We start from the raw sequence: 57,315 nt of genomic DNA on the forward strand, positions 1-57,315 counted from the left end.
GCACGAAACGACAGCGAGGCCCAAGCAGAGGGCTGATGAAGCGCTTGTAGAAGCGCAGCAGGGCGATGAGCAGGCGCGAGATCACGTAGTCATATTAAGCCAGTTGGCATGAAGGCCGCATTTGTGCAGGATGGGCCGTTGGTCGCATGTCGTAGATGGCCTGCGACCGCTAGCGGCACCCTTCCAGGTGCCGGACAGGTTCCGTACCGCGCAAGGCGGTCCGTGTTGGTCGGACCGCGCCTTGGCCCCGTTGACTCCTGGACTGAATGGAGCGGGCCCCCGAGGTTGCTGCTGCCGGTCGGGTAGGCTATAAAGGCCCGCTTTCCCGGGCCCCGGGGAATCCAAGGAAGAGCGTTTCGTGGCTGCTAAAAAAACTGCAAAGAAGGCCGTCAAGGCCGCCAAGAAAACCGCCAAGCCTGTTGTGAAGAAGTTGGCGGCCAAGCCCGTTGCCAAGAAGCCGGCCAGCAAGCCGGCGACCAAGGCAGCATCCTCACAGCCGGCGGCCAGGAAGGCCACCGCAAAGAAAACGCCGGTGAAATCCGGCAAGCCGGCAGCGGCGAAGAAACCCGCTGCGCCGGTCAAGGCCAAACCTGCCGCTGCCAGCAAGAAGGCGCCGGCGGTGAAGAAGGTTGCCAGCAAGGCTGCGCCGGTGAAGAAGGCCGCTGCCAAGCCGGCACCGAAGAAGGCAGCAGCCAAGCCAGCGCCGAAGGCGGCGGTGAAGAAGGTTGCCGCCCCGCCCGCTGCCAAGCCGGCAGCAAAGAAGGTGGCGGCTGCCAAGCCGGCACCGGCCAAGAAGACTGCCAAGAATGTTGCCGCGCCGGCCGCCAAGCCGACACCGGCCCCTGTAGTGAAGTCCGCACCGAAGCCAGCTGCCAAGCCGGCCCCGGCCAAGTCTGTCCCGGCCAAGACCGCGGCAGCGGCGGCAGCCAAACCGGCCCCCAAGCCGGCCCCGGCCGCCGCTTCTGCAGCATCGACCGCCCCGCAATCCAAGAATCCCGTGCCCGTTTCGAAATCGCCTGCCAAAACCGCCGTGAAATCCGATTCCGCTCCGAAGACCGTGACCCGCCCCGTGGGCAAGGTCGCCGTGGCCGTTGCCGCCCGCTCGACGGCACCTGCGCCGCGCAGCAAGTACAAGGTCGTCGAATACAAGACCGACGAGGCCACTGGCCGCCCGATCCTGCCGGCAGGCTACAAGCCGGCCTCGGACGAGGAGTACATGAGCCCGCTGCAGCAGGAGTACTTCCGTCAGCGCCTGCAGAACTGGCGCGCCGACCTGGTGGAAGAGTCCAAGCAGACCATCGAGAACCTGCGTGAGGAAGTGCGTGACATCGGCGATGAAGCCGAGCGCGCGACCCGCGAAACCGAGAACTCGCTGGAGCTGCGCACCCGTGACCGTTACCGCAAGCTGATCGGCAAGATCGACAGCACCCTCAAGCGCCTGGAAGCAGGCGATTACGGGTACTGCGTGGACACCGGTGAAGAGATCGGCCTGGAGCGCCTTGAAGCGCGCTTGACCGCCGAGCGCACCATCGACGCCCAGGAGCGTTGGGAGCACCTGCAGAAGCAGCAGGGCGACTGATTCCGGTTCGTTGTGATGTCATGCAGAAAGCCCGGCTTCGGCCGGGTTTTTTGTTGGGTTCGCGATGGCTGCGTAGAGCGGCGCTTTGCGGGTATCGGGGTGAGCCTGCGGGTGGGGCCAGGCAGGACACGCTGCAAGTACATCCCTGTAAGCTCGGCCGCGGCATCCATGCCGCGGACGGTCCTGCCCGGCTTACCCGCAGGCTCTCGACGCCTCCCTGCGCGCGGTCGCTGGAGAGCCGAACCACGCTCGGCTCAGGCCGGAGCCGGGCAAGAGCAGCCAAGCATGGCTTGGCTCTACCAGCGGCGAAGAGGCGCCGCTGTTCTGTAGAGCCGACTGTTGGTCGGCTGGCTTTCCGCGCCGTCCCCTGATTCACCGGGGAGCGCAGGGCACCGGTGCGCAGCACCGACACGCGGATGGCGGCGCGTTTCCGCCGCGGTCGCCGAAAGCGCCCGCCGGGCATGGCCCGGCGCTACCGGCGCGTGTGCGCACGGAAATCCGCTCTATTGCAGATCGCGCAGATTCAATTTCCGCAGCGTCGGGTTCTTCCATGCAGTGACCCCGGCCACGCTCAGCACCGCGAATCCGCCCAGTACCACCGCCGGTACCAGCCCCAGCACCTTGGCCATGGTGCCGGCATAGAACGCGCCCAGTTCGTTGGACGAACTGATGAAGATGCCGTTGATCGACGATACCCGGCCGCGCATTTCTTCCGGCGTGGCCAGCTGCAGGATGGTGGAGCGGATCACCACCGACACGCCGTCGAAGGCGCCATAGAACAGCAGGATCAACGCCGACAGCCAGAAGTGCTGGGACAGACCGAAGCTGATCACGCACAGGCCGAAACCGGCGACCGCGAACAGCAGCACCCGACCGGCATTGCGGTGCAGGGGGTGGCGCGCCAACCACAGGCCCACGCACACCGAGCCCAGCGCCGGCATCGCGCGCAGGATGCCCAGGCCCTCCGGGCCATGGTGCAGGATCTCGTGCAGGAACGCCGGCAACATCGCCACCACGCCACCCAGCAGAACCGAGAACATGTCCAGCGCCATGGCGCCGACCATGATCCGGTTGCCGACCACGAAGCGCGCGCCTTCGGCAATGCTCTTGAAGATCGGGGCGGCTGGGCCGGCATGCACCGGCTCTTCCACCTTCAGCGTGGCCAGGCAGCCCATCGCCACCAGCGCGAAGGCCGTGGCCACCGCATAGGACAGGCCCTTGCCACCGAAGCCGACCAGTACGCCACCCAGTGCCGGGCCGGCGATCATGCCGGCCTGGAACACCACGGCGCCAAGGCCGGCGCCACGGGCGAAGTGCTCGCGAGCCAGGACCCGGGCGAACAACGCGTTGTAGATCGGCGACAGGAAGGCGCGGACCATGCCGGTCAGCGCGATGGCCGCGTAGATCGGCCATACGCCCTCAACCGGCAGCCAGCCCTTGGCCACGCTGGTCAGCACCAACGCGGTGGCGATCAGTCCGGTACAGGCAACCATGCCCAGCCGGCGGCGCGGCAGATGATCCACCAGGTAACCGGCGAACGGGGCCACGCAGAAGAACGGCAGCACCTCGGCCAGGCCGATCAGGCCCAGCGAGAACGGATTGCGGGTGACTTCGTAGATGTGCCAACCGACGGTGACCGCGACCACCTGGTAGGACAGCATCGCGAAGATGCGATACGCCAGCAGCCTGGCGAAACCGGGCCGGGACAGCAGGCCCAGCGCGGTGTCTTCGGCCGTGGCGGGCTCGCTCACGACGGATCGCGCTGCAACTGGGCCTGCGCGGTCTCGCGAATGAACGCCAGCATCGCCGCCACGCCGTTGCTGCGGGTCGGCGACAGGTGGCGGGCCAGGCCGATATCCTGGATATAGCTGGGCTCGGTGGCCAGGATCTCCTGCGCGGAGCGCCCGGAGTACACGCGCAGCGCCAGGAAGATCAGGCCGGAGACGATGGCCGAATCGCTGATGGCGTGGAAGCGCAGCGACTGCGCGTTGCCTTCCGGCACGATCCAGACCATCGACTGGCAGCCGAGCAGGCGGTGCTCTTCTGTCTTCCACGCGTCCGGAAAGGCGGGCAGCTTGCGGCCGAGGTCGATCAGGTACTGGTAGCGCTCGGACCAGTCGCCGAAGAAGCCGAATTCCTCGGCGATGGCCGTCTGTGCCTCGGCGGCCGTGGATTCAAGCGGGAACGGGGAGTCGATCACAACAGTCTCTACAGTAGGAGCGTGGCCGGCGGACCGGCCACGGGGCAGGGCAGGTCAGCCGCGCTTGCGCGACCAGCGCACGCCCTGCGGGGTGTCTTCCAGCACGATGCCTTCGGCGGCCAGCTGGTCGCGGATGGCGTCGGAACGGGCGAAATCACGCGCCTGCTTGGCCGCGGCGCGTTCATCGATCAAGCCCTGGATACGCGCATCGTCGTCGCTGTCGCCGGCGGCGTTGCCGAACCATTGCGCCGGATCGGCCTGCAGCAGGCCCAGCGCGAGGCCGGCGCCAAGCAGTTCACTCTTCAACCGTGCGCGTTCGCCAGGATCGGTGGCGCGGCGCGCTTCACCGGCGATACGGGCCACTTCGGCCAGCGCCTGCGGCGTATTGAGATCGTCATCCAATGCCGCTTCGATCTCTGCCGGGATCACTGCGGTGGCGGCAACGTCGGCCAGCTCGCGCAGGGTGCCGTACAGGCGGTCGAGGGTGCGGCCGGACTGTTCGATCAGCGCATCGGACCAGTCCAGCGGCTGCCGGTAGTGGGCCGACAGCAACGCCAGGCGCAGCGCCTCGGGGGCATGCCTGCGGACCAGGTCGTGGACGCGCTCGATGTTGCCGATCGACTTGCTCATCTTGGCGCCGCCGAAGTTGAGCATGCCGTTGTGCAGCCAGAAGCGCGCGAACACCTTGCCGCCGTGCGCGCACTCGCTCTGTGCGATCTCGTTTTCGTGGTGCGGGAACTGCAGGTCGACGCCGCCGGCATGGATGTCGATGGTCTCGCCCAGGTGAGCGGCGGCCATCGCCGAGCATTCGATGTGCCAGCCCGGGCGGCCGCGGCCCCAGGGCGATTCCCAGCCCGGCAGGTCGTCGCTGGACGGCTTCCACAGCACGAAGTCGCCGGGCGCGCGCTTGTACGGAGCGACCTCGACCCGGGCCCCGGCCAGCATCTCGTCCGGATCGCGGCGCGACAGCTTGCCGTAGCCCTCGAAACTGCCGACGGCGAACAGCACGTGGCCCTCGGCGGCGTAGGCGTGCCCGCTGCTGACCAGCTGCTCGATCATGGTGATGATCTGCGCCATGTGCGCGGTCACTTCCGGCTCGATGTCCGGCGGCACCACGCCCAGCGCGGCCATGTCTTCACGGTAGGCAGCAGCGAAACGGTCGGTGATGGTGCTGATCGGCACGCCCTGCTCGCGCGCGGCGGTGTTGATCTTGTCGTCCACGTCGGTGATGTTGCGGGCGTAGCGCAGGGCACCGAAGCGCCGTCGCAGCAGGTCGGCCAGCACCCCGAACACCACCGGCCCACGGGCGTTGCCGATGTGCACGTAGTTGTAGACCGTCGGGCCGCACACATACAGGGTCGGACAGGCCGGATCGAGCGGAGTGAACGGTTCGAGCTGGCGAGTCAGGTTGTTGTGCAGGCGCAGGGTCATGGGTCTGTGACTGGGGGACAAGCCTGTGATTTTAGAACGTGTCGGGGCCCTTTGGGGGGACCGTTGCCACCGGTGGACGCCAGCGGCGGCCGGGGTGGGGTGGGCAGGAACGGCGCGGACGGGTAATGTTCAGCCCCTTGCGGTCACCACTGCCTACACTATTGCCGTGTCCCTGCTCCCTTCGCCAATGAAAACCACCGCGTTGCTGACCCTGGCCTGCCTGTCGGCGTTGCCCGCCGTGGTCCTGGCCCAGGAGGCCGAGCCCCGCAACCGGGTGGTGATCGTGGAGAACGTGAAGTTCGACTACGCCCAGGTGCTCAACGTGGAGCCGGTGTTCCAGACCCTGCGTGCCACCCGCACCGAGGAGCACTGCGAGCCGGTCTCGACCCGTACCCTGGCCCCGGTCAACGTCACCGGCGAGGAGCCGGTGGAGGACAAGGGCCGCATCGGCCGCCTCTGGGATTCGGTTCGCTCGATGTTCAAGCGCAGCGACGAGGAAGTGCTGGAGGAACTGCCGGCCGAAGCCCCCGCCCCGGCGCCGGCCAACACGGGCCCGATGCTGACCCGGGACTGTCGTATCGTGCCCGTCGGACGCGAGTTCCGCCGCCCCATCGCCTATGACGTGGACTATGTCTACAAGGGCACCAAGTACCGTTCACGGCTGCCGGAAGACCCGGGCAACCGGCTGAAGATCCGGGTTTCGATCACCCCCTGGGTGGGCCCGGAGCAGGCTGCCGCCGGCACCCCCTGATTCTGCGACGCCGGCCTCTTGCGCCGGCCCCGGCCGCATGTAAAGATTGCCGACCAATGAAGCTCACCGACTTCCAGCACGACAGCAGCGCCGCCCGCCAGGCCACTGGCATGACGTCGCGTGCCCGTCGACCGGAACCCCACATTCTCGCTGGGTAATCCGGAGCTTTCTGCTGTTCGTCCGAAAAAAACCCAGCCCGCCGGCTGGGTTTTTTCGTTTCCGCGTTCTGAAAGCTTCATCTGCAACCTTTTCGCACCACCCTGGTTTCCGGTTTTCCCTTCCACCTTCCACCGCGTCGACCCTCGGCGCCGCTCATGCAAGGAATGATGATGTCCCCCAAGCACTTCCTGAACACCCAGGACTGGAGCCGCAGCGAACTTGACGCGCTGCTGACCCAGGCTGCGCTGTTCAAGCGCAACAAGCTCGGCGACCAGCTCAAGGGCAAGTCGATCGCGCTGGTGTTCTTCAATCCGTCCATGCGCACCCGCACCAGTTTCGAGCTGGGCGCGTTCCAGCTCGGTGCCCACGCAGTGGTGCTGCAGCCGGGCAAGGATGCATGGCCGATCGAGTTCAACCTCGGCACGGTGATGGACGGCGATACCGAAGAGCACATCGCTGAAGTAGCCAAGGTGCTCGGCCGCTACTGCGACATCATTGCCGTGCGCGCGTTCCCGAAGTTCGTCGACTGGGCCTACGACCGCCAGGACGTCGTGCTCGAGAGTTTCGCCAGATACTCGCCGGTGCCGGTGATCAACATGGAGACCATCACCCATCCGTGCCAGGAACTGGCGCACGTGATGGCCCTGCAGGAGCATTTCGGTACCCAGGACCTGCGCGGCAAGAAGTACGTGCTGACCTGGACCTACCACCCCAAGCCGCTGAACACCGCGGTGGCCAACTCGGCGCTGACCATCGCCACCCGCATGGGCATGGACGTGACGCTGCTGTGCCCGACCGCAGACTACATCCTCGACGAGCGCTACATGGGCTGGGCCGAGCAGAACGTGGCCGAGAGCGGTGGTTCGCTGAAGATCAGCCATGACATCGACAGTGCCTATGCCGGTGCCGACGTGGTCTACGCCAAGAGCTGGGGCGCGCTGCCGTTCTTCGGCAACTGGGAGCCGGAGAAGCCGATCCGCGACCAGTTCAAGCACTTCATCGTCGACGAGCGGAAGATGGCCCTGACCAACAACGGCGTGTTCAGCCACTGCCTGCCGCTGCGCCGCAACGTGAAGGCAACCGACGGCGTGATGGATTCGCCGCAGTGCATCGCCATCAACGAAGCCGAGAATCGCCTGCATGTGCAGAAGGCGATCATGGCCGCTGTTGCCGGCCGCTGATTTCCGTACGTCGTTCAAGCATTCCAGACACTCCGCCGGGCATGGCCCGGCGCTACCAGGACATACCCCCCATGAGAAACAAAGACGTCGTTCTCGCCTTCTCCGGCGGCCTTGATACCAGCTTCTGCGTGCCGTACCTGCAGGAGCGCGGCTACAACGTGCACACCGTGTTCGCCGATACCGGCGGCGTGGATGACGAAGAGCGCGATTTCATCGAGAAGCGTGCCGCCGAGCTGGGTGTCACCAGCCACCAGACCGTCGATGGCGGTCCGGCCATCTGGTCCGGCTTCGTCAAGCCGTTCGTGTGGGCCGGCGAGGGCTACCAGGGCCAGTACCCGCTGCTGGTGTCGGACCGTTACCTGATCGTCGATGCCGCGCTCAAGCGCGCTGCCGAACTGGGCACCAACATCATCGCCCACGGCTGCACCGGCATGGGCAACGACCAGGTGCGCTTCGACCTGGCAGTGAAGGCCCTGGGTGACTACCAGATCATCGCGCCGATCCGCGAGATCCAGAAGGAACACACCCAGACCCGCGCCTACGAGCAGAAGTACCTGGAAGAGCGTGGCTTCGGCGTGCGCGCCAAGCAGCAGGCCTACACCATCAACGAGAACCTGCTGGGTCTGACCATGTCCGGCGGCGAGATCGATCGTTGGGAAGCACCGGGCGAGGGCGCCCGTGGCTGGTGCGCACCGCGCGCCGAGTGGCCGGAACAGGCGCTGACCGTCACCCTGAAGTTCGTCGAAGGCGAAGCCGTCGAGCTCAATGGCAAGGCACTGCCGGGTGAGCAGATCCTGGCCCAGCTCAACAAGCTGTTCGCCCCCTACGGCGTCGGCCGTGGCGTGTACACCGGCGACACCGTGATCGGCCTGAAGGGCCGCATCGTGTTCGAGGCACCGGGCCTGGTCTCGCTGCTGGCCGCGCACCGCGCGCTGGAAGATGCGGTGCTGACCAAGCAGCAGAACCGCTTCAAGCCGGACGTGGCGCGCAAGTGGGTGGAGCTGGTGTACGAAGGTTTCTACCACGACCCGCTGAAGACGGACATCGAAGCCTTCCTGAAGTCCTCGCAGGCCAAGGTCAACGGCGAAGTGGTGCTGGAAACCCGTGGCGGCCGCGTCGATGCCGTTGCGGTGAAGTCGCCGCACCTGCTCAACACCAAGGGCGCCACCTATGCGCAGTCGGCCGACTGGGGCGTGGAGGAGGCCGAGGGCTTCATCAAGCTGTTCGGCATGAGCTCGACCCTGTACGCGCAGGTCAACCGCTGAGCGGTTGACCACGCATTCCACCTCAACCCCGCGCCGTTGGCGCGGCGCACGCATTCCGGTAGCGCCGGGCCATGCCCGGCGGATGCTGGCAGCACGATATCCATGCCGGGCCATGCCCGGCGGAATTCCACAGGAACTGTTGATTCATGCTTGAACAGACGCTCGATCACCTGCAGGCACTGGTGTCCTTCGACACCCGCAACCCGCCGCGTGCGATCACCACCGGTGGCATCTTCGATTACCTGCGCGACAACCTGCCCGGGTTCAATGTGGAGGTGATCGACCATGGCGCCGGCGCGGTCAGCCTGTATGCCGTGCGCGGCACGCCGAAGTACCTGTTCAACGTGCATCTGGACACCGTGCCGGACTCGCCGCACTGGAGTGCCGACCCGCACGTGATGCGCCGCCTGGACGACCGCGTGGTCGGCCTTGGCGTGTGTGACATCAAGGGCGCGGCTGCGGCGCTGGTGGCGGCCGCCAATGCCAGTGATGGCGACGCGGCCTTCCTTTTCTCCAGCGATGAAGAAGCCAACGATCCGCGCTGCATCGCCGCGTTCCTGGCCCGGGGCATTGCGTACGAAGCGGTGCTGGTGGCCGAACCGACCATGAGCGAGGCGGTGCTCGCCCATCGTGGCATCAGCTCGGTACTGATGCAGTTCGCCGGCCGTGCCGGCCATGCGTCGGGCAAGCAGGATGCAGCCGCCAGTGCGCTGCACCAGGCGATGCGCTGGGGCAACCGCGCGCTGGACCATGTCCAATCGCTGGCCTCGGCACGCTTCGGTGGATTGACCGGCCTGCGCTTCAACATCGGGCGTGCGGAAGGTGGCATCAAGGCCAACATGATCGCACCGGCGGCGGAAGTGCGTTTTGGTTTCCGGCCGCTGCCGTCGATGGATATCGATGCGCTGCTGGCGACCTTCGCCGGCTTCGCCGAACCGGAAGCGGCGCTGTTCACCGAAACCTTCCGTGGCCCCAGCCTGCCGGCGGGGGATATCGCCGAAGCCGAGCACCGCCGCCTGCTGGCGCGCGACGTGGCCGACGCGCTGGACCTGCCGATCGGCAACGCGGTGGACTTCTGGACCGAGGCATCGCTGTTCTCGGCCGGTGGCTACACCACGATGGTGTTCGGCCCGGGCGACATCGCCCAGGCCCACACTGCCGATGAGTTCGTGACGCTGGAGCAGCTGCAGCGCTACACCGACGCCGTACACCGGATCATCGCCGCCGGCGCCTGATCGACCTACAACGCCGCTGCGCTTCTGCGCGGCGGAACTGCAACGCGGCGACCGCCGCCTGTGACGAAACCGAAATGTCTCCTGCCCTCCAGCCCCACCGCCAGACCCGCCAGACCATCGTGCGCCTGCTCTCGAGCATGGCCAGCGCGAAGGAGATCAGCCAGTACCTCAAGCGCTTTTCGCAGCTGGACGCCAAGCGCTTCGCCGTGGTCAAGGTCGGCGGCGCGGTACTGCGCGACGATCTGGACGCGCTGACCTCCTCGCTGTCGTTCCTGCAGGAAGTCGGCCTGACCCCGATCGTGCTGCACGGCGCCGGCCCGCAGCTGGATGCGGAACTGTCGGCCGCCGGCATTGAGAAGCAGACGGTCAACGGCCTGCGGGTGACCTCGCCGGAAGCGCTGGCGATCGTGCGCCGGGTGTTCCAGCAATCCAACCTGCGCCTGGTTGAAGCGCTGCAGCAGAACGGTGCGCGCGCCACCTCCATCACCGGCGGCGTGTTCGAGGCGGAGTACCTGGGCCTGGATACCTACGGCCTGGTCGGCGAGGTGAAGAAGGTCAACCTGGCGCCGATCGAGGCCAGCCTGCGTGCCGGCTCGATCCCGGTCATCACCAGCCTGGGCGAGACCGCCGGTGGGCAGATCCTCAACGTCAATGCCGACTTCGCCGCCAACGAACTGGTGCAGGAGCTGCAGCCGTACAAGATCATCTTCCTGACCGGTACCGGCGGCCTGCTGGACGAGCAGGGCAGCGTGATCGATTCGATCAACCTGTCCACCGAGTACGACCACCTGATCGCGCAACCGTGGATCCACGGTGGCATGAAGGTGAAGATCGAGCAGATCAAGTCCCTGCTGGACCGGTTGCCGCTGGAATCGTCGGTGTCGATCACCCGGCCGGCCGACCTGGCCAAGGAACTGTTCACCCACAAGGGCTCGGGAACGCTGGTGCGCAAGGGCGAGAAGGTGCTGCGTGCAACCGCCTGGAGCGAGCTGGACCTGCCGCGCCTGAAGGGCCTGATCGAATCCAGTTTCGGCCGCACCCTGGTGCCGGACTATTTCGAGAGGACCACGCTGCTGCGCGCGTATGTCAGCGAGAACTACCGCACGGCGGTGATCCTCACCGATGAGGCCGAGGGCGTGTACCTGGACAAGTTCGCCGTGCTCGATGATGCGCAGGGCGAAGGGCTTGGCCGCGCGGTCTGGAACGTGATGCGCGAGGAAACCCCGCAGCTGTTCTGGCGCTCGCGCAACGGCAACCCGATCAACCACTTCTACTACGCCGAGTCCGATGGCTGCTACAAGCAGGGTCATTGGAAGGTGTTCTGGTACGGTGCCGATGGCATCGACCGGATCAGGACCTATGTCGACCACTGCGCGGTGCGTGCGCCGAGCCTGGAGGGCTGAGCGCGATGAACCACGCAGACTGGACCCGGGTACCCACGTTGACCGGCACGCATGCGCGGCTGGAACCGCTGCAGATGAGCCACATCGACGGCCTGCGCGGCGCGTTGGGCGAAGGCGCGCTGTCCAGGCTCTGGTACACCCAGGTGCCCGATGCGAAGGCCATGACCGGCTATGTGCAGGCCGCGCTGCAGGCACAGACCGAAGGCAAGGTGCTGCCGTTCGTTGTGTTCGATGCCAACGACCAGATCGTCGGCACCACCCGTTACTACGATCTGCAACCGGACGTACCGCGGCTGAGCATCGGCTACACCTGGTATGGCGAGTCGGTGCAGCGCACCGGGGTCAACTCCGAAACCAAGCTGATGCTGCTCAGCCATGCCTTCGAGCGGCTGGAATGCCTGAGCGTGGTGTTTGAAACCAGCTGGTTCAACTTCACCTCGCGCACCGCGATCGCACGCCTGGGCGCCAAGCAGGATGGCGTGCTGCGCAATCACCGCCGGCATCCCGACGGCACGCCGCGCGACACCGTCATCTTCTCCATCATCGATGCGGAATGGCAGGGCGTGAAACGCCACCTGCAGCACCGCCTCGATTCGCACGCATGAGCACGCACGCATGAGCACTTCCTCCTCGTTCACCGTCGGCATCGTCGGCGCCCGCGGCCATACCGGCGCCGAGCTGATCCGCCTGGTGGCAGCGCATCCGAACCTGCAGCTGGGTTTCGTGTCCTCGCGCGAACTGGCCGGGCAGCGCGTGTCCGACCACTACCCGCAATGGCAGGGCGAACTGCAGTTCGAGAATCTCGACGCCGACGCCGTTGCCGCCAAGGGCGTGGACGCGGTGGTCCTGGCCCTGCCCAACGGCCTGGCCGCGCCGTTCGTGGCGGCGCTGGAAACGGCGAAGCCGGACACGGTGATCGTCGACCTGTCGGCCGACTACCGTTTCGACAACACCTGGTACTACGGCCTGCCCGAGCTTACCCGCAGCCGTTACCGCGGACAGAAGCACATCAGCAACCCCGGCTGCTATGCCACCGCGATGCAGCTGGCGATCCATCCGCTGCTGGATCTGCTGGCTGGCCCGCCGCAGTGCTTCGGCGTGTCCGGCTACTCGGGTGCGGGCACCTCGCCGTCGGACAAGAACAACGTTGAACTGCTGGCCGACAACCTGATGCCGTACGCGCTGACCAACCACGTGCATGAGCGCGAGGTTTCCGTGCAGCTGGGCGTGGCGGTCGAATTCATGCCGCACGTCGCGCCGCATTTCCGTGGCATCACCCTCACCGCCAACCTGTGGTTGAACCGCGTGCAGACCCGCGAGCAGATCGTCGAGCGCTTCCAGCAGGCCTACGCCGGTGAAGCACTCATCGAGGTCGTGGACGAGGCGCCGTGGGTGAGCCGCATCGCTGGCCGCCACGGTGCCCAGGTCGGCGGCTTCACGCTCGCCCCGGGCGGCAAGCGGGTGGTGGTGGTGGCGACCCTGGACAACCTGCTCAAGGGCGCGGCCACCCAGGCCATGCAGAACCTCAATCTTGCGCTGGGCATCGACGAACTGACGTCGATCCCGCACTGAAACCGTACAGGAGCTCCCCATGGCAGACCTTCTTTGGCAGAAGCCAGGCGTCGCTGTCGATGCCCAGATCCAGACCTTCCTCGCCGGCGACGACGTGATCCTCGATCGCGAGTTCTTCCTGCATGACATTGCTGCCAGCGCCGCGCATGCGCAGGGCCTGCAGCACATCGGCATCCTCAGCGCCGACGAACTGGCCGGGTTGCTGCGTGAACTTGAGGTGCTGGCGCAGGACTTCCGCGAAGGCCGCTTCGTGCTGGATACGCAGTATGAGGATGGCCATTCGGCGATCGAGGCACGGTTGACCGAGCGCCTTGGCGATGCCGGCCGCAAGATCCACACCGGCCGCAGCCGCAACGACCAGATCCTGGTCGCCACCCGGTTGTGGTTGAAGGAAAAGCTGCAGCGCGTGGCGCAGGTCAGCGCCGAAGTGGCAAAGGTGGCACTTGACCGTGCGCAGGCCGAGCAGCATCTGCCGATTCCCGGTTACACCCACATCCAGCGTGCCGTGGTGTCCTCGGCCGGCATGTGGTGGGCCGGTTGGGCCGAAGCGTTCATCGACAACGCCGTGCGTGCCCGCGATACCCATGCACTGGTCGATGCCAATCCGCTTGGCACCGCCGCCGGTTACGGCGTGAACCTGCCGCTGGATCGCGAGCACACCACCGCCGCGCTCGGCTTTGCGCGCATGCAGATTTCGCCGATCTACGCGCAGCTGTCGCGTGGAAAGTTCGAACTGGCTGCGCTGGAAGCGCTGGGCGGCGCGACCCTGGACCTGCGCCGCATTGCCTGGGACCTGTCGCTGTTCACCAGCGCCGAATTCGGTTTCGTCGCGTTGCCGGCGCAGTACACCACCGGCAGTTCGATCATGCCCAACAAGCGCAATCCGGACGTGATCGAGCTGATGCGGGCGACCCATGCCAGCGTCGCCGCTGCACGCACCGAAATCGAGCAGCTGCTGTCACTGCCGTCGGGCTACCACCGCGACCTGCAGTCGTCCAAGGGCGCCATCTTCCACGGCTTCGGGCGCGGCCTGGCCGCGCTTGAACTGCTGCCGGCGCTGCTGGCCAACCTGGAATGGCGCGATGACAAGCTGCGTGCAGCGATCGATTCGGGCATGTACGCCACCGATGTCGCGGTGGAAGCTGCGGTAGCGGGCGTACCGTTCCGCGAGGCCTACAAGGCTGCTGCTGCCGGTGCCGACAGTGCAGGGCAGGGGCGCACGCCGGAAGGCAGCCTGGCGGCGCGCGTGTCGCCGGGTTCGGCGTCGGACCTGCGCCTGGATGAACTGCGCGCGCGCTGGCAGGCGCTGTCCTGATGGCCGACACCGTCTACCTGGTGCTGGCGATGCGCCTGCCGGGCTTCACCGACGCCGCGGTGCAGCCGCACCGCGACTTCCTTGATGCGTTGCAGGCCGAGGGCCGGCTGCAGCTGACCGGCGGCTTTGCCGACGGCAGTGGTGGCGCCTATGTGCTGTGCAACCTCGACAGCCTCGCGCAGGCGCAGGCCATCGTCGCCACCGATCCGCTGGTGACGATGCAGGCATCGGCGCTGAGCGTCCATGAATGGAATACCCGCTGAGGCGCCCCTGATGACTGTCCACGCCGTCCACGTTGCATCGCCGTTCCCCGAACAAGCGCTGCCGTCGTGGCGGCGCGCCGTGCTGAAGGTCGGCAGCAGCCTGCTTGCCGCCGACGGTGGTGGCCTGTCGCCGCGCCACGCGCTGGGCTTGGCCCAGTTCGTTTCGGCCAACGTGCTGGCCGGGCGCGAGGTCGTCATCGTGTCTTCCGGTGCGGTCGCTGCCGGCCGCGCGATCCTGCCCCGGGCCGATGAACCCGGTGCGGCGATGGCGGCGCGGCAGGCATTGGCGGCCCTGGGCCAGGCGCAGCTGATCGGTCTGTGGCAGCGCTTCTTCGAACGCCCGGTGGCGCAGGTGCTGCTGACCCATGATGATCTGCGCAACCGCCGCCGCTATCTCAATGCGCGGGCAACCCTCAACGAGCTGCTGCGGCTGGGCGCGCTGCCGGTGGTCAACGAGAACGACACCGTTTCGGTGGATGAGCTCAAGCTCGGTGACAACGACAACCTTGCCGCGACGGTGGCGGCGCTGGTCGATGCCGATGCGCTGTTCATCGCCACCGACATCGACGGTCTCTACAGTGCCGATCCGCGCACGCATGCCGATGCCCGGCCACTGCATGAAGTGGCCGAGTTGAACGATGCCGTGCTGGCGATGGCTGGCGGCGCCGGTTCGGTCGCCGGTACCGGCGGCATGCGCACCAAGCTGGAGGCCGCAGCCAAGGCCGGCCGTGTCGGCATCGAAACCTATCTGTTCAATGGCCGCAGCGGCGAGGTGGTGCGCGCGCTGGCGCAGGATCGCCTGTTCGGCACCCGTATCCATGCAGCACGCAGCCGTGAGGCGGCACGCAAGCACTGGTTGCGGCACGCACCACTGGCCGAAGGCGCGATCCTGATCGATGCCGGCGCCGCACAGGCGATGCGCGAGAAGGGGGCATCGCTGCTGCCCGGCGGCATCACCGGTGCCGACGGCGCGTTCCGGCGCGGTGACATGGTGCAGGTATGCTGGAACACCGACGCCGGCCGGGTGTGCGTGGCCCGTGGTGTGAGCCAGTACGCCGCCGATGACGTGCGCCGCATTGCCGGCCGCCACACCCGCGACATCCAGACCGTGCTCGGCTACAACTACGGCGGTACCGTCGTCCACCGAGACGATCTGGTGCTGCCATGAACCCACTGCAGGATATGCCGATGAGTGAGATCGAATCGCAGGCCCGAGCCTGCCGCGACGCGGCCCAGGTGGTTGCCGGCCTGGACAGCGATGCGCGCGGGACACTGCTGCAGGCGATGGCGCAGGCGCTGGAGGTCAATGCCGGACAGATTCTTGCAGGCAATGCACGCGACCTGGCCGCCGCCCGCGCCAAAGGCATGGGCAGCGCGATGCTCGAACGCCTGGCGCTGGACCCGGCGCGCCTGCTGGCGATGGCCGACGCCGTGCGCGAGGTGGCCGGCCTGCCGGACCCGGTCGGGCAGGTGACCCGCGACGAGGTGCGTCCGAACGGCATCCGCGTGCAGAAGGTGCGCGTGCCGCTGGGAGTGATCGCGATGATCTACGAAGCACGCCCGAACGTGACCGCCGAAGCCGCCGCGCTGTGCCTGAAGGCGGGCAATGGCGTGATCCTGCGTGGCGGCTCGGAAGCGATCCATTCCAACACCGCGATCGCGCAGGCATTGGCCGGGGCATTGAAGGCCAACGGCGTGCCCCCGGCCGCTGTGACGGTGCTGACTGACCTGCGCCGCGAAGCCATGCTGGAATTGCTGCAGCTGCACGAACTGATCGATCTGGCCATTCCGCGCGGTGGCGAAGGGCTGATCCGCTTCGTTGCAGAACACGCGCGGGTACCGGTGATCAAGCACTACAAGGGTGTCTGCCACCTGTTCGTCGATGCCAGTGCCGATGCCGCCAAAGCGCTCGATCTGCTGGTAGACGGCAAGTGCAGTCGCCCCTCCGCGTGCAATTCACTGGAGACCCTGCTGGTGCACCGGGACATTGCCGCAGCGTTCCTGCCGCGTGCTGCACAGGCGCTGGCCGAGCGTGGCGTGCAGCTGCGTGCAGACGAGCGCGCGCAGCCGTTGCTGCCGGGAAGCACCGCGGCCAGCGAAGACGACTATGCCGCCGAATTCCTCGATCTGGTACTGGCGGTCCGCGTGGTCGACGATCTTGATGCAGCGATCGCGCACATCCGTACCTATACCTCCGACCACACCGAAGTGATCGCCACTGAAGACGTAGCCAGTGCCGAGCGTTTCGTCAGCGCATTACGCTCGGCGGTGGTGATGGTCAACGCGTCTTCGCGTTTTTCCGATGGTGGCCAGCTTGGCCTCGGCAGCGAGATCGGCATCTCCACCACGCGCCTGCACGCCTATGGCCCGATGGGGCTGGAAGCGCTGACAGTCGAACGGTTCGTGGTGCGCGGCGAAGGCCAGATCCGAAGGTAGGGTCACAGCCGGGCTGCGCCCGGCACCCGCAGGGGCCGCGGCAACAGCCGAAGCAACCGCAAATGCAACGGCAACGGCAACAGCGGGGTTCCTGCGGGATGGCGGGGTGGGTCCGGTTGCGGGGGACGCTGCAAGTACGTCCCTGTAAGCTCGGTCGCGCCTTGCTCGTGTGCGCTGTCCTGCGCACACGGCAAGACCGGGGTTGGGCGTCCTGCCCCACCCGCCCGAGGCATGCCTCGGGCCCATGGCGCTCACGCCCCCGCAACCGGACCCACCCCGCCTTCGACAGATCTCCGCAATCTGTCGGGATGGCATGACTTGCTCCTGGTGGGTGTCGACCTTGGTCGACACGTAGATCCACGCCATGCGTGGATGCTTTTCGTTCAATTGTCGAAATACTCGATTTCGATGGAGATTCATCCACGCCTGGCGTGGATCTACCAGATTGCGGAAATCTGTCAGAGGTGGGGCGGTGTGGGTAGGCAGGACCGTTGGCGCCATGGATGGCGCCATCGAGCCCCCATGGATGGGTTTACGGCGTGTCCTGCCTGCCCATACCGCCCCGCCATCCCACGGAATGCCAGCTGTTGCTTCGGCTGTTGCTGTTGCTTCGGCCTCTGCGGGTGCCGGGCGCCGCCCGGCCGAACCCCGGTTACCTCAACAGCTGCGCGGTCATGCCCAGCGGCCGTGCATGCTCATCCATGTGCAGGGTGATGGCCTTGGCGCCGAACATCTGTTCGGCAAGCTGATCGCTGGCACCCAGCGAATGGGCGATCTCCGCACGACTTGCGTCCTCGTGCGGGCCGCGCCGTTCCTTGCCGGCAAAACGGTAGCGGTTGTATTCGGCCCAAACGATCAGCAGCAGCGCACAGCACGCCAGGATCACCGGCAGGGCGATGATCACGAATGGGTCCAGGTGCTGCTTGCGCTCGTACAGCTGCAGCCAGGCCAGCTGCCCACCGAGCAACCAGGACACCAGCGTGACCAGCGGTGCCCACAGGTAGAAGTAGAAGCCCCAGAACGCCAGGGTCACAAAGCCCCAGGCGGTGCGCTGCAGGCGGGGCTGCTTGCGCGGTTTCTGGATCAGGCGCGAGTCGAAGCGGTTGGACGGCGTCCTGGCAGTCGTCTGGCGATGTGCGTTCATCTGATACCTCTGTCTGGGCTGACCCAGGTGGCACGCTTGCCACGCCGCCGGAGAAGGGTCTTAGGCAGCGCCACCAGCGTGGTGAACAGGCTGATCAACCAGTACGCCATCGGGTACCAGATGACCCAGAAATAGTTGCGGCCGATATGCGTTTCGTAACGCCTGTCAATGATCAGGCTGCTGGCGAACTGCAGCAGGCAGACCAGGGCCAGGATCACGCCATGCCATTGCGGCAGCAACGTGTCGATGTACAGCGACGGCGGCATGGGGATGAACTTGCCCACTGCCCACAGCAGGATGATCACCAGCATGGTGTAGGCCCACAGCACGCTGAGGATGTATTCCAGCAGCACGCCCCACATCCGCCGCTTGCGCCAGCCGAACAATGAAGTGCCGTGGCGCAGCAGGACTTCCACGCCGCCCTGTGCCCAGCGCAGTCGCTGCCGCCACAGGCCCTTCAGCGTTTCCGGCATCAGGATGAAGCACAGCGCATTGGGCTCGTAACGGATGTCCCAGTGATCCAGCTGCAGCCGCCAGCTGATGTCGATGTCCTCGGTGACCATGTCATCGGCCCAGTAGCCGATGCGATGCAGGGCGGTGCGACGGAACGCGGCAATGACCCCGGACACGGTGAAGATGCGGCCGTACACGCGTTGGGCGCGCTTGATCATGCCGATGATCGAGGAGAACTCCGCCACCTGCAGGCGGCCGAGCAGCGTGGAGCGGTTGCGGATGCGCGGGTTGCCGGTCACCGCACCCACCCGTGGGCCGCTGGTCAGGTGCCAGACCATCCAGTGCATGGCGAACTCTTCCAGCATGGCATCACCATCGATGCATACCAGGTACTCCGATCTCGCGGCCAGCGCGCCCATGCGCAACGCGTTGGCCTTGCCCAGGTTGCGGTCCAGATGGACCACGCGCAGGCGCGGATGCAGCGCTGCAAGCGCGTCCAGGCGGGTGCCGGTGTCGTCGGTGCTGCCATCGTTGATGGCGATCACTTCGAAGTCCGGGTAGCGCTGCGCCAGTGCCGCGCCGAGGGTGTCGTCCAGGTTCGCCGATTCGTTGTGGCACGGGATAAGCAGGCTGGCGAACGGATGCTCCGCCATCGGTGGTGGGTCGTTGCGCGGCCGCGACTTCCGCTCACGGCGGAAGAAGTAGTACAGGCCCCCGGACATCCAGAAGAACGCCATCACCATGGGGTAGAAGAAGGCGAACTGGAACATGGCGTTGAGCCACGGATTCATGTCCACGTCACTTCTCCGGATACGGGAAGTTGCGCGCGGACATCGCCGCGCGTGCATCCTGGGTCGACGGCTTGTCGGCGATGAAATCGTCCGGGTACCACGCGAAATGGCGCACGCCCTGTGCCTGCAGGCGGCGGATCTGCGCGCGCAGCTGTTCGCCGCTGATCGGCCGCTGCGTGCGCCAGTCCACGGTCTGCAGCTCGAACATCGTGTGCTTCAGCTCGGGGTCGTGCGCACGCACGGCCACCACCAGCTTGTCCAGCCAACGCTGCGGGCGGCGGCTGCCTTCCATCCATGGCATCGCCATCAGCGCGGTGCGGTCGTAGGCCTTGTTGAACAGGTCCAGGCGCTGGGCGAACCACGCCGCGCTCTGCGGCTCCAGCACCGGCTGCGCGTACAGGTTGCGCACGGTGCCCAGCTTGGGGCGCCAGCGTTGTGCGCTGTCACGCAGTTCCAGCGTGAAATCAATCAGCGCCTGGGTGCGGCCGCCGTCGCTGCCTTCCTGCGGCAGCTGGGCAAGTTCGGTATCGCGCACGTAGCCGTCATCGTGGAACAGCAGGCCTTCGAAATACGAATTGATTGCCAGGTCTTCGTAGATGTCCTTGATGATCTGTCGTGCCTGCGGCTTGGTGAAATCCAAGCGGTACATGCCATCGCGTTCCGGGCTCTGGATGCCCAGCGCCGCACGCTGCGCAGCGTCGGGCAGTTCATAGCCCAGCACCGGCAACCACGCATACACCTTCACCCCGGCACGGGTTTTCAGCTGCCAGGCGACGCGGTTGAACAGGTCCGCGCGCATCGGCAGGTGGCGGTTCGGGAAGTACAGGGCATCGGCGGTGTTGTTGCCGTCCGGATCGGCGAAGGCCTGCAGGTAGACATGGGTCGGGCCGATCCGCTTCACCCGCTCGATCAGCGCATCCAGGTTGCGTGCCTGCTGTGCAGGGTCGCTGTCGTAGACCGAGTCCATGTCGATCTGCAGTGCACGGGTGCCGTCCAGATTGACGTTGCGACGCAGCTCGAAGGCCAGCGAAGTAACGTTTGGGTTGCTGGTCACCAGCAGGCGTGCCAGGCCATGCAGGTCGGCCGTCACCGGCGTGCTGCGTCCTTCCAGATCGAAGGACACCGGCATGCCCAGTTGCTCGGCGATTTCATTGCTCAACTGGTTGTAGGCGGCATACGGCCAGACGATCGCTTTCGGGCGCACCCCCAGTTCCTTCTCGATGCGCTGCACGCTGCGGCCAAGATCGTCGCGCAGGCGCTTCTCGTACTCCTGCGCGCTTTCATAGCGCTGCGCCTTGGGGTCGTAGATGCGGGTGATCACCGCCGGCGTCTGGTTGCCCTGCGGGTTGGACTGCACGCCGTGGTGCAGGTTGTCGGTATGGCTGGCCAGTTCGATCAGGCCGCTGGCCTGCATCTCGCGCAGCTGGTCCCAGGTCAGGAAGTCGTCATGGCCGAAGGGACGGTAGCCGTAGTCGATGGTGCGGCCCGGTGCCATGTCCACGTAGTCGGTGATCACCGCCACCAGTGCAGGATAGTTGTACGCGCGCAGCAGCGGATAGACGCGGCTGTACACGCTGCGCAGGCCGTCGTCGAAGGTCAGCAGCACCGGCCGCGGTGGCAGCGTTGCTTCGCCGCGCGAGGCCTTGATCAGCTGTGACAGCGAGACCGGGTGATAGCCATGGGCGGACAGCCAGTCCAGGTGTGCGGCGAAGTTCTGCGTGCTGACCGCGTAGGCGTCGCCGTCGGATTTTTCCAGCACATCATCGCGCACGTCGTGGTAGCTGAGGACCAGCAGGCCGTTGTCGGCCGCGTCCAGTTCCGCGGCCGAGCTGGCGCGCTGGGCGGCGGCGGGCAGGGCGAGGGCCAGCAGCGCCAGCAGCAGTACGGTCGTCAGGTTGCGAAACATCCGTTCCATCTCATTCTCCCCAGCGCAGCGCGGCATCGAAGCCGATATGTCGTTCACGTTGGCCGTCGTAGACCGGCCGCGACCAACTCACGCCGTACTCGAAGATCCGCCCTTGATCGAACTGCCATTCGTGGCGATAGGCCACGGTCGGAATGATTGAACTGCCAAAGCCTTCCTGCCAGTAATTGCCCACCGACACCGTCAGGCGATGGCGGAAGTGGCGCTCGTAGTGGCGCCACAGCTGCTGGTCGATGCGCAGGCCCACTTCCACCGAGCGATCCCGCGAGGGGTTGAAGTAGGGCGCATCGTCGCGGCTGCCACGGCTGGTGTAGACGCTGCCCAGGCCATCGATCAACAGGCGCGGGCGGGTCAACAGCCGTTGTTCGATCGCACTGTTCAGCGTATCGCGGCGGTTGCCATCGTCGTAACGGAACCGGCTGCCACCGAAGCTCCAGTGGGTGCGCTCGTTGCGCGTGTAATCCACGGCAACGGCAACGCTGTCGGCGGTGATGCCGGCCACGCGTGCCTGCATCGAGGCTTCCGGATCATTGCGGGCAGCGGTTACGCCGGCATGCCAGCGATCATTGAACTGCCAGCCGAAGCCGCCGCGCAGGCCGGTGTCGCCGATGCTGTCGTTGGGGCGCATCACCGCCGCCTCGGCATCGAGGCGGTCGAAACGGTAGCGCACGCCGGCACCGATCCACAGCGGATCGATGTCCTGCTCCTGGAAGCTGACCGAACGGCGGTCGGCGAAGGCAAACAGGCGCCAGCGGTCGTTGAGAACCGGCGAGGCCGCTTCCACGCCGTAGTGCAGGTCGTCGTTGCCCAGCGGCGAGGTGCCGCCGCCGCCGGAACTGCGGCCACCCTCGACCCTGGCCAGCAGCTGCCAGCCGCGATGGGCACGCCAGTCACGGTCCATGCGTTGCACCGCCGGCTGGCTTGGATAGCGTGCCATCAGGTCGTCATGCAGCGGCCGCGCCAGGTCGTCGCGCTGCAGCTGCACGTAGGATTCGTACATGCCCAGGCGCGGCGCGATGTCACGCGGGTCCAGCGTATAGGCCATCTGGTGGCGCTCAAGCGCCCGCCGTGGCCAGCCGCGCATCTGGTAGACGCTGCCCAGTGAAGTCTGCAGGCTGCCATTGCCCGGGCCGACCTCGACCAGGGCTTCCAGTTCGCGCTGGGCCGTGGGCAGGTCGCCGCTGTAGGCCCGCACCATCCCCAGGTTCAGGTCGGCCTCGTAACGCGCCCAGTTCTGGAAGGGGGTCTTGCCACCGCCCCAGCGCCAGGCCGGTTCGTCCTTCTGCCAGGCCTGCAGGTAGCCCACCGCCTTCTCGGCCTGCTCGGTCTCCAGATAGGCGTAGGCCAGCTCCGAGCGTGACTCGAAGCGTGAGGGATCGTTCTTTGCGGCGGCCTCCAGCAAGGGTATGGCCTCGGCCGGGTTCTGGGTGGCCATCAGCGAGTCGCCTACGGCTGGCAGCACGTAATCGGGAAGGGCATGGCCTTCGCGCTGCAGCGCCCGCGCCTCGTCGCGCACCTGCGCGTGGCGGGCCAGGCGGTTGAGCAGGATCAGCCGGTCCATGCGGATCCGCAGCGGCGCCTGCGCCTGCGTTGTGCCATCGCGCGCGACGTACTGCTCCATTTCAGCCAGCGAAGCCTCGGCCTCGTCCAGCCGGGTGTCTTCGCTTTCCCCGTAGGCCAGGCTCCAGTTGACCAGCTTGGCCACGTAGTTGGCCTCCAGCCGCGCCTTCTGGTCCTGGTCGAACAGGTTGGGCCGGGCCTGGTAAAGCCGCCAGGCGCGATGGGCGTTGCCGATGTCGCCCAGGGTCAGTACCTGCAGCTTGTACAGCAGGTCGTCGTCGGGCTCCCGCAGTTGTGCCCGCTCGATCGCTGCCAGCGCATCGACCCAGCGCGCCTGGTCACGGTAGTGCCCGATCTCGGCGAGCCGGTCGGCGCGCGTGATGACGGTGGGCGGCGAGGCCGCGTGGGCCCAGTACGCCAAAGTGGCGCAGGCCAGGCCGACGCACAGCGCCAGCGGACGGTGAACAACCATGAGACCCCCTAAGCATCCAATGCTGAACGATGTGCTCAAAAGTGTGACGCACATCACATGCCAACTATAGCTGACGCATTGCCAGAGCGCCTACTACCGATCCGTACCTGATTGACGGAGAGTCTTTCGATGACCGGCCAGCCCCGCCGCAACGCGTTGTCGCCAATACACTTTCCAGCTGCCGACGGTAGTGCGCTGGAGCAATCTGGCACCCTCCCTGCCGGTGCGCACAGCCTTGGCAGCGCCGGTTCGGGCACCAGATGGGTCAGGTTTCGACACGCTACGTCACGCGCTGCGGTGGCGGTGTGTAGACGATGGCAGCGGCGGAGGGCCGGCCGAGCTGCGCGGGCGGGCGTCAGCCCGCCGCGCCGTTCACCACAGGTCTTCCAGCTTGCGCGGCTTGCAGGCCACCCACGAGGCGCACAGCATCAGCAGTGCGCAGCCGAACAGGAAGGCGAAAGGCAGGGTCCAGCCCTCGCTGACAGTATGCAGCCAGCCGACCAGGAACGGGCCCAGGCAGCTGAAGCTGTAGCCCACGCCCTGCATGAAGCCGGACAGGGCCGCCGAACCGGTAGGGGTACGCGTGCGCAGATTGATCAGGGTCAGCGCCAGCGGGAACGTGGACGGCCCGACGCCCAGCAGGCAGGCCCACAGCAACGGCGCCTTCATCGGGGCGAACAGCAGGCCGGCGAAGGCGATGACGAAGGCGGAGAAGCCGATCAGCACCAGCGGGAAGGGATTCTGCAGGCGTACCGCCAGCGATGGGATCACCAGCGATGGCAGCAGGCCCAGTGCCGAAAACACCGCAACCATCACCCCGCCGAAGGCGGGCGTAGCGCCGGCTTCGACCACGATGCGCGGCAGCCAGGTGAACATCGAATAGGTCATCAGCGAGGTCATGCCGAACATCAGCGTCATGCTCCAGCCCAGCGACGTACGCCAGACCTTGCCGTGCGGCTGCGCGGTGGGATCGCTGCTGTCCAGCACCGGCCTGGGCGCACTGCGTGCCAGCAGCATCCATGGCAGGGTCGCAGCCAGCGCCAGCAGCGCCCACATGCCCAGCGACACCCGCCAGCCTGCGGCGTTGGCCACCGGCACCGCCAGCAGCGCCGGCATCATCGTGCCCAGCTGCAGCACGCTGATGTACAGCGTGCTCATGGTGCCGACCTTGTTGGCGAAGTAGCGCTTTACCAGCGGCGGCACCACCACGTTGCCGATGCCCATGCCCGCCAGTGCGATCACCGAACCCAGCAGCAGGGTGCCGACATTGCCGGCGCTGGAGCGCAGCAGCAGGCCGGCGGCAGCCATCAGCATCGCCAGCAGGGTGGTGCGCTCAAGGCCCAGGCGTCGTGCCAGCGCCGGGGTGGCGACGCCGAAAAGTGCGAACGAGGCGGTCGGCAGCATGCCCAGCACGCCGGTCATGGTGGTGCCGAAGTCGAACTGCTGGCCCAGCACGTCCAGCAACGGGGTGATGGAGGTGACGGCGGTACGCAGGTTGACCGCCGCCAGCAGGATCGCGGCGAACGCCAGCACGCGCCCGTGCAGTAGTGATGGCGAAGGGGAGGTGGGCGAGGTCATGCGGTGTTCCTTGCAGGTGGCGCACGCCATGCAGAATGACGTGCAGCGCCCGCACCGGGCGCGGCCGGTGTGGCAGGTGGGGGAGTGGCGGCCATTGTACGTGGCCGGGCCGGGTCAGGTCCCCGGCGGCATGTGCTGATGGCGGCGTAGCCGGGAGTGCCGGATTCCAGATACAAAAAAACCCGGAGGACACGGATGTCTTCCAGGCTTCTTGGTGACCACCGGAGTGGTCGGGGAGACAGGATTCGAACCTGCGACCTCTACGTCCCGAACGTAGCGCTCTACCAGACTGAGCTACACCCCGAAGGGAGCCGCCTATTCTAGCCATTTCCCCCGATGGCGGCAAGGGGGAAGGCCGTTCTGCTTCGCTGCCGTGGCAGCGACTCCTGCGGGAACAAAAAAGCCTGGAAGACTTCACCAGGCTTCAATGCGACCACCGAAGTGGTCGGGGAGACAGGATTCGAACCTGCGACCTCTACGTCCCGAACGTAGCGCTCTACCAGACTGAGCTACACCCCGAAGGAGCCGCCAAGAATACGGTGTGAAGGCCGTATCGGCAACCCTTTTTTACAGTTTCAACGCACTTCCTTGTCGGCGCGGGCGCTTTCGCGCGCTTCGAACCACATCCCGTTGAGGATGGCCACGACCGAAGCCAGGCCAGCGCCGAGAATCCAAGCGAAATACCACATGGTCAATCTCCTGTGTGCGAGGGGTGTGCCGACCCTCGGCCGGCACACGGGCAATCAGTACGCGTTGGGGTTGTCGTCCATGTCCTCGACCGTCGTCTTGCCCTTCAGCACGCGGTACACCCAGGTGGTATAGGCGAGGATGATCGGCAGGAAGATGGCCGTGGCCAGCAGCATGACCCACAGCGTGAGGTGGCTGGACGAACTGTCCCAGACGGTCAGGCTGGAGGTGGGTTGGCTGGACGACGGCAGCAGGAACGGGAAGATCGCAAAGCCGACGGTGAGGATGATGCCGGCAATGGACGCGCCCGAGGCGATGAAGGCCAGGCCGCCACGACGCGCGCGCAGCAGCACCGCGCTGGCAAGCGCACCCAGCAGGCCCAGCACCGGGAATACCAGCGTTGCCGGCATGCTGCTGTAGTTGCGCAGCCAGCCACCTGCGGCGGCCCCCAGTTCGGCGGTCTTCAGCAGCGGATTGGTCGGCCCGTCGGTCACCACCTGCGAGGTGATCTGGTAGCCCGGCAGGCCGAAGGCCACCCAGGCGCCGGCAGCGGCGAACAACACGAAGCTGATGATGGCGGCGATGCTGCCATAGCGCGCTGCACGTTCGGCCACCGGGCCGTCGGTCTTCAGCACCAGCATGGCCGCACCGTGCGACACCAGCATGGCCACGCTGATCAGGCCGGCGATGAGCGCGAACGGCGTGAGCAGGCCGAAGAACGAACCGGTGTAGGTCACGCGCAGGGTGTCATCGAAGTGGAACGGCACACCCAGCAGTACGTTGCCCACCGCGACGCCGGCAATCAGGCCCGGCAGCAGGCCACCGACGAACAGCACGCGGTCCCAGTTGTCGCGCCAGCGCTTGGACGGCAGCTTGCTGCGGTACTTGAAGCCGACCGGGCGCAGGATCAGCCCGAACAGCATCGCAAACACCGCCAGGTAGAAGCCGGAGAAGCTGACCGCATACAGCGGTGGCCATGCGGCGAAGATCGCGCCGCCACCCAGCACCAACCAGACCTGGTTGCCTTCCCAGACCGGGCCGACGGTGTTGATCACCAGCCGGCGTTCTTCATCGGTCTTTGCCACGAACGGCAGCAGCGTGCCGACGCCAAGGTCGAAACCATCCATGACGGCCCAGCCGACCAGCAGGATGCCGAGCAGCAGCCACCAGATCACGCGGAGCGTGGTGTAATCAAGTGCAATGAATTCCATCTGGATTCTCCTGCCTCAGGCCTGGCCGGGGGCAACGGCATTGGGGGAAACAGGGCGGATGTCGGCCTGCAGCGTCGGCAGGATGTCGTCCGGGCCCTTGCGGACCGCCTTCAGCATCAGCTTGATTTCGATGATCAGCAGCACCGTGTACAGGCTGGTGAACACCGCCAGCGTGGTGAGGATTTCATGCAGTGCCAGGCCCGATGCCGCGTAGAACGTGGGCAGCACGCCATCCACCGCCCACGGCTGGCGGCCATACTCGGCCACGAACCAGCCGCATTCGATCGCGATCCACGGTGCCGGCAGGCTCCACACGGCCAGCTTCAGGAACCAGCGCTTGTCCTGGAAGTTGTTGCGGCACGAGAAGTAGAAGGCCAGCGCGAAGAAGGCGATCAGGTAGAAGCCCAGCCCGGCCATGATGCGGAAGGTCCAGAACAGCGGTGCCACGCGCGGTACGGTATCCATCGCCGCCTTGGAGATTTCCTCCGGCGTCGCGTTGAGGATGTCCTCGCGGTAACGCTTCAGCAGCAGGCCATGGCCAAGGTCCTGCCAATGGCGATCGAACATCTCGCGTGCTTCGAGATCGTTCTTGTCCTTCTTCACCCGTTCCAGTGCGCCATAGGCGATCTGGCCACCGCGGATGCGGTGCTCGGCACGCTCCACCAGTTCCAGGATGCCCGGAATCGGCTGGTCCAGCGAACGGGTGGCGATCAGGCCCATCAGGTACGGGATCTTGATCGCGTAGTCGTTGGTGTGGGTGGTCTGGTTGGGAATGCCGAAGGCGGTGAAGTCGGCCGGCGCACGCTCGGTCTCCCACATCGCTTCGATCGCCGCCAGCTTCATCTTCTGGTGTTCGCTGGCGGCATAGCCGCTTTCGTCACCCAGCACCACCACCGACAGCGAGGACAGCAGGCCGAAGGCCGCGGCCACCGCGAACGAGCGGCGGGCCATGTCCCTGTGCTTGTTGCGCAGCAGGTACAGGGCGCTGATGGACATCACGAAGATCGCACCGGTCACGTAACCGGCACTGACGGTGTGCACGAACTTGGCCTGCGCCACCGGGTTCAGCAGCACCGCAGCGAAGTCGACCACTTCCATGCGCATGGTTTCCGGGTTGAACACCGCACCGGTCGGGTTCTGCATCCAGCCGTTGGCGATCAGGATCCACACGGCCGACAGGTTGGTGCCCAGCGCCATCAGCCAGGTCACGGTGAGGTGCTTGACCGGGCTCAGGCGCTTCCAGCCGAAGAAGAACAGGCCGATGAAGGTCGCTTCCAGGAAGAACGCCATCAGGCCTTCGATGGCCAGCGGCGCACCGAAGATGTCACCCACGTAATGGCTGTAGTAGGACCAGTTCATGCCGAACTGGAACTCCATCACCAGGCCGGTGGCCACGCCGATGGCGAAGTTGATGCCGAACAGGGCGCCCCAGAACAGGGTCATCTGCCGCCAGACCTGCTTGCGGGTCATGACGTACACGCTTTCCATGATGGCCACCATGAAGGACAGGCCAAGGGTGAGCGGTACGAATAGGAAGTGGTACATCGCGGTCAGAGCGAATTGCAGCCGCGACAGTTCTACGACTGTCTGATCAATCATGGCCTGGCTACCTCGTTGGATAGTGCCGTTGCAGGTGGCGGGAAGGGTGGTCTACGGGGTGAATGATGTGACCGACTACTTCAAACAGCCTTGATCCAGATCAATGTATGAACAGGTGTTCAGGGGGATCGTATGCCAACCCGATGAAGACTGCGACCGCCGGCCGCGGGGGAAGGCTGTTGCCTGGGCCTACAATGCCGTCCAATCCCTGCTGCCTGTGAAGAGCCTTGAGCGCTGCCGAACCGACTGCTGACGCCCCTGACAGGGATGATGAATCGAGCCGCCTGCGGCGTGAACGGACTGCCTGGCTGGCCGACCTGGCCCGTGCAGCGAGGGGGCGGCAGCGGCTGGCGTCGCTGTGCATCAGCGTATCCGGCGCGCTGTTGATCGGCCAGGCCGGCGCCATCGCCTGGCTGGTGCAGCAGGTGCTGGTCGAGCGCGCGCCGCTGGCCCAGGGCCTGCCGGTGCTGGGCGCGCTGGCGGTGATCCTTGTCGTGCGCACCCTGTTGGGCAGCGCTGCCCAGGCCGCAGCTGGTGACGTTGCCGACGCCGCACGGCTGTCCCTGCGCGAGCGTGTCTTCGCGCGCCTGCTCGGGCACGGTCCGTTGTGGCTGCGGCAGCGCCGCACCGGCGAACTGGGCGAGCTGATGCTGCATCACGGCGACGCTGTCGAAAATTATTACAGCGGTTTCCTGCCGGTACGCACCGAAGTGGTGGTGGTGCCGTTGTTGATCCTGGTTGCCGTGGCCTGGGTCGATTGGGTGGTTGCACTGATCCTGCTGTTCACTGCACCGCTGGTGCCGTTTTTCATGATGCTGGTGGGCTGGGGCGCCGAAGCCGCCGGACGTGCGCAGCTGGGCGAGCTGGCGCGGATGAGCGGGCACTTTGCCGATCGCATCAAGGGCCTGGGCCTGCTGCGCCTGTATGGTCGTGGGGAGGCCGAGCTGGCCGGGATCGAGGCGGCAGCCGAAGGTGTTCGCGTACGCACGATGAAGGTGCTGCGCATCGCCTTCCTGTCGTCCACCGTGCTGGAATTCTTTGCCTCGGTCAGCGTGGCGATGGTCGCGTTGTACCTGGGCCTGAGCTATCTGGGCCTGATGTCGCTGCATGCGACCGTGCCGACGCTGGGGGCGGGCCTGTTCTGCCTGCTGCTGGCACCGGAGTTCTACGCACCGTTGCGGCGCCTGGCCGCGCACTATCACGACCGCGCCAATGCACTGGCCGCCGCTGCTGAGGTGCAGCGCCTGCTGCAGGTGCTGCCGGAAGAGGAGGCCAGCACAATCGACGGCACGGTGCCGCTGGCGCCGGAGCCGGCCGAGGCCGCCCTGCCACCGCTGCAGGCGCACGGTCTGGTATTGCGTCCGTTGGGCGCTGCGCACGATGTGCTGCAGAACCTGGACCTGCAGCTGGAACCGGGCCAGCGTTTGGCCCTGGTCGGCCCCAGTGGCAGCGGCAAGAGCACGCTGCTGGAAGCGCTGGCCGGTTGGCTGCCGCCGCGTGCGGGCCGGGTGCAGCTGCGGCCGGGGCTGCAGGTGGCCTATGCCAGCCAGCGTCCCTATCTGTTTCACGGCACCATTGCCGAGAACCTGCGCCTGGCCGATCCCGGTGCCAGCGACGCGCGCCTGCGCGCCGTCGCCGAAGCCGCCCAGGTGCTGCAGTTCGCGCAGCGCCTGCCGCAGGGGCTGGATACGCTGATCGGCGAGCGCGGCTTCGGCCTGTCCGGTGGCGAAGCACGTCGCATTGGCCTGGCGCGCCTGCTGCTGCGCGATCCGCAGGTGCTGCTGCTGGACGAGCCGACCGCGTTTCTCGATGCCGAAACCGAAGCAGCGTTGCTGCGCAGCCTGGCCGCCTATGCGCGCGGACGCAGCGTGGTGGTGGCCACCCACAGCCCGGCGGTGATCGCCTGGGCCGACCGCTGCCTGCTGTTGCCCGAAGGGTGCCTGGTGGAACCGGCACAGGCGGTACGCGCATGAGCCGCTCCGCCGATTCGCTGCGCACGGTATTCCTGCGTCATCGCCCGCGCCTGCTGCTGGCAGTGCTGCTGCTGTGGACCACGATGCTGGCCGGCACCGCCCTGCTGGGCCTGTCCGGTGGCTTCCTCACTGCTGCAGCGCTGGCCGGTGCAGCGGGCCTTGGCCAGGGCTTCAATTTCTTCACTCCGTCGGCCGGCATCCGCGGGCTGACCATGGCGCGCATCGCATCGCGCTACTTCGAAAAGCTGGTCGGGCATGACGCCACCCTGCGCATCGCCCGCGACCTGCGCGTATGGTTCTTCCGCCGCGCGCTGCCACTGGCCCCGGCACGTCTGGGTGCAACCCGCACCGGCGATCTGCTGGCGCGGCTGCTGGGTGATATCGGCGAAATCGATGGCCTGCTGGTGCGTGCCATCGGCCCGTTGCTGGCGCTGGGCGCGTTGACGCTGGTGGGCGTGGGCTCGGCAGCGGTGATCCTGCCATCGGCAGCGGTGCTGCTGGCGGTATTGGCGTTGCTGATCGGCATTGGCGTGCCGTGGCTGGGCGTGAGGGGCCATGACAGCGAAGAGGCCGACCGAGCCGCACATCGCGCAGCGTTGCGCACGGCGGCATTCGAGGGGCTGGAAGGGGCGGCTGACCTGGCCGCGCTCAACGCTGCCAATGCCTGGCAGTTGAAGGTGCGGGTGGCGGCCAAGCAGGTGGCCTCGCGCGATCGTCGTCGACGCCTGCGGCTGATCGCTGCATCAACGCTGCATGGTGTGCTGGCCGGGCTCGGCCTGGTAGCGATGCTGGCACTGGCGCTGCATGCGGCCGAACAACAGCGCATCGCAGCGGAAATGGCCGCCGGGCTGGTGTTCCTGACCGTGGCGATGATCGAACTGTGGGCGGGCATGGGCCTGGCCTGGCAGTCGCTGCAATCGGGCCGCATTGCGGCCGCGCGCCTGCAGGGCATCGTCGAGCAGGCACCTTCGGTGCAGGAGCCGGTGTCGCCGCAGCCGCTGGCGCCGGCGGCGACCGTGCATTGGGACGATGTGCACTTCCAGTGGCCGGGCGCCGCACGGCCGGTGCTGCGTGGCCTGCAGCTGACGCTTGCACCGGGCGAGCGCATTGCCATCCGTGGCGACAGCGGCAGCGGCAAGACCACCTTGTCGAGCCTGCTGCTGCGGCTGTGGGATCCGCAGCAGGGGCGGCTGACCTACGGTGGCCAGGACCTGCGCGATGTCGCCCAGGCCGACTGGCACCGGCACCTTGCGTGGCTGCCGCAGAACGCGCCGGTGTTTGCCGGCAGCGTGGCCGCGAACCTGCGGCTGGGCGATCCCGAGGCCAGCGACGAAGCGTTGTGGGCGGTGCTGCAACGGGTACGGCTGGGTGAATGGGCCGAGCGCAACGGCGGCCTGCAGGCGTGGGTGGGCGAGAACGGCGCAACGATGTCGGCCGGCCAGGCGCGTCGCCTGGCGCTGGCCCGCGCGCTGCTGCGCAATGCGCCGATCCTGCTGGTGGATGAGCCCACCGAAGGCCTGGACGTGGATACCGCGCGCGCGCTGCTGCAGGACCTGCCAGCACTGCTGGAAGGGCGCAGCCTGCTGATGATCACCCACGATGACCTGCCCGCGGGTGTGGTGGATGTGCAGTACCGGTTGGTGGACGGGATGCTTGTCCGCGAACCGCTTCGGTAGATGCCGACCTTGGTCGGCATATCCACGCGTGGCGTGGATCTACAGGGCAGCTACCGCGAAAACGCGCGCAGCATCACCGCGATCGAGGCCACGTTGGCCAGCACGCATAACCAGAACACCCACTGGAACGGCGCCTTGCGATGTTTATGGCGGAACAGCGCCTGGCCGAGCAGCGCGCCGGGCCAGCCGCCGGCAAAGGCCAGCAGCTGCAGCGCGCGTTCGGGCGTCCTCTGCTGTTTTCGCTGCGCGGCGCGCTTGTCGTGCCCATACAGGCCGAACGACACCGCACTGGCCAGCACGCACCATGCGCCCAGCCAGAGCGGATACACACCGGTTGCGGTCAAGCCGATCAACGCACCGAACGCGGCCAGTGCGAGATTGCGCCGCCACGCCACTACAGTTCGTCGAGGAAGCCGCGCACGGCCGGGCCGAAACGCTCGAAGTCGACCAGGAACGCGTCATGACCCTGGGGCGATTCCAGGCCGATGAAACGCGCGTCCGCGCCACCAGCGCGCAGGCCATCGGCGACCTGTTGCTGCTGCTGTACAGGGAACAGGATGTCGGTGTTGGCGCCGATCGCCAGTGCCTTGCCGACGCGGATGCTGGCCAGTCCGGCCAGCACATCGCCATCGCCATACTCGGCCAGATCGAACCAGTCCATCGAGCGGCTCAGGTACAGATAGCAGTTCGGATCGAAGAAGCGCACGAACCGGCGTGCATGGCCTTCCAGGTAGCTCTCGACCTGGAATTCCAGGCCGAACGGATCATCGTCGGTCTGGTCTGAATCCAGCCGCACGCGACCGAAGCGGCCATCCCATTCCAGTGCCGAGCGGTAGGTGATCACGCCCAGCTTGCGTGCCATGCGCATGCCCGATTCCGGGTACGCCTCATCGTCGTAGTGGCCACCGTTCCAGCGCGGGTCCAGGCGGATCGCTTCGCGCTGCAGCGAACGGATGGCGATCGAGAACGGCAGGGCCTGCGCGCTGCCGGAAATGTTGATATGGCTGCGGGCGATGCCCGGATGCAGCAGCAACACCGCCAGCGCCGTCATCCCGCCCATTGAATTGCCGATCACGCAGGCGAGCTGCTCGATGCCCAAGGCGCGCACCACGTCGATCGCTGCGCGTGCGCCGTCTTCGATCGACAGTTCCGGAAAATCCAGGCGATACAGGTCGCCGGTGGCCGGATTGATCGAGGCCGGGCCGGTGGAACCCTTGCAGCTGCCCAGCGAATTCACGCACACCACGAACCAGCGGTCGGTATCGATCGGCTTGCCGGGGCCGAGCATGGCTTCCCACCAGCCTGGCGCAGGATTGGCTTCGTTGGCCGCGGCATGCGCATCCGGCGACAGGCCGGTGACGATCAGGATCGCGTTGCTGGCGTCTGCATCCAGCGCGCCCCAGGTCTCGTACGCCACACGGGCGCCGTGCAGGGCGCCGCCGCGTTTGCATGGGAACGGCGAGGGCAGGGCATGGAAGCGGGTGCCGGGCGGAATGAATTCGGTCATGTGGGCATTCTAGCGGGGCGGCGTGTGCAGCTGGCGACACGCTGGTTTCCATCAACCGGCTGTGCTTGGATCGGCCGGGCATGGCCCGGCGCTACCGGTGGTGCGCGTGGGTAGCGCCGGGCCATGCCCGGCGAGCGCAGCGACGCGTGTACGTTACGGGAACTGCAGTTCAACCACACCGTCATGCGGCAGGGTGACCTTGACCGGGGCGGTCTGCAGGTCGTCTTCGCTGCGGTTGGCGCTGCCGCTGCGCGAAATGCGCGCCAGTACTTCCACTTCGCGATGTGCCGACAACGGTGCGGTCGGCATCGGGCTGTCGCCGTCGCCGAGGCCGACCGTTGCAGGAAAGCCGGCCAGGGGCAGCTTGCGTGCAGCCACCGGCATCGGCGGGCCGCCCACCGCGCGCGCCAGCACGAAGACCTGGGTGCTGGCCGGCCAGTCACCCGCTTTCAACGATGCGGGCAGCTGCACCCGTACCTGCAGCAGCGCGGGGGCAGCTGCCGGCGCGTGCGACGGCTGGCCGGCCGCCTCGCGGGCGATGGCGATCTGCGCCTGCAGCGCCTGCGCGGCACCCGGCTCCAGGCGTGGCAGCAGCGTGCTCCAGAGTTCGGCGGCCTCGGCATTGCGGCCCCGCTGGCGCAGGGCAATGCCAAGGAGCCAGCTTGCGCGCTCGGCCTCGGGCGACAAGGTGCGCGCGCGTTGCAGCCATGCCAGCGCGGTGTCATCGAACTGCTTGCCGGGATCGGCCTGGGCGCGCGCCTGCGCGGCCTCGACCAGCACGCCCGGTTCGTCCGGTGCCAGTGCTGCGGCGCGGTTGAAGGCGTCGGCCGCGGCGGCGGCATTGCCAAGCTCGGCCTGCGAACGACCCAGCAGCGCCCAGCCATCCGCACGTTGCGGGTCACGCTGCAGCGCCTGCTGCAGCGCCTCGACACCGTCGCGCAACGTAGCGACCGAAGGCGCAGGCTGGACCTGTGCGGCGCGGGGATTGCCGACCAGCAGGTACAGGCAGGCGCCGGCCACGCCCAGTGTCAGCATTCCCAGCACGAAACTGCGGCGGCCTTGCCGGCGCAGCGGCCACAGCACCACGGCCGCCATCAGCGCTGCGGCCACTGCGGCAACCATCGGCAACCAGTGCATCACCAGTCCTCTCCCTCGGCAGGGTCCGCTGCAGCGGATGCATCCATCTGCCGGCTGCGGCGACGGACGATGCCCGTCACCACCAGCGCGCCGCCACCCAGTACCAGCAGCGGACCGCCCCACAGCAGCCAGGTGCCCGGTTGCAGTGGCGGTTGATAGAGCACGAACTCGCCATAGCGGGCGACCAGGAACTGCTTGATCGCGGCGTCGTCGAGGCCCTGCTGCATCAACTGCAGCACTTCACGGCGCAGGTCCTGCGCGATCTGCGCATTGGAATCGGCCAATGACTGGTTCTGGCACTGCACGCAGCGCAACTGCGCAGCCAGGTCGTGGAAGCGCGCTTCCTCGGCTGCATCGCGGAACATCAGCGGCCGCGCATCATGCACCGGTTGTTGGGCGAGGCCGGAGTTTGGCAGCGCCAGGGTCATCGCCAGCAGCAGCGGCAGCAGCCAGCGCATGCGCTTACGGCGAGGCGTGCAGGGTGTTGCCAGCATCGCCCTGGGCCTTTTCAAGCTTTTCCAGCGCCGGAATCAACTTCTCATCGACCACCTGCTGGGTCATCGCGCCGCTGTACTTCCAGCGTACGATGCCACTGCCGTCTACCAGGAAGGTCTCCGGTGCTGCCGTTACACCCCAGTCGATGGCGGTGCGGCCTTCGATGTCGCTCAACACGACCATGAACGGGTTGCCCAGCTGTTCCAGCCAGTGCAGCGCGTCGGTCGGTTCATCCTTCCAGTTGTAGCCGATCACGCGTACGCGCTTGCTCTCGGCGAAGCGGGTCAGTACCGGATGTTCTTCACGGCAGGCCGCGCACCAGCTGCCCCAGACGTTGAGCAGGTACGGCGCGCCACGCAGCTCCTCGCTGCGCACGATCATCTGCGGGTCATGCAGCACCGGCAGCGCGAACGCCGGCGCCGGCTTGTCGATCAATGCCGAGGGCAGCACGTCGCGCTGCGGATCGCCCGATTTCATCACCCCGTAGATCATCAGGCCAAGCAGGCCGAAGAAGAACAGGACGCCGATCACGATGGCTACCGGCGGCAGCGGGCGGGAAGGGCGTGGGGCGGGTGACTCGGACATGGGGAACTCCTACGGACGACGAAAGCGGCGATCGGCAGCGGTGATGAATCCGCCCAGGGCCATCAACAGCGCGCCCAGCCAGATCCAGCGCACGAAGGGCTTGATGTGCACCCGTACCGCCCATGCATTGTTGCCCAGCGGCTCGCCCAATGCCACGTAGACATCACCGCTGAGTCGTGCATCGATGCCTGCTTCGGTCATCACCTGGCCGCCGCTGGCGTACTGGCGCTTCTCCGGATGCAGCAGGGCCAGTTCGCGACCATCGCGCAGCACCCGCAGATGGCCGCGATCAGCGATGAAATTGGGGCCTTCGCGGTGGTCCACGCCTTCGAAGCGCACTTCGTGGCCGGCAACCACTACCTGCTGGCCCGGTGACAGTGCCACTTCCCGCTGCACGTTCAATGCTTCCACCAGCAGCGCGCCGGCCAGGAACACCGCGACACCGGCATGGGCGACGATCATGCCAAGCATTTCGGCAGTGAAGCGGCCATTGCCACGCAGGCGCTGCCAGACGAACCGGGCGGTGCCCAGCCCAACCCAGGCCGCAGCTGCAACGCCGATGCCGGCCTTCCAGCCATTCTGCGGCGCCTGCCACCAGGCCCAGGCGCCTAGCAGCACAGCCAGGCCCGCCCATGGCAACAGCAATGCCAGTGCGCGCGAAGGTTGGTCGCGCTGCCACTTCACCAGCGGACCGAACGGCAGCAGCATCACCATCGGTGCCATCAGCAGCAGGAACAGGCTGCCGAAGTACGGGGGGCCCACCGAGATCTTGCCCAGCGACAGCGCATCGGCCAGCAGTGGGTAGAGGGTGCCCAGCAGGACCATCGCGCAGGCGCTGGCCAGCAGCAGGTTGTTGGCCAGCAGCAGGGTTTCGCGCGAGGTCGCGGTGAAGCCACGGCGCGGATCACCGGCATCCACGGCCAGCCGCGGCGCACGCAGCGCATACAGCAGCAGGCTGCCGCCCACCAGCACCGACAGGAAGATCAGGATGAACAGCCCACGCGAGGGGTCGGCCGCGAACGAATGCACGCTGGTCAGCACGCCGGAGCGCACCAGGAAGGTGCCCAGCAGCGACAGCGCGAACGCCGCGATGGCCAGCAGCAGCGTCCAGCTGCCGAAGGTGCCGCGCTTTTCGGTGACTGCCTGCGAATGGATCAGCGCCGCGCCGACCAGCCATGGCATGAAGCTGGCGTTCTCGACCGGGTCCCAGAACCACCAGCCGCCCCAGCCCAGCTCGTAGTACGCCCACCAGCTGCCCAGTGCGATGCCCAGCGTGAGGAAGCCCCAGGCGACATTGGTCCAGGGCCGCGTCCAGCGTTGCCAGCGTGCATCGACGCGGCCTTCCAGCAGTGCCGCCACGGCGAAGGCGAACGGCACCGCGAAGCCGACGTAGCCCAGGTACAGCATGGGCGGATGGATGATCAGCCCCGGATCCTGCAGCAGCGGATTGAGGTCACGGCCTTCCAGCGGTACCGGGTTCAAGCGCAGGAATGGATTGGAGGTGAAGATCAGGAAGGCGAGGAAGCCGACGCTGACCACCCCCATCACTGCCAGCACGCGCGCCTGCACCGGCGCCGGCAGGTGGCGCGAGAACAGCGCCACTGCACCGGTCCACAGCGCCAGCACCAGCGCCCACATCAGCAGCGAGCCTTCGTGCGCCCCCCACACCGCCGAATAGCGGTAGATCAACGGCAGCAGTGAATTGGAATTCTCGGCGACGTAGCGCACCGAGAAATCCTGTTGCACGAAGGCCGCCGTCAGTACGGCGAAGGCGCCGGCCAGCAGCACCAGCTGGGCAAAGGCCGCCGGGCGGGCAACGGCCATCCATGCGTCATTGCCGCGCTGCGCGCCCACCAGTGGCAGCACCGCCTGTAGCAGTGAAGCCAGCAACGCGCACAGCAGGAGGATCTGACCGAATTCGGGAAGCACTCAGCGCACCTCGGGCGCCGTGACCGGCACATCGTGCTTGCGATGCGCATCGCCCATCTTGTCGGCCACTTCCTTGGGCACGTAGTTCTCATCGTGCTTGGCCAGCACCTCGTCGGCGACGAAGGTGCCGTCCTGCAGGCGACCGCTGGCGACCACGGCGGTCCCCTCGCGGAACATGTCCGGCAGGATGCGGTCGGTACTGACCGGCAGCGTCGCATCACCGTCGGTGACCACGAAGTGGGCCTGCAACGAGCCGCTGGGTCGATCGAAGGACCCCTTCACCACCATGCCGCCCAGGCGGAAGCGCGACTGCGCATCCACGTCCCCGCGCAGTACTTCCGAAGGGGTGTACAGGTAGGCGATGTTGCGCTGCAGGGCGAAGGCCACCAGCGTGGTGGCCAGCCCGGAGGCCAGCAACAGCAGGAGCACCCAGATCATGCGGCGTCGCTGTACCGGCGTCATCGGCTGAGCTCGGTGGCCAGCGGTGCCGGTGCCGACGCGTTGCCACGCGCCTGCAACCGCTGCTGGCGGCGTTGCGCCAGCTGTCGGGCGCTGCGCAGGCGCAGCCACGAGCCCAGCGCATCGCAGGCCAGCACCAGCAGGAACACCGCGAAGGCGGCGATGAGGTAGGGCAGGTGGGTCATCGCCGTGCCTCCCCATCCGCGATGCCGAAGCGCTCGCCGATCCAGGCCTTGCCGGCCTCGCGCGCGATGTTGTCGGCACGCGCCTTGGCCAGCAGCGAGCCGACGAACCACAGCTTGGTGGCCACCACCATCCACCACAGCGGTGCGATCAGTTCCGGCCGCACGGCGTTCTCGCCGAACACGTTGATCGACTGGCGCTGGTGCAGCGCGCCCCACCAGTCCACCGAGTAGCGGATGATCGGCAGCAGGCCCACGCCGACGATGGCCAGCAGGCCGGCCGCGCGTGCGGCGCTGCGGCGGTCTTCGATGGCGTGGTACAGGCCGATCACGCCCAGGTACAGGAACAGCAGGATCAGCTCGCTGGTCATGCGCGGGTCCCAGTCCCACCAGGTGCCCCAGGTGCCCTTGCCCCAGATGCTGCCGGTCAGCAGGGTGATCAGGGTGAAGCCGGCGCCCATCGGCGCACAGGCCATCGCCAGGATCTCGCAGATCTTGATGCGCCAGATCAGCGCGATGGCGGCGTAGGCAGCCATCAGCGCGAACACGAACAGGCTCATCCAGGCGCTGGGTACATGGATGTAGATGATGCGGAAGGCGTCGTGCTGGTTCTGTTCCGGCGGTGCCACGAACAGGCCCTGCCACAGGCCGATCAGCAGCACCGGAACCGCCGCGGCGTAGAACACGCGGGACCAGCGTGCGGCGAAACGATCGAAGGTCGGGGGCGAACCGAGTTGATGGAACCAGCGGACGATCGGATTCATGCGTGGCGGCTATCCAGCAGGGGTGGATTGGCTCTCAGCTCGGTCAACTCAGAGAAATACGGATCGCAGCAGCGGTGGCCAGCGGTGCCAGCACCAGGGCGATCACCAGACCGGCGCCCAGCATCAGCAGCGCACCGACCGGATCCTGCCCGCGGCTGGCTGCCGCCAGGCTGCCGGCACCGAAGACAAGCACCGGTACGTACAACGGCAACGACAGCAACGCCACGAGAATACCAGAGCGCCGGATGCCGACGGTCAGTGCAGCAACCACGCCACCGATCAGGCTCAACAAGGGTGTTCCCAGCAGCAACGATGCCAGCAACATCGGCAGCTGGTCATGCGGCAGATGCAGCATTTCCGCCAGCAACGGGCTCAGCAGGATCAGGGGCAGGGCGGTGGTCGCCCAATGCAGCAGCACCCGCACCAGCACCAGCCACGCCAGTGGCACCGGCGCCAGCAGCCATTGTTCAAGCGAACCGTCTTCGGCGTCGGAGCGGAACAGCGAATCCAGCGCCAGCTGCCCGGCCAGCAGTACCGCCAACCACAGCACCGCACCGGCGGTGGCGGCCAGCGGCTGCGGGTCCCGGCCCTGGGCCAGGGCGAACAGCACCACCACCAGCAGGGCAAACAGCACCGGCTGCAGGGCATCGCCGCGACGCCGCCAGAGCAGGCGCAGGTCGCGCGCAATCAGCGCGCGGGCGGTCTGCCACAGGCCCGGTTCAGTGCCTGGCGCGATCATGCTTCACCCCCCAGATCGAGCTGGCGGGTGCGAACCGGCGGGGCCGCATAGGCGCCATGCGTGGTGACCAGGGCCGCGCCGCCACTGCGCAGGTGTGCGGAAATCATCCGGTTGACCAGGTTGATGCCCTCCAGGTCGAGGTTGGCATAGGGTTCGTCGAGCAGCCACAGCGGTGCCGGCGACAACCAGATGCGGGCCAGCGCCAGCCGCCGCTTCTGTCCGGCCGACAGATGCCGCACCAGGGTGTCCTCGTAGCCGGCCAGGCCGACGATGGCCAGCGCATTGCCCGGCATCTGCCGTGCGCGGCGGCCGTGCAGGCCGCAGAGGAAATGCAGGTTCTCCAGCGTGTCCAGATCCGGCTTCAGCGCCGGCAGGTGACTGAGGTAGGCGACATAGCGCGCACGCTCGGCGTTGCTGGCCGGCCTGCCGTCGATCAGCACCTGGCCCGCGCCCGGGCGCGCCAGGCCCGACAGCACGCGCAGCAGGGTGGTCTTGCCGGCACCGTTGCCGCCCTGCACCAACAGGGCCTCGCCGGCATCCACGTGGAAGTCCAGCGGGCCGAACACGGGTTCGTCATTGCGGGAGAAGCTCAGGCCGCTGGCGGCCAGCAATGCAGGGGTGTTCAAGGCGCAGGGGTCTTCATGCGGGAGTGCGGCAGCAATTGTAGCGGTGAATGTGACCCGGTAGCGCCGGGCCATGCCCGGCGAGCGCGCAGCGCGGCTTGCCATCGGTGCGGCATGTGCAGAGAGCCGCCGGGTATGACCCGGCGCTACCGTCGGCGCCGCAGGCCGGGTCGGGATTTCGTACACTTCCAGCCCTTGTTTCCCCACAGCCCAGGCCGATGCAACCGAACACCAAGCTGCCCAAGGTCGGTACCACGATCTTCACCGTGATGTCCCAGCTCGCCGCCGAACACGGCGCGGTCAACCTCGGCCAGGGGTTCCCGGATTTCTCCGCGCCGCAGCGCCTGATCGACGAGACCAGCAAGGCGATGGCCGCCGGCCTGAACCAGTACCCGCCGATGACCGGCGTGGCACCGCTGCGCCAGGCCATCGCGCAGAAGTCGCTGGACCTGTACGGCGCGACGATCGATCCGGACACCGAGATCACCGTCACCAGCGGCGCCACCGAGGCGATCTTCAACGCCATCCACGCCGTGGTGCGTGCCGGCGAGGAAGTGATCGTGCTCGACCCGGCCTACGACTGCTATGAACCGGCGATCGAACTGGCCGGCGCCACCGCCGTGCACGTGCCGCTGGACCCGCAGACCTTCGCGGTGGACTGGGACCGCGTGCGCGCGGCGATCACCCCGCGCACCCGCCTGCTGATGGTCAACACCCCGCACAACCCGTCCGGCGCGATGCTGGACGAGGCCGACATGCAGGCGCTGGCCGATGTACTGCGCGGCACGCAGATCTACCTGATTTCCGATGAGGTGTACGAGCACATCATCTACGACGGCCGTCGCCACGAATCGGCGCTGCGCTACCCGGAACTGCGCGAGCGCACCTTCGTCATCTCCAGCTTCGGCAAGACCTATCACTGCACCGGCTGGAAGATCGGCTATGCGGTGGCGCCAGCGGCGATGACCGCCGAGTTCCGCAAGGTGCACCAGTACAACACCTTCGCCAGCTTCGGCCCGGCGCAGTACGGTTTCGCCGCGATGATCCGCGACGAGCCGCAGCATCATCTGGAACTGGGCGCGTTCTATGAAGCCAAGCGCGACCGGTTCCGCGAGCAGCTGGCCGGTACCCGCCTGAAGGCGCTGCCGGTGCCGGGCGGCTACTTCCAGCTGGTCGACTATTCGGCCATCAGTGACCTGCCGGACCACGAGTTCGTGAAGTGGCTGACCATCGAGAAGGGCGTCACCGCCATTCCGCTGTCGCCGTTCTACGAAACCGCGCCGGTCGGCCAGCGCCTGGTGCGCCTGTGCTTCGCCAAGAACGAGGCCACCCTGGACGCGGCGATCGAACGCCTGCGCCTGCTGTGAGCGGAGGAGACAGCATGCAGGACCTGCGCATTTCCCTCGTCCAGGGCGACACCCGCTGGCACGACCCGGCCGGCAACCGCGAATACTACGGCGCGCTGCTGGCGCCGCTGGCCGGCATCACCGATCTGGTGATCCTGCCGGAAACCTTCACCAGTGGTTTCTCCAATGAAGCGATCGCCCAGGCCGAAGGCATGGACGGCCCGACCGTGGCGTGGGTGCGCGCGCAGGCCAAAGCCTTGAATGCGGCAGTGATCGGCAGCGTGCAGCTGCGCGATGGTGAGGGCGTCTACAACCGCCTGCTGTTCGCAACCCCCGATGGTGGCCTGCAGTACTACGACAAGCGTCACCTGTTCCGTTACGGCGGCGAGCACGAGCGCTACGCCGCCGGCCGCGACCGGTTGTGCGTGGAATGGAAGGGCTGGCGGATCAATCCGCAGGTCTGCTACGACCTGCGTTTCCCGGTGTTCTGCCGCAACCGCTACAACGTCGAGCGAGCCGAACAGCTGGACTTCGACCTGCAGATCTTCGTCGCCAACTGGCCGTCGGCACGCGCCTATGCTTGGAAGACCCTGCTGCGTGCGCGCGCGATCGAGAACCTGTGTTTCGTCGCTGCGGTCAACCGCGTAGGCGTGGATGGCAACCAGCTGCAGTACGCCGGCGACAGCGCGGTCATCGACTTCCTCGGCCAGCCGCAGGTGGAGATCCGCGAGCGCGAGCAGGTGGTGACCACCACCATCTCCGCCGAAGCGCTGGCCTCGCATCGTGCACGCTTCCCGGCCATGCTCGATGCCGATGCCTTCCATCTGGATGTGCAGGCCTGATACGGCGGCTGAACGCTTCCGGCCCCACCGCGCGCGCCTGCATCCAACGTGCACGCGCGCGCTGCTAGATTCGCCCACATTCCGACCGATGTGGATGTTCTGCCGATGAATACCAAGCCGTTTGCCCTGCTGCTGGCGCTCGCCGCAGCGTCCCTGGCCCCGACCGCGCAGGCCGGTGGCAACCTTGACTGCCAGCTGCGCTACAACCTGTCCGGCTGGTCACTGATCTACAAGACCGCCTCGGGCAACGGCACCATCCACTGCACCAACGGTTCCAGCATGCCGGTGCGGATCCAGCTGAAGGGCGGCGGCCTGACCGTTGGCAAGTCGAAGATCACCGATGGCCGTGGCAGCTTCACCGGCGCCAGCAGCGTCGGCGAGCTGCTGGGCACCTACGCCTCGGTCGGCGCGCATGCCGGTGCGGTGAAGTCCAGCAACGCGCAGGTCATGACCAAGGGCGATATCTCGCTGGCCCTGTCCGGTACCGGCAAGGGCTGGGACCTGGGGGTGGACGGCGCGGCGTTCACCATCAGCCGGCGTTGACCGCAAAAAAGGGGACGGAGGAGATCCGTCCCCTTTTTGCATCAGACGCCGTCGGTGTTGGTGCGCACGATCAGCTTCCAGCGGATGTCGCCCTGGTGGGGCGAGTGCTGGTGATGGGATTGGGGCGGGAACGGGTCGTTCTTGTTGCACGTCACTTCACGCTTGCAGCCCTTGCAGCGATAGATGCCCGAGACCTGAACCTTCTCGGCCGGGCCGTATGTGTCAGTCCATACCTGTGTGGCCTTCTCTGCCTGCAGGTGCGCTGCTTCGGTGTACCACGCCATCGTCATTCCCTCATGCTGGTGATGAGGCTTCACGATAGTGATCCGCCGCGCCGCTCGCGTCGACCTGTGGCACGAATTGCACGTTTTCAAACAATTCCCAAGTGCGCTCCAGCACGCCGAAACCCCGGTCGTGGCCGGGGTTTCCCGTGTGTCGCACGGTCAAGGACGGCTCACTGCTGGGCCAGCAACCAGGCCAGGGTGCCGCGGTGCGGCTTGGGCAGGGTGGCCACAGCATTGAACATCGTGCGCGAGGCCCAGCAGACATCAGCCGGTGGGGCGGTTTCCATGTGCGGCATGACGGCCATGGCGCGGGATCGCATCGCATCGCTGGGCAGGCTGGCCATGAAGGCTTCCGAAGCTGCCTGGATCTGCGCTTCGCTGACCTTGCTCGGCGGGCGTTGTTCCAGCTCGGCGATGCCGGCCTGGTAGCTCATCTCGAACCACGCGTCGATATCTGCAGGCGGGAGTTTTTCAAGCTGGGCGAAGAACAATGTGCTCAGCTGAGCCACTTCGGCAGCGGTGGTCGCACGCGAAATCCGCGCGCAGTCCTCCACCGGCATGGCGTGCAGGACGCTTGCCATGACATTGGCGCGTTGCTCCAGGCGCTGCGGTGGCAATCGCGCAATGCCGTCGAGGGTCAGCTGAGCGCCGACCTGTAGTGCTTTATTCCTGCTACCGGCCTGCTTGATGCGGGTGAGATAGCGCTCATCGACAATCAGCCGACGCAGCATGCGGTCGGCCGGATCGTGCAGGGCCGAAGATTTCGGCCAGGGGTTCTGCGTGGCGGCGATTTCCTGCTTGAGCCGGTCGGCAGCGCGTTCGCAGCCGCCGACCAGCAACAGAGCCACCAGCACGGCGCCGATGCGGGCGCCGAGGGACAACATCCGTGTCATCGCTGTGTCCTTCATTGAAGGTGGAGATCAGCCGCCGCGCGGGCCGCTGCGACGCGGGCCGCCCGGGCCACGGTTGCCGCCGGGGCCACCCGGGCCGCGGTTGCCACCCGGGCCGCCGGGACCACGGTTGCCGCCGGGGCCACCCGGGCCGCGATTGCCGCCCGGACCACCCGGACCACGGTTGCCGCCCGGACGTGCATTCGCATTGCCGCCCGGACGACCGTTGCCGGCCGGACGCGAGCTGCCGTACGGACTGAAGCCCGGATTGGCGTGGTCGGACGGGAAGCTGGGGGCATTGCCCGGATGGCCGTACGGGTGCTTGTTGCCCTGGCCCTGCGAGCGGTTGCCCGCACCGGCCGGACGACCCTGGCCACCCGCGCCACCGGCCCCACCACGTCCTTCACCACCAAATCCGCCGCGACCCTGGCCGCCACCGGCGCCTGCGCCCGGGCCCTTCGGCTTGCCGTACGGACGGCCCTGGCCGCCTGCGCCCGGACCACGGGCACCCGGGCCACGAGCGCCCGGACCGGCATTGCGGTGGCCGCTCGGGCCGGTGCTCACGCCATCGGGCACGTACCAGGTACGGAATGCGGCCGGGTTGCCTTCCGGCAGCGAGCGGTCGTTCTTCGGCGCGCGCTGCTTGAACGGGCGCTGCGACTGCTTGGCAGCAGCTTCACCGCTGACGGTCAGGCCGCCCTTGAAACCACCACCACCCTTGCCGCCGCGACCGCGGCCGCGGTCTTCGCGCACGTTGTCGAAGCGACGCAGTTCGCGACCTTCATCGGCGGTGTTGTGACCATTGACGTAAGCGTTGCCGCGGCCACCTTCGCGTACGCGCACGGTGGTCTTGGCAGCACGACGCTGGCCGATCACCGGCTGCAGGGTCAGGGCCGACGGCGCGCCTTCTTCCAGCTTCAGTTCGGCGCGCAGCGCTTCGACCTGGCTGCCCGGCAGTTCGACGGACTGGCCGCGGGCCAGTTCGCGCGGCAGGCTGACCTTGCCGTAGCGGGTGCGCTTGAGGCGGCTGACCTGGCAGCCCTGCGATTCCCACAGGCGGCGCACTTCACGGTTGCGGCCTTCCTTCACCACGACGCGGAACCAGTCGTGCGAATCGGTGCCGCCGATGCGTTCGATCTCATCGAACTTGGCCGAGCCATCTTCCAGCGCGACACCACGGGTGAGGCGGTCGACGACGGCATCGGGCACCTTGTCCTCGCCTTCCGGGGCACGCACGCGCACCACGTACTCGCGCTCGACCTCGAAGGAGGGGTGCATCATGGCATTGGCCAGCTCACCGTCGGTGGTCGCCAGCAGCAGGCCGGTGGTGTTGATGTCCAGGCGGCCGACGGCGATCCAGCGGGCACCCTTCAGCGCCGGCAGGGACTCGAACACGGTCGGGCGACCTTCGGGGTCTTCGCGGGTGGTCACTTCGCCTTCCGGCTTGTTGTAGACCAGCACGCGCGACGGCTCGGCCAGCGCAGTGGCGACGAAGCCGCGGCCGTCGAGCTCGATCCTGTCGCCGCTCTTGACCGACATGCCGGTCTGGGCGACTTCACCGTTGACCTTGACCAGGCCTTCGGCGATGCGCTGTTCCAGCGCACGGCGCGAACCCAGGCCGGCCTGGGCCAGGACCTTGTGCAGGCGTTCTTCCAGCTTGAACTGTTCGGACGTGGCTTCGCGCTTGAGCGAAAGCTTGTTCAACGAGGGCTTGCGGGGGGTGTCACTCATCAGTTTTGCTCCGGCCGACGGTTTCGAGGTCGGCCTCTGGTTCGGAATCGGCTTGGTCAACAGCCACGGTCGTCTTCGCGACGGCGTTGTCTTCGCGTTCGTTCACTGTCACCGCGCGCTCGCCCGGCGCGGAATCGGGGTGCCCATCATCGGAGGGCGAAGGTGCTTGCTCATCGTCGGCCGGCGCAGGAGATGCGTCGGCAGAATCGGGGGTGTCGCCGGCGGTGGTGCCGGTGTCGTCATTTGCAGCGGCGTCCGGGTCGGCGCTCACGTCCGGGCCGTCGGCACTGGCGGCGAGGGGGGCGTCGCGATCCAGCGCCAGCTGCGGTTCCAGGTCGCCCAGGTCCTTCAGCTCGGAAAGGGGCGGCAGTTCGTCCAGGCGTTTCAGCCCGAAGTAGTCCAGGAAGCCCTTGGTGGTGCCGAACAGGGCAGGCTTGCCAGGCACGTCGCGGTGGCCGACCACGCGGATCCACTCGCGCTCTTCCAGTGCCTGGATGATGTTACTGCTGACCGCCACGCCGCGCACCTGCTCGATCTCGCCACGGGTGATCGGCTGCCGGTAGGCGATCAGGGCCAGTGTTTCCAGGGTGGCGCGGGTATAGCGGGTCTTGCGTTCGGTCCACAGCCGGCTGATCCAGCCATGTACTTCGGCGGTCACCTGGTAGCGGAAGCCCGAAGCCACCTCCACCAGTTCCACGCCACGGTCCTGGCAGCCCTCGCGCAGCCGTTCCAGCGCACGTTCGATGCTGCCCGGTGGTGCCGGCTCATCTTCCGGGAACAGGTCCTTCAGCTGGGCCAGGGTGAGCGGCTGGCTGGAGGCCAGCAGCGCACCTTCGACAATGCGGTTGATCAGCGTTTGATCCATCGGCAGTCAGCGCTCACTCGTTTTCATTGGCGGCGTCGTTGTCGTCGAACTCGCTGCTGAACTGCAGCGGGGCATTGGTATTGCCGGCGGCCAGGGACTTCACGTAGATCGGCGCCAACGGTTCTTCCTGCACCAGGTCCAGCAGCTGTTCCTTGGCCAGTTCCAGCACGGCCAGGAACGTGACCAGCACGCCCAGCTTGCCTTCTTCGGCGGTGAACAGGTTTTCAAAACGATAGAACCTGCCGTCTTCAAGCCGCCCCAGCACTTCACCCATGCGCTGCCGGACACTCAGCGCCTCGCGCTTGATGGCGTGGCCGCTGAACAGCTCGGCGCGCTTGAGCACGTCGTGCAGCGCCATCAGCATTTCCTTCAGGTCCACCGGCGGCGGCAGCTTCACTGCGGCGCGCTCGGGCATGAAGGCATGTGCCACGGTGGTGTCACGGTCCTGCCGGGGCAGGGCGTCGATATCCTCGGCGGCCTGCTTGAAGCGTTCGTACTCCTGCAGCCGTCGTACCAGCTCCGCACGCGGATCGGCCTCCTCTCCCTCCACGCTGGGGGGGCGGGGCAGCAGCATGCGCGACTTCACTTCTGCCAGGATCGCCGCCATCACCAGGTACTCGGCGGCAAGCTCGAAGCGCAGCTCGCGCATCACGGTGATGTATTCCACGTACTGCCGGGTGATCTCGGCCACGGGAATGTCCAGTACGTCCAGGTTCTGCCGGCGGATCAGGTACAGCAGCAGGTCCAGCGGCCCTTCAAAGGCATCCAGGATGACTTCCAGCGCATCCGGCGGGATGTACAGGTCCTGCGGAATCTGCAGGACCGGTTGCCCATGCACCACGGCCAGCGGCATTTCCTGCTGCTGGGGGGCGGGCGGCCGGGTTGGCGTGTTCGCGTCGAGCGCGAGTTCGGAAGTCATCTAATGGAGATCAGGATTGCAACGGACCAGTCGCGGTAGCTGACACACCGGGCAACTGCCACGGACCGCCAGGACACCAGGCGCGCCTGTCTCGGCGCGGTTCCACACATCAAACAACAGGGCGCTCCGCAGGACACGGCAGCGACAGGACTACGGGGAGGTCGTCTACGTGACCCGGTCGGGTGGACCGGTTCGAAGCAGCGGGTCGGTCGTCGGGGGCTGCGTTGGCCGCAAAAACCGACGGGCTGCTGCATCCAGCCACGTGCAATGGCCTCTAGGGTAAGCCTTTGCCGCGCCAGTGTCCAGCCGAGGCCGGGCGCGGGGCTGGATTGGCTAGAATTGCTTCACCAGCAACGCAAGCGAGGAAATGCCGGTGTGGTATGTGATTGAAGGATATGACGGCCAGGATGTACTGGCCCAGCGGCTGCAGGCGCGGCCCGAGCACCTGGCACGGTTGACCGCGTTGCGCGATGAAGGCCGCCTGCTTGTGGCCGGGCCGTGTCCGGCGATCGACAGCGAAGACCCGGGCCCGGCAGGGTTCAGTGGCTCGGTGGTGATTGCCGGCTTCGACTCGTTGCAGCAGGCCCAGGCCTGGGCCGATGCCGATCCCTATGTTGCCGCAGGCGTCTATGTGCGGGTGCAGGTGCGACCGTTCCGCAAGGTGCTGCCGTGAACGCGGAACGGATCGAGCAGATTCGTGATGCGCTGCAACAAGCGCTGGCCCCCAGCGTGCTTGAGATCGAAGACGACAGCCATCGCCATGCAGGCCATGCCGGAGCGCGCGATGGTCGCGGCCATTTCAACGTGCACGTGGTCAGCGAGCGCTTCGCGGGAATGGCCCCGCTGGCGCGCCATCGCGCGGTCTACGCGGCCTTGGGCACGTTGATGGAAACCGACATCCACGCGTTGTCCATCCGCGCGCATACCCCGTCAGAACAGGGCTGAGGCCTTGTCCCGCGCTGTCCTGGCAGGTCCGTTGATGGGCCTGCCAGGGACAGGTTTCCGTGTCCGTTTGGGGACATTCGTCTAACGGACTGTTTACAAGCGCAGATGGAAACGCTTACATTCCGCGCCAATGCTGGTAGGTCCAAGCCGTGGAGGGCGGCTTCGTGAACAAGGCAGCCATAACAATCAAAGACGTCGCCCGTGAAGCCAAGGTCTCTGTGGCCACCGTTTCGCGCGCGCTCAACGGGCATGAAAATGTCGCCGAACCGGTCCGCCAGCTTGTGCTGGAGGTGGCCGCACGGCTGCGTTACACCCCGCACGCCGCCGCCCGCAGCCTGAGCAGCCGCCGCACCAATACGGTGGGTGTGGTGCTTCCGGACCTGTACGGCGAATTCTTCTCCGAGTTGATGCGTGGCATCGACAACGTCGCCCGCAGCCGGCGCCAGCACCTGCTGGTGTCGAGCTATCACGGCGACCAGGAGCAGCAGGGGGCAGCCCTGCGTGCCATGCGCGGCCGGGTCGACGGTCTGCTGGTGCTCTCGCCCTATGCCGAGAGCCCCGGGTTCCTGACCGACAACCTGCCGCAGGCATTGCCGACGGTACTCATCAACACCTACCTGCCTGGGCAGGACCATCCGGTGTTGAGCATCGATGACCATGCAGGGGCGATGGCGATGACCCGCCACCTGCTCGATGCTGGCCATCGCCGCATTGCATTCATTTCTGGCCCGGACCTCAACTTCGACGCGCGCGAGCGCCTGCGCGGCTTCCGTGACGCGCTGGCGGCATTTGGCAGCGGCGCCGAAGGCATCGAGCTGCCCGGTGATTTCGACGAAGCTTCCGGCCATCGCGCCGGTCAGGAGTTGCTGGCAGCCGGCACGCTGCCCGATGCCGTATTCGCCGCCAACGACATGATGGCCCTGGGTTGCCTGTATGCCTTCGCGCAGGCAGGTGTCCATGTCCCGACCGATGTCGCCCTGGCCGGCTTCGATGACATTCCGCTTGCGCGTTTCGTTCACCCGTCGCTGACCACCATGCAGGTCAGCATTGCCGAACTGGGCGATCGGGCGATGTCGCGTTTGTTGCAGTTGATGGACGGCACCTCCACGGAAGGGGCAGGGGACAAGCAGACCCTGGTCCCGCGCCTGATTGTTCGCGATTCCACCACTCCGCCATCCGGCCATTGAAGCCAGAGGCGTTCCTTCTTTTTTGATTGATCGCAGGTGCCGCGCAAGCGGTCACCGCCACCCGGAGATTGAGTTGATGATGCATTCCACTATCCGCATGCCGGCGCGCCGGCTGCTGAGCACCGCCCTGGTCAGCTGCCTGATGCTGGCCGCCGCCCCGAACGTCATGGCGCAGTCGGCCAACGCCAGCCTGCGTGGCCAGGTGTCCGGCGTCCAGGCCGGTGCCGAAGTCACCGCCACCAACGTCGCCACCGGTACCGTCCGTCGCGGCACCGTGCGCGCCGACGGCAGCTACTCGCTGATGGGCCTGGACCCGGGCACCTACAACGTGGTCGCCAACGGCCAGACGCAGAAGGTCACCGTCACCGTCGCCTCGACCGCGACGCTGAACTTCAGCGAGGCGGCTGCCGGTGGTACCGGTTCGACCGCCGCCACCAACCTGGACACCGTCAACGTCGTCGCACCGACCCTGCTGCAGGAAGTGCGTACCTCCGAAGTCGGCAAGACCGTCAGCCTGCAGCAGATCCAGACCACCCCGCAGGTGTCGCGCAACTTCCTGGAGTTCGCCGACGCGGTGCCGGGCCTGATCTTCACCCGTGATGCCAAGGGCAACACCTCGCTGCGCGGCGGTGCCACCAACTCCGACGGCACCAACGTCTACATCGACGGCGTGGGCCAGAAGAGCTACGTCAAGGGCGGCGGCGTGGCCGGCCAGTCCGGTAGCGCCGGCAACCCGTTCCCGCAGCTGGCCATCGGCGAATACAAGGTCATCAGCGGCAACTACAAGGCCGAGTACGGCCAGGTGTCGAGCGCCGCAGTGACCGCTGCCACCAAGTCCGGCACCAATGAATTCAAGGGTGAGGCGTTCTACCGCTACACCGATGAGGACATGCGCGCCAAGACCCCGGCAGAACGCCAGGGCGGCAAGGACAAGATGGTCTCGGCCGAGAAGGAATACGGCTTCGCCCTGGGCGGCCCGATCATCCAGGACAAGGCGCACTTCTTCGTGACCTACGAAGCCAAGCGCTTCGACCTGCCGGTCACCATCGCGCCGGACGGCGCGGTCACCGGTGCTGCCGGTCTGCTGCCGGCCCAGGGCGCTGCCGGCCTGGGCCCGGCCAGCCAGCCGTTCCAGCAGGATCTGATCTTCGGCAAGATCGACTTCGAGCCGACCGACAACGATCGCATCGAGCTGACCTTCCAGGACCGCGACGAAACCCAGTCGCAGTTCAGTGGCCAGACTTCGCCGGAAGCCGGTCGCGAAGTGGTCAACACCGACCGTCGTTACGCCCTGCGCTGGAACCACAGCGGCGAGCGTTACTACAACGAAATGATGGTCACCCATGAAGATTCGTTCAACAACCCGACCCCGCTGACCCTGGCCAACGGCATCACCTACACCGCACCGGACGGCACCGAAGACCGCACCGTGGTGAAGATCGGTGGCGCATCGGCACTGGATTCGCAGGTGAAGGGCCAGAAGGGCTGGTCGATCGAAGACAACCTGACCCTGGATGGCATCCAGTGGGCCGGCGACCACACCATCAAGATGGGCGTGAAGTACAAGGCGATCGACCTGTACGCCTCCGATGCGGCGCAGATCAACCCGACCTTCACCTACAGCCTGGGCGATCCGGACTTCCCCGATTCCATTCCGTACAAGGCGCAGTTCGTCAAGCCGGTGACCGGCGTGGACGGCGTGTCCGGTGAAGTGCGTTCGAAGTCCAAGCAGTACGGCGTGTTCATCCAGGACGACTGGCAGGTCAACGACCACCTGCAGATCAACCTCGGCCTGCGCTGGGACTACGAAAAGACCCCGTCCTACCTGGACTTCGTCACCCCGCAGGCCGTGGTCGACGCGATCTATTCGCAGGATCCGCGTGCTGCCGCCGGCCAGACCTACGCCGATTCGCTGGCGCTGGGTGGCCTGGACATCAGCGACTACATCAGCAACGGCCACAACCGCAAGGCATTCAAGGATGCCTGGCAGCCGCGCCTGGGCTTCTCGTATGACATCAACGCCGACGAGCAGCACGTGATCCACGGTGGTGCCGGCCGTTCGTACGACCGCGACCTGTTCGACAACCTGCAGCTGGAAACCACCAAGCTGGCCCTGCCGCAGCCGACCATCTACTTCCGCAACCCGGCCACCGGCACCTGCATCAACGGCCAGGCCGCCTGCTATGACTGGAACCCGAACCTGCTCAACGGCATCGGCAACCTGCAGAGCCTGGTCGGTGCGACCAGCAATGCCGGCCTGGAAGTGGATCTGCTGAACAACAAGCTGAAGGCTCCGTACTCGGATCAGTTCAGCCTGGGCATGAGCAACCAGATCGGTGACTGGCTGACCGACGCCACCATCGCCCGTACGCTCAGCTACGACGGCTTCGCCTTCACCCTGGGCAACCGTTACCCGACCGGCCAGTTCTTCGATGACCCGCGCCTGTGCGGTGGCACCGAGCCGGGCCTGAGCCAGGCCTGGAGCTGCAACGTGCCGGGCTTCGGCAGCCTGATCATCGGCCAGCAGGGCATCAAGACCCGTGCGACCCAGATCCTGCTGTCGGCGCAGAAGCCGTTCACCCAGGAAAGCGGCTGGGGCACTTCGATCGCCTACACCTGGACGACCGCGCGCCACAACCGCGACATCAACGAGAAGTACGCCTTCGACCGCGGCCTGATCGAGGATTACCCGACCATCCGTTCCAACGGCGCCCCGCGCCACCGCCTGGTGGTCACCGGTTCGTACGCGGGCTTCTGGGGCATCACCTTCGGTGGCAAGATCACCCTGGCCACCCCGACCGCCGTCAATGACTGGTACCCGGTGCCGCAGGCCAGTGGCTACAACCTGCCGACGCCGCAGGCGGCCGTGCCCAACGCCAATGGCAAGTTCCTGGTGGGTGGCAAGATCTTCGGCTACCGTTCGGTCGACCTGCAGGCGACGAAGACGTTCAAGCTGGCGGGCGATACCGAGCTGTACGCGCGTATCGACATCATCAACGTGTTCAACTTCGACAACTTCTCCACCTACAACTACGTCAAGACCAACGGCAAGCTGCAGGCCAGCTACAACGAGACCGGCGACATCATCGGTACTCCGCGCCAGGTCAAGGCCGAAGTGGGCTTCCGCTTCTGATCGCGGGAAGTTGATGCATCACGGAGCCATCGGTTCGCCGATGGCTCCGGTTGCAACGGCAATGGCCGGCCTCCGGGCCGGTCCATTGCCCACGCCATTGCCGGGCAGGGGGCAATGGCGTGGGCAATGACTGCGGTGTCATCAACCACGTTTCCGTGGTTTTTTAAGACCGCACTTTGTAAACGATTTCAGGTCATTGGACGTTATGCTCTTTCATCGATCAGCCCACCGGAGGAACCGCGCCATGCAGGCACGCCACCTGATGACCGCCGCTGCGATGACCCTGGCCATCGCCGCCTGCAAACCGGCCCAGCAGGAGCCTGCCAAGCCGCGCCCGCCGGTGATCCTGATCGAGGCCGACGCACCGCCGCGGCCGATGAAGCCGGAGCTGCCGCCGCTGTTTGATGACATCGAGCGCCGCACCTTCCAGTTCTTCTGGGATACCACCAACGAGATCAACGGCCTGACCCCGGACCGCTATCCGTCGCGGCCGTTCGCCAGCATCGCTTCGGTTGGCTTCGCGCTGACCGCCTACCCGATCGGCATCGAGAACGGCTGGATCAGCCGCAACCAGGCGATCGACCGCACCCTGACCACCCTGAAGTTCTTCCGCGATGTGCCGATGGGCCCGCAGCGCACCGGCAAGGCCGGTTACAAGGGTTTCTATTACCACTTCCTGGACATGCAGGAAGGGCGCCGCTACGACAGCTGGGTGGAACTGTCCTCGGTGGATACCGCGCTGCTGATGATGGGCGTGCTGTTCGCGCAGTCGTACTACGACGGCGACGATCCGCGCGAGAAGGAAATCCGGCAGATCGCCGACACACTGTACAAGCAGGTCGACTGGCCGTGGCTGCAGCAGCGTGCGCCGCTGATCTCGATGGGCTGGTTCCCCGAGAACGGCTTCATCGACCATGACTGGATGGGCTACAACGAGGCGATGATGGTCTACATCCTCGCCCTGGGCTCGCCCAGCCACCCGGTCAGCCCGGATGCGTGGACGGTGTGGACGCGCACCTACGACAACGACTGGGGCGTCTACCAGGGCCAGGAATACCTGTCCTTCGGTCCGCTGTTCGGCCACCAGTACAGCCATGTCTGGATCGACTTCCGCGACATCCAGGATGCGTACATGCGCGAGCGTGGCAGCACCTACTTCCTCAACAGCCGTTCGGCGGCGTTGGCCCAGCGTGAGTACGCCATCGCCAATCCGATGAACTGGAAGGAATATGGCGAGAACGTGTGGGGCCTGACCGCCAGTGATGGTCCGCAGAACACCACCCAGGACTACCGGGGCGAGCAGCGCCAGTTCCGCCATTACTCCTCGCGCGGTGCGGGCCTGCGCGAGAACTTCGATGACGGTACGATCGCGCCGACCGCCGCGATCTCGTCGGTCGTGTTCGCGCCGGAGGAAGTGATTCCGGCCACGCTGGAGATGCACAAGCGCTACGGCGACTACATCTACTCCAGCTATGGCTTCCTCGATTCGTTCAATCCCAGCTTCAACTACGACATCCCGATCAAGACCGGGCGGGTGGTGCCCGATCGCGGCTGGGTCGCCAGCGATTACATCGCCATCGACCAGGGCCCGATCCTGACCATGATCGCCAACTACCGCAACGACTTCGTCTGGGACGTGATGAAGAAGAACCCGTACATCCGCAAGGGCCTGGAACGGGCGGGCTTCAGTGGAGGCTGGCTGGCGCCGGAAGGCTCCTTCCAGCCGCTGGAGCTGCAGAAGGATGAGAAGGCCGCCGCAGCACGTGCGGTCGGTATTGCCGAATCACGTGCGGCCGCCGCGCAGGAACAGAAAAACAATGCCAACCGCAACACCGGCCAGGGGAAGTAACAAGGTGCACGACTGGAAACACCGTCTGCGACGCTGGGCGTTGCCTGCACTGGCCGCGCTGGTCATGGCAGGCTGCACTCGCACCGAGCAGGGCACCACTACCGTGCGCTTCTGGGCGATGGGCCGCGAGGCCGAAGTGGTCAGCGAGCTGATCCACGAATTCGAAGCGGAAAATCCCGGCATCAAGGTCGATGTGCAGAACATCCCCTGGACCGCCGCGCATGAGAAGCTGCTGACCGCCTTTGCCGCCGACGGCCTGCCCGACGTGTGCCAGCTGGGCAACACCTGGGTGCCCGAGTTCGCCGAGCTCAACGCGCTGACCCCGCTGCAGCCGTTCGTGCAGCATTCCACCGTTGTCGATCCGAAGGACTACTTCCAGGGCATCTGGGATACCAACGTGATCCACGACGAGCTGGTCGGGGTGCCGTGGTACGTCGATACCCGACTGATCTATTACCGCAAGGACCTGCTGGCCAAGGCCGGCTTCGACCATCCGCCGCGCACCTGGGCCGAATGGGACGAGCAGATGGCCGCGATCAAGCGCATGCAGGGCCCGAACCGCTATGCGGTGCTGATGCCGATCAACGAGTTCGAGCAGCAGCTGTCGCTGGCCCTGCAGCAGCCCGATCCGCTGCTGCGCGACGACGACACCCGTGGCAACTTCTCCAGCCCCGGCTTCCGCCGCACGCTGGGGTTCTACGCCAACATGTTCGAGCAGGGCTGGGCGCCGAAGATGTCCGAGACGCAGATCTCCAACGTCTGGGATGAATTCTTCCGCGGCTTCAACGTGTTCTACATTTCCGGCCCCTGGAACATCCGCGAGTTCAAGAAGCTGCAGCCGAAGGAACTGGAAGGGCAGTGGGGCACGGCCGCGCTGCCGGGTCCGGACGGTCCGGGCGCGGGCATCGCCGGAGGTACCAGCCTGGTGATCTTCCGCAAGTCGCAGCAGAAGGAAGCGTCCTGGAAGCTGATCGAATTCCTGTCGCGGCCGGCAATCCAGGCGCGCTTCCACGCGATCATCGGCGACCTGCCGCCGCGTCGCAGCACCTGGAATGCACCGTCGCTGGCCAACGATCCGCTTGCCGCGGCCTTTCGTGACCAGCTGGAGCGGGTCAAGCCGACCCCGAAGGTGCTCGAATGGGAGCGCATCGTGCAGGAAATGCGCATCGTCACCGAACAGGTGGTGCGTGGCGGCCTGCCGCAGGACAAGGCCGTGGCCGAACTGGACCAGCGCGTGGACAAGGTGCTGGCCAAGCGTCGCTGGATGCATGAACAACAACGCCTGCAGCGCAGCGCACCCCCCTCGGGTTCGACCAGTGCAGTCGCGGCCGGGAGCCCGCAATGAAACGTACTTCGCTTGCCGGCTGGATCTTCGCCGGCCCCTCGCTGATCGTACTCGGCGTGTTCTTCGGCCTGCCGGTAGCCTCGGCGCTGGCGCTGAGCGTGACCGACTTCGACCTGTATGCGCTGGCCGACAGCAGCAACCTGCGCTTCGTGGGTCTTGGCAACTACGTCGACCTGCTGCAGACCCCGATGTTCTGGAAGTCGCTGTGGAACACCACCTATTTCGTGGTGATCGGCGTGCCGTTGTCGATCGGCGTATCGCTGGGCGCGGCGATGCTGCTCAATGCGCCGGCCGCGCGCTTCAAGGCGCTGTTCCGCACCGCGCTGTTCGCCCCGGTGGTGACCACGCTGGTGGCGGTGGCGGTGATCTGGCGCTACCTGTTCCACACCAGCTATGGCCTGGTGAACTACGGCCTGGGCCATCTGGGCATCAGCCCGATCGACTGGCTGGGCGATCCCAACTGGGCGATGCCGACCATCATGCTGTTCGCGGTGTGGAAGAACTTCGGCTACAACATGGTGATCTTCCTGGCTGGCCTGCAGGCGATCCCGCATGACCTGTACGAGGCCGCGCGCATCGACGGCGCCTCGCGCTGGAAGCAGTTCCTGCACATCACCCTGCCGATGCTCGGCCCGGTGCTGCTGGTGGTCGGGGTGATCACCGTATCCGGTTACTTCCAGCTGTTCGCCGAACCCTATGTGATGACCCGCGGCGACCCACTGCAGAGCACCGTCAGCGTGCTGTATTTCATGTTCGAGGAAGGCTTCAAGTGGTGGAACCTGGGACGCGCCTCGGCTGTGGCGTTCCTGCTGTTCCTGATCATCCTGGCGGTGACCACCGTGATGCTGCGCTTTGGCCGCAGGAGGCAGTTGGTATGAGTCGTGAAATCGGCCAGTCACGCTGGCACCCGTGGATGATCAATGGCGCGTTGCTGGTGCTGGCCCTGGTCAGCCTGGCACCGTTGCTGTGGATGCTGTCGGTGTCGTTCATGCCGCAGGGCGAGGCCACCCATTTCCCGCCGCCGCTGCTGCCGTCCAGCATCACCACGCACAATTACACCGAGCTGTTCGCGCGCACCGGCATGGGTGGCAACTTCGCCAACAGCCTGCTGGTGTCGCTGGCGATCACCCTCGGTTCGCTGCTGCTCAACACGATGGC

The 57,315-nt window shown here is 66.6% G+C and carries 53 protein-coding genes, 2 tRNA genes and 1 pseudogene (2 of these 56 only partly in view); 25 read left to right on the top strand and 31 right to left on the bottom strand.

Annotated elements, in window-relative coordinates:
• Positions 1-85, bottom strand: the 5' portion of a protein-coding gene (gene yidD, locus K5K93_RS19225; RefSeq protein WP_080148401.1) for a membrane protein insertion efficiency factor YidD. Its footprint begins 170 nt before the window's first position; only the first 85 of its 255 coding nucleotides appear in the window; its start codon is at positions 83-85; its stop codon lies beyond the left edge, outside the window.
• A gap of 273 nt (positions 86-358) precedes the next feature.
• Between yidD and dksA the strand changes: the two genes are divergently transcribed.
• Positions 359-1,579: an RNA polymerase-binding protein DksA gene (gene dksA, locus K5K93_RS19230; RefSeq protein ID WP_177177073.1), complete on the top strand. Its 1,221-nt coding sequence runs from the start codon at positions 359-361 to the stop codon at positions 1,577-1,579.
• Between the two features lie 503 nt (positions 1,580-2,082).
• Here the strand turns inward: dksA and K5K93_RS19235 are convergent.
• The 3 genes from K5K93_RS19235 to cysS are packed head-to-tail and all read right to left on the bottom strand — an operon-like array spanning position 2,083 to position 5,210.
• Positions 2,083-3,330, bottom strand: coding sequence for an MFS transporter (locus K5K93_RS19235; protein ID WP_222388739.1), 1,248 nt, complete (start codon positions 3,328-3,330; stop codon positions 2,083-2,085).
• On the bottom strand, positions 3,327-3,779 hold the full coding sequence (locus K5K93_RS19240) for a SufE family protein (RefSeq protein WP_222388744.1): 453 nt from the start codon (positions 3,777-3,779) through the stop codon (positions 3,327-3,329). The genes K5K93_RS19235 and K5K93_RS19240 overlap by 4 nt, the downstream gene beginning before the upstream one ends.
• Positions 3,780-3,833: 54 nt before the next feature.
• The gene (gene cysS / locus K5K93_RS19245) at positions 3,834-5,210 is read right to left on the bottom strand and encodes a cysteine--tRNA ligase (RefSeq protein WP_025876418.1); all 1,377 of its coding nucleotides are present in this window, start codon (positions 5,208-5,210) and stop codon (positions 3,834-3,836) included.
• Between the two features lie 187 nt (positions 5,211-5,397).
• On the opposite strand from cysS, the gene K5K93_RS19250 reads away from it, so the two are divergent.
• From K5K93_RS19250 to K5K93_RS19300, 11 genes are all read left to right on the top strand, one after another.
• The gene (locus K5K93_RS19250) at positions 5,398-5,961 is read left to right on the top strand and encodes a hypothetical protein (protein ID WP_025876420.1); all 564 of its coding nucleotides are present in this window, start codon (positions 5,398-5,400) and stop codon (positions 5,959-5,961) included.
• A gap of 329 nt (positions 5,962-6,290) precedes the next feature.
• Positions 6,291-7,301, top strand: a complete 1,011-nt coding sequence (locus K5K93_RS19255) for an N-acetylornithine carbamoyltransferase (protein ID WP_025876421.1) — start codon at positions 6,291-6,293, stop codon at positions 7,299-7,301.
• 71 nt (positions 7,302-7,372) lie between these two features.
• Positions 7,373-8,566: an argininosuccinate synthase gene (locus tag K5K93_RS19260; RefSeq protein WP_222388747.1), complete on the top strand. Its 1,194-nt coding sequence runs from the start codon at positions 7,373-7,375 to the stop codon at positions 8,564-8,566.
• Between the two features lie 146 nt (positions 8,567-8,712).
• Positions 8,713-9,801 (top strand): acetylornithine deacetylase, encoded by a 1,089-nt coding sequence (locus tag K5K93_RS19265; protein ID WP_033831572.1) that lies wholly within the window; start codon positions 8,713-8,715, stop codon positions 9,799-9,801.
• 74 nt (positions 9,802-9,875) lie between these two features.
• A complete protein-coding gene (locus K5K93_RS19270; protein ID WP_025876427.1) occupies positions 9,876-11,204 on the top strand; it encodes an acetylglutamate kinase in 1,329 nt (442 codons plus the stop codon).
• A 5-nt stretch (positions 11,205-11,209) separates the two neighbouring features.
• Complete coding sequence (locus K5K93_RS19275) at positions 11,210-11,809, top strand: GNAT family protein (RefSeq protein ID WP_093820479.1); 600 nt, start codon at positions 11,210-11,212, stop codon at positions 11,807-11,809.
• A gap of 10 nt (positions 11,810-11,819) precedes the next feature.
• Positions 11,820-12,776, top strand: a complete 957-nt coding sequence (gene argC, locus K5K93_RS19280; RefSeq protein ID WP_032978728.1) for an N-acetyl-gamma-glutamyl-phosphate reductase — start codon at positions 11,820-11,822, stop codon at positions 12,774-12,776.
• A 19-nt stretch (positions 12,777-12,795) separates the two neighbouring features.
• Positions 12,796-14,091 carry an argininosuccinate lyase gene (gene argH, locus K5K93_RS19285; protein ID WP_033831569.1) on the top strand — a complete coding sequence of 432 codons (1,296 nt, stop codon included), beginning with the start codon at positions 12,796-12,798 and terminating at the stop codon, positions 14,089-14,091.
• Complete coding sequence (locus tag K5K93_RS19290) at positions 14,091-14,354, top strand: YciI family protein (protein WP_222388752.1); 264 nt, start codon at positions 14,091-14,093, stop codon at positions 14,352-14,354. Before argH ends, K5K93_RS19290 begins: the two co-directional genes overlap by 1 nt.
• 10 nt (positions 14,355-14,364) lie before the next feature.
• The gene (proB, locus tag K5K93_RS19295; RefSeq protein ID WP_222388755.1) at positions 14,365-15,522 is read left to right on the top strand and encodes a glutamate 5-kinase; all 1,158 of its coding nucleotides are present in this window, start codon (positions 14,365-14,367) and stop codon (positions 15,520-15,522) included.
• Positions 15,519-16,790, top strand: a complete 1,272-nt coding sequence (locus tag K5K93_RS19300) for a glutamate-5-semialdehyde dehydrogenase (RefSeq protein ID WP_222388759.1) — start codon at positions 15,519-15,521, stop codon at positions 16,788-16,790. Before proB ends, K5K93_RS19300 begins: the two co-directional genes overlap by 4 nt.
• 652 nt (positions 16,791-17,442) lie before the next feature.
• Here K5K93_RS19300 and pgaD read toward each other — a convergent pair.
• The 10 genes from pgaD to K5K93_RS19350 all read right to left on the bottom strand — a co-directional run bounded on the left by pgaD (position 17,443) and on the right by K5K93_RS19350 (position 28,209).
• On the bottom strand, positions 17,443-17,934 hold the full coding sequence (gene pgaD, locus K5K93_RS19305) for a poly-beta-1,6-N-acetyl-D-glucosamine biosynthesis protein PgaD (RefSeq protein WP_093821195.1): 492 nt from the start codon (positions 17,932-17,934) through the stop codon (positions 17,443-17,445).
• Positions 17,931-19,184: a poly-beta-1,6-N-acetyl-D-glucosamine synthase gene (pgaC, locus tag K5K93_RS19310; RefSeq protein WP_093821197.1), complete on the bottom strand. Its 1,254-nt coding sequence runs from the start codon at positions 19,182-19,184 to the stop codon at positions 17,931-17,933. Before pgaC ends, pgaD begins: the two co-directional genes overlap by 4 nt.
• Before the next feature lies 1 nt (position 19,185).
• Positions 19,186-21,084 (bottom strand): poly-beta-1,6-N-acetyl-D-glucosamine N-deacetylase PgaB, encoded by a 1,899-nt coding sequence (gene pgaB / locus K5K93_RS19315; RefSeq protein WP_222391129.1) that lies wholly within the window; start codon positions 21,082-21,084, stop codon positions 19,186-19,188.
• A 10-nt stretch (positions 21,085-21,094) separates the two neighbouring features.
• Positions 21,095-23,134 (bottom strand): poly-beta-1,6 N-acetyl-D-glucosamine export porin PgaA, encoded by a 2,040-nt coding sequence (gene pgaA, locus K5K93_RS19320; protein WP_093821201.1) that lies wholly within the window; start codon positions 23,132-23,134, stop codon positions 21,095-21,097.
• A gap of 372 nt (positions 23,135-23,506) precedes the next feature.
• Complete coding sequence (locus K5K93_RS19325) at positions 23,507-24,712, bottom strand: MFS transporter (protein ID WP_222388763.1); 1,206 nt, start codon at positions 24,710-24,712, stop codon at positions 23,507-23,509.
• Between the two features lie 227 nt (positions 24,713-24,939).
• A tRNA-Pro gene (locus tag K5K93_RS19330) sits at positions 24,940-25,016 on the bottom strand.
• Positions 25,017-25,154: 138 nt separating this feature from the next.
• Positions 25,155-25,231: transfer RNA gene (locus K5K93_RS19335), tRNA-Pro, on the bottom strand.
• A 56-nt stretch (positions 25,232-25,287) separates the two neighbouring features.
• On the bottom strand, positions 25,288-25,401 hold the full coding sequence (gene cydX / locus K5K93_RS19340) for a cytochrome bd-I oxidase subunit CydX (RefSeq protein ID WP_025876452.1): 114 nt from the start codon (positions 25,399-25,401) through the stop codon (positions 25,288-25,290).
• A gap of 54 nt (positions 25,402-25,455) precedes the next feature.
• Positions 25,456-26,610, bottom strand: a complete 1,155-nt coding sequence (cydB, locus tag K5K93_RS19345) for a cytochrome d ubiquinol oxidase subunit II (protein WP_222388767.1) — start codon at positions 26,608-26,610, stop codon at positions 25,456-25,458.
• 15 nt (positions 26,611-26,625) lie between these two features.
• A complete protein-coding gene (locus K5K93_RS19350) occupies positions 26,626-28,209 on the bottom strand; it encodes a cytochrome ubiquinol oxidase subunit I (protein WP_093821205.1) in 1,584 nt (527 codons plus the stop codon).
• Positions 28,210-28,436: 227 nt separating this feature from the next.
• On the opposite strand from K5K93_RS19350, the gene cydD reads away from it, so the two are divergent.
• Positions 28,437-30,182: a thiol reductant ABC exporter subunit CydD gene (gene cydD / locus K5K93_RS19355; RefSeq protein ID WP_222388769.1), complete on the top strand. Its 1,746-nt coding sequence runs from the start codon at positions 28,437-28,439 to the stop codon at positions 30,180-30,182.
• Positions 30,179-31,858 carry a thiol reductant ABC exporter subunit CydC gene (cydC, locus tag K5K93_RS19360; protein WP_222388772.1) on the top strand — a complete coding sequence of 560 codons (1,680 nt, stop codon included), beginning with the start codon at positions 30,179-30,181 and terminating at the stop codon, positions 31,856-31,858. The genes cydD and cydC overlap by 4 nt, the downstream gene beginning before the upstream one ends.
• 50 nt (positions 31,859-31,908) lie before the next feature.
• On the opposite strand, the gene K5K93_RS19365 is transcribed toward cydC, so the two are convergent.
• The 12 genes and pseudogenes from K5K93_RS19365 to ccmA form a co-directional block, all read right to left on the bottom strand.
• Positions 31,909-32,253 (bottom strand): DUF1294 domain-containing protein, encoded by a 345-nt coding sequence (locus K5K93_RS19365; protein WP_222388774.1) that lies wholly within the window; start codon positions 32,251-32,253, stop codon positions 31,909-31,911.
• A complete protein-coding gene (locus tag K5K93_RS19370) occupies positions 32,253-33,365 on the bottom strand; it encodes a homoserine O-acetyltransferase (RefSeq protein WP_222388776.1) in 1,113 nt (370 codons plus the stop codon). Before K5K93_RS19370 ends, K5K93_RS19365 begins: the two co-directional genes overlap by 1 nt.
• A gap of 153 nt (positions 33,366-33,518) precedes the next feature.
• Complete coding sequence (locus K5K93_RS19375; RefSeq protein ID WP_222391131.1) at positions 33,519-34,508, bottom strand: tetratricopeptide repeat protein; 990 nt, start codon at positions 34,506-34,508, stop codon at positions 33,519-33,521.
• Complete coding sequence (locus K5K93_RS19380; RefSeq protein ID WP_261311980.1) at positions 34,502-34,930, bottom strand: cytochrome c-type biogenesis protein; 429 nt, start codon at positions 34,928-34,930, stop codon at positions 34,502-34,504. The genes K5K93_RS19375 and K5K93_RS19380 overlap by 7 nt, the downstream gene beginning before the upstream one ends.
• A 34-nt stretch (positions 34,931-34,964) precedes the next feature.
• Entirely contained in the window at positions 34,965-35,582 is a 618-nt protein-coding gene (locus K5K93_RS19385) for a DsbE family thiol:disulfide interchange protein (protein WP_025876469.1), read from the bottom strand.
• A 9-nt stretch (positions 35,583-35,591) separates the two neighbouring features.
• A complete protein-coding gene (locus tag K5K93_RS19390) occupies positions 35,592-37,511 on the bottom strand; it encodes a heme lyase CcmF/NrfE family subunit (protein WP_025876472.1) in 1,920 nt (639 codons plus the stop codon).
• On the bottom strand, positions 37,512-37,973 hold the full coding sequence (gene ccmE, locus K5K93_RS19395) for a cytochrome c maturation protein CcmE (protein ID WP_099784807.1): 462 nt from the start codon (positions 37,971-37,973) through the stop codon (positions 37,512-37,514). It lies immediately after the preceding gene.
• The gene (locus tag K5K93_RS19400) at positions 37,970-38,119 is read right to left on the bottom strand and encodes a heme exporter protein CcmD (RefSeq protein WP_327083168.1); all 150 of its coding nucleotides are present in this window, start codon (positions 38,117-38,119) and stop codon (positions 37,970-37,972) included. Before K5K93_RS19400 ends, ccmE begins: the two co-directional genes overlap by 4 nt.
• Positions 38,088-38,171: pseudogene (locus K5K93_RS20350) on the bottom strand (hypothetical protein); the annotation flags it as partial. The gene K5K93_RS19400 and the pseudogene K5K93_RS20350, both read right to left, overlap by 32 nt.
• Entirely contained in the window at positions 38,152-38,916 is a 765-nt protein-coding gene (gene ccmC / locus K5K93_RS19405) for a heme ABC transporter permease CcmC (RefSeq protein ID WP_140225752.1), read from the bottom strand. The gene ccmC and the pseudogene K5K93_RS20350, both read right to left, overlap by 20 nt.
• Positions 38,917-38,959: 43 nt before the next feature.
• Entirely contained in the window at positions 38,960-39,655 is a 696-nt protein-coding gene (gene ccmB / locus K5K93_RS19410; RefSeq protein ID WP_025876478.1) for a heme exporter protein CcmB, read from the bottom strand.
• Entirely contained in the window at positions 39,652-40,353 is a 702-nt protein-coding gene (ccmA, locus tag K5K93_RS19415; protein ID WP_088101762.1) for a heme ABC exporter ATP-binding protein CcmA, read from the bottom strand. Before ccmA ends, ccmB begins: the two co-directional genes overlap by 4 nt.
• Before the next feature lie 143 nt (positions 40,354-40,496).
• Between ccmA and K5K93_RS19420 the strand changes: the two genes are divergently transcribed.
• The 3 genes from K5K93_RS19420 (at position 40,497) to K5K93_RS19430 (ending at position 43,009) form a co-directional block, all read left to right on the top strand.
• Entirely contained in the window at positions 40,497-41,645 is a 1,149-nt protein-coding gene (locus tag K5K93_RS19420) for a pyridoxal phosphate-dependent aminotransferase (RefSeq protein WP_222388782.1), read from the top strand.
• Between the two features lie 14 nt (positions 41,646-41,659).
• Positions 41,660-42,466 (top strand): amidohydrolase, encoded by an 807-nt coding sequence (locus K5K93_RS19425; protein WP_222388783.1) that lies wholly within the window; start codon positions 41,660-41,662, stop codon positions 42,464-42,466.
• Between the two features lie 105 nt (positions 42,467-42,571).
• Positions 42,572-43,009: a hypothetical protein gene (locus tag K5K93_RS19430; RefSeq protein ID WP_025876484.1), complete on the top strand. Its 438-nt coding sequence runs from the start codon at positions 42,572-42,574 to the stop codon at positions 43,007-43,009.
• A gap of 41 nt (positions 43,010-43,050) precedes the next feature.
• On the opposite strand, the gene K5K93_RS19435 is transcribed toward K5K93_RS19430, so the two are convergent.
• From K5K93_RS19435 to K5K93_RS19455, 5 genes are all read right to left on the bottom strand, one after another.
• The gene (locus K5K93_RS19435) at positions 43,051-43,293 is read right to left on the bottom strand and encodes a protein L (RefSeq protein WP_222388785.1); all 243 of its coding nucleotides are present in this window, start codon (positions 43,291-43,293) and stop codon (positions 43,051-43,053) included.
• Between the two features lie 170 nt (positions 43,294-43,463).
• A complete protein-coding gene (locus K5K93_RS19440) occupies positions 43,464-44,186 on the bottom strand; it encodes a hypothetical protein (protein ID WP_222388787.1) in 723 nt (240 codons plus the stop codon).
• Between the two features lie 27 nt (positions 44,187-44,213).
• Positions 44,214-45,914, bottom strand: coding sequence for a pseudouridine synthase (locus K5K93_RS19445; RefSeq protein WP_222388789.1), 1,701 nt, complete (start codon positions 45,912-45,914; stop codon positions 44,214-44,216).
• Positions 45,907-46,779: an SMC-Scp complex subunit ScpB gene (scpB, locus tag K5K93_RS19450; protein WP_222388792.1), complete on the bottom strand. Its 873-nt coding sequence runs from the start codon at positions 46,777-46,779 to the stop codon at positions 45,907-45,909. The genes K5K93_RS19445 and scpB overlap by 8 nt, the downstream gene beginning before the upstream one ends.
• A gap of 13 nt (positions 46,780-46,792) precedes the next feature.
• Entirely contained in the window at positions 46,793-47,698 is a 906-nt protein-coding gene (locus tag K5K93_RS19455; protein WP_093821231.1) for a ScpA family protein, read from the bottom strand.
• A 373-nt stretch (positions 47,699-48,071) separates the two neighbouring features.
• Between K5K93_RS19455 and K5K93_RS19460 the strand changes: the two genes are divergently transcribed.
• The 8 genes from K5K93_RS19460 to K5K93_RS19495 all read left to right on the top strand — a co-directional run.
• Positions 48,072-48,371, top strand: a complete 300-nt coding sequence (locus tag K5K93_RS19460; protein ID WP_093821255.1) for a YciI family protein — start codon at positions 48,072-48,074, stop codon at positions 48,369-48,371.
• The gene (locus K5K93_RS19465) at positions 48,368-48,643 is read left to right on the top strand and encodes a BolA family protein (RefSeq protein WP_093821233.1); all 276 of its coding nucleotides are present in this window, start codon (positions 48,368-48,370) and stop codon (positions 48,641-48,643) included. The genes K5K93_RS19460 and K5K93_RS19465 overlap by 4 nt, the downstream gene beginning before the upstream one ends.
• A gap of 164 nt (positions 48,644-48,807) precedes the next feature.
• On the top strand, positions 48,808-49,830 hold the full coding sequence (locus tag K5K93_RS19470) for a LacI family DNA-binding transcriptional regulator (protein WP_025876505.1): 1,023 nt from the start codon (positions 48,808-48,810) through the stop codon (positions 49,828-49,830).
• Between the two features lie 76 nt (positions 49,831-49,906).
• Positions 49,907-52,963: a TonB-dependent receptor gene (locus K5K93_RS19475; protein ID WP_093821235.1), complete on the top strand. Its 3,057-nt coding sequence runs from the start codon at positions 49,907-49,909 to the stop codon at positions 52,961-52,963.
• Positions 52,964-53,207: 244 nt separating this feature from the next.
• Positions 53,208-54,812: a glucoamylase family protein gene (locus K5K93_RS19480; protein ID WP_093821237.1), complete on the top strand. Its 1,605-nt coding sequence runs from the start codon at positions 53,208-53,210 to the stop codon at positions 54,810-54,812.
• 4 nt (positions 54,813-54,816) lie between these two features.
• Complete coding sequence (locus tag K5K93_RS19485; protein WP_222391133.1) at positions 54,817-56,157, top strand: sugar ABC transporter substrate-binding protein; 1,341 nt, start codon at positions 54,817-54,819, stop codon at positions 56,155-56,157.
• Positions 56,154-57,035 (top strand): sugar ABC transporter permease, encoded by an 882-nt coding sequence (locus tag K5K93_RS19490; protein WP_222388794.1) that lies wholly within the window; start codon positions 56,154-56,156, stop codon positions 57,033-57,035. Before K5K93_RS19485 ends, K5K93_RS19490 begins: the two co-directional genes overlap by 4 nt.
• Positions 57,032-57,315: the 5' portion of a carbohydrate ABC transporter permease gene (locus tag K5K93_RS19495; protein WP_025876515.1), read on the top strand. The gene runs 553 nt beyond the window's last position; only the first 284 of its 837 coding nucleotides appear in the window; it begins with the start codon at positions 57,032-57,034; its stop codon lies beyond the right edge, outside the window. The genes K5K93_RS19490 and K5K93_RS19495 overlap by 4 nt, the downstream gene beginning before the upstream one ends.

Origin of the sequence: Stenotrophomonas sp. DR822 (assembly GCF_019793815.1) — a bacterium.
In the GTDB taxonomy this organism is placed as follows: Bacteria; Pseudomonadota; Gammaproteobacteria; order Xanthomonadales; family Xanthomonadaceae; genus Stenotrophomonas; species Stenotrophomonas indicatrix.

What these genes read in the sequence shown, in the direction of transcription:
- cysS (WP_025876418.1), bottom strand. Translation starts at nt 5,210, where the DNA reads ATGACCCTGCGCCTGCACAACAACCTGACTCGCCAGCTCGAACCGTTC.
- K5K93_RS19250 (WP_025876420.1), top strand. Translation starts at nt 5,398, where the DNA reads ATGAAAACCACCGCGTTGCTGACCCTGGCCTGCCTGTCGGCGTTGCCC.
- K5K93_RS19255 (WP_025876421.1), top strand. Translation starts at nt 6,291, where the DNA reads ATGTCCCCCAAGCACTTCCTGAACACCCAGGACTGGAGCCGCAGCGAA.
- K5K93_RS19260 (WP_222388747.1), top strand. Translation starts at nt 7,373, where the DNA reads ATGAGAAACAAAGACGTCGTTCTCGCCTTCTCCGGCGGCCTTGATACC.
- K5K93_RS19265 (WP_033831572.1), top strand. Translation starts at nt 8,713, where the DNA reads ATGCTTGAACAGACGCTCGATCACCTGCAGGCACTGGTGTCCTTCGAC.
- K5K93_RS19270 (WP_025876427.1), top strand. Translation starts at nt 9,876, where the DNA reads ATGTCTCCTGCCCTCCAGCCCCACCGCCAGACCCGCCAGACCATCGTG.
- K5K93_RS19275 (WP_093820479.1), top strand. Translation starts at nt 11,210, where the DNA reads ATGAACCACGCAGACTGGACCCGGGTACCCACGTTGACCGGCACGCAT.
- argC (WP_032978728.1), top strand. Translation starts at nt 11,820, where the DNA reads ATGAGCACTTCCTCCTCGTTCACCGTCGGCATCGTCGGCGCCCGCGGC.
- argH (WP_033831569.1), top strand. Translation starts at nt 12,796, where the DNA reads ATGGCAGACCTTCTTTGGCAGAAGCCAGGCGTCGCTGTCGATGCCCAG.
- K5K93_RS19290 (WP_222388752.1), top strand. Translation starts at nt 14,091, where the DNA reads ATGGCCGACACCGTCTACCTGGTGCTGGCGATGCGCCTGCCGGGCTTC.
- proB (WP_222388755.1), top strand. Translation starts at nt 14,365, where the DNA reads ATGACTGTCCACGCCGTCCACGTTGCATCGCCGTTCCCCGAACAAGCG.
- K5K93_RS19300 (WP_222388759.1), top strand. Translation starts at nt 15,519, where the DNA reads ATGAACCCACTGCAGGATATGCCGATGAGTGAGATCGAATCGCAGGCC.
- pgaD (WP_093821195.1), bottom strand. Translation starts at nt 17,934, where the DNA reads ATGAACGCACATCGCCAGACGACTGCCAGGACGCCGTCCAACCGCTTC.
- pgaB (WP_222391129.1), bottom strand. Translation starts at nt 21,084, where the DNA reads ATGTTTCGCAACCTGACGACCGTACTGCTGCTGGCGCTGCTGGCCCTC.
- pgaA (WP_093821201.1), bottom strand. Translation starts at nt 23,134, where the DNA reads ATGGTTGTTCACCGTCCGCTGGCGCTGTGCGTCGGCCTGGCCTGCGCC.
- K5K93_RS19325 (WP_222388763.1), bottom strand. Translation starts at nt 24,712, where the DNA reads ATGACCTCGCCCACCTCCCCTTCGCCATCACTACTGCACGGGCGCGTG.
- cydX (WP_025876452.1), bottom strand. Translation starts at nt 25,401, where the DNA reads ATGTGGTATTTCGCTTGGATTCTCGGCGCTGGCCTGGCTTCGGTCGTG.
- cydB (WP_222388767.1), bottom strand. Translation starts at nt 26,610, where the DNA reads ATGGAATTCATTGCACTTGATTACACCACGCTCCGCGTGATCTGGTGG.
- K5K93_RS19350 (WP_093821205.1), bottom strand. Translation starts at nt 28,209, where the DNA reads ATGATTGATCAGACAGTCGTAGAACTGTCGCGGCTGCAATTCGCTCTG.
- cydC (WP_222388772.1), top strand. Translation starts at nt 30,179, where the DNA reads ATGAGCCGCTCCGCCGATTCGCTGCGCACGGTATTCCTGCGTCATCGC.
- K5K93_RS19370 (WP_222388776.1), bottom strand. Translation starts at nt 33,365, where the DNA reads ATGACCGAATTCATTCCGCCCGGCACCCGCTTCCATGCCCTGCCCTCG.
- K5K93_RS19380 (WP_261311980.1), bottom strand. Translation starts at nt 34,930, where the DNA reads ATGACCCTGGCGCTGCCAAACTCCGGCCTCGCCCAACAACCGGTGCAT.
- K5K93_RS19385 (WP_025876469.1), bottom strand. Translation starts at nt 35,582, where the DNA reads ATGTCCGAGTCACCCGCCCCACGCCCTTCCCGCCCGCTGCCGCCGGTA.
- ccmE (WP_099784807.1), bottom strand. Translation starts at nt 37,973, where the DNA reads ATGACGCCGGTACAGCGACGCCGCATGATCTGGGTGCTCCTGCTGTTG.
- ccmC (WP_140225752.1), bottom strand. Translation starts at nt 38,916, where the DNA reads ATGAATCCGATCGTCCGCTGGTTCCATCAACTCGGTTCGCCCCCGACC.
- ccmB (WP_025876478.1), bottom strand. Translation starts at nt 39,655, where the DNA reads ATGATCGCGCCAGGCACTGAACCGGGCCTGTGGCAGACCGCCCGCGCG.
- ccmA (WP_088101762.1), bottom strand. Translation starts at nt 40,353, where the DNA reads ATGGCCCGGCGCTACCGGGTCACATTCACCGCTACAATTGCTGCCGCA.
- K5K93_RS19420 (WP_222388782.1), top strand. Translation starts at nt 40,497, where the DNA reads ATGCAACCGAACACCAAGCTGCCCAAGGTCGGTACCACGATCTTCACC.
- K5K93_RS19425 (WP_222388783.1), top strand. Translation starts at nt 41,660, where the DNA reads ATGCAGGACCTGCGCATTTCCCTCGTCCAGGGCGACACCCGCTGGCAC.
- K5K93_RS19430 (WP_025876484.1), top strand. Translation starts at nt 42,572, where the DNA reads ATGAATACCAAGCCGTTTGCCCTGCTGCTGGCGCTCGCCGCAGCGTCC.
- K5K93_RS19435 (WP_222388785.1), bottom strand. Translation starts at nt 43,293, where the DNA reads ATGGCGTGGTACACCGAAGCAGCGCACCTGCAGGCAGAGAAGGCCACA.
- K5K93_RS19440 (WP_222388787.1), bottom strand. Translation starts at nt 44,186, where the DNA reads ATGACACGGATGTTGTCCCTCGGCGCCCGCATCGGCGCCGTGCTGGTG.
- K5K93_RS19445 (WP_222388789.1), bottom strand. Translation starts at nt 45,914, where the DNA reads ATGAGTGACACCCCCCGCAAGCCCTCGTTGAACAAGCTTTCGCTCAAG.
- scpB (WP_222388792.1), bottom strand. Translation starts at nt 46,779, where the DNA reads ATGGATCAAACGCTGATCAACCGCATTGTCGAAGGTGCGCTGCTGGCC.
- K5K93_RS19455 (WP_093821231.1), bottom strand. Translation starts at nt 47,698, where the DNA reads ATGACTTCCGAACTCGCGCTCGACGCGAACACGCCAACCCGGCCGCCC.
- K5K93_RS19475 (WP_093821235.1), top strand. Translation starts at nt 49,907, where the DNA reads ATGATGCATTCCACTATCCGCATGCCGGCGCGCCGGCTGCTGAGCACC.
- K5K93_RS19480 (WP_093821237.1), top strand. Translation starts at nt 53,208, where the DNA reads ATGCAGGCACGCCACCTGATGACCGCCGCTGCGATGACCCTGGCCATC.
- K5K93_RS19490 (WP_222388794.1), top strand. Translation starts at nt 56,154, where the DNA reads ATGAAACGTACTTCGCTTGCCGGCTGGATCTTCGCCGGCCCCTCGCTG.